Here is a 57,671-nt window from a genome sequence, read left to right as displayed (position 1 = left end):
CCAAAAGTTTCTCAATTTTCTGTCTTACATATGTTTGATCACCATGGATAGATTCACGTAATTGAGTTTCAACGTGAAGCTTTTCCTGTGCTGACCATAGTGGTGCCATACTTTTCACTGGTGCGCGAAGTTTTTCGCGATTGCCGCGAATCATTTTTAAGAATTTTTGCTTCTCTGTTGTCGCGAGAAAATCTGCATGTGACTGAGTATCCGCTACGATAACGTTGGCACAAATCATCACATAGGGTTGAGCTAAATGCTCGGATGGGACAAACTCATCTCGATAAAAGTTTAGAGCACGAGACATTGCATCTGGAGCAAAGTGTGCAGCAAATGCGAAAGGTAAGCCTCTCTTAGCTGCTAAACGTGCGCTGTATGTACTCGACCCCAGAAGCCAAATCGGCAGAGATGTGTTGTTACCTGATAAGCCGCGACTGGTTGATTTCGAGATACGGGACCAAGAAAGAAATTAAGTTCCTCCAACAGCTCTTCAAAGTCAGGATCCATATGCTCTGGTTCCCGCCTTAATGCATGCATTGTTTGGTAGTCGGTGCCTGGTGCGCGTCCTAATCCGAGGTCAATACGACCAGGGTATAATGCCTCTAACGTTCCGAATTGCTCTGCAATAACTAGTGGTGCATGGTTAGGTAACATGATTCCACCTGATCCTAAACGGATCGAGTTCGTGTGCGCTCCAATATGACTGAGTAATACACTGGTGCGGCACTGGCGATGTCGGGCATGTTATGGTGTTCAGCCATCCAAAACCGATGATAGCCCCAGGACTCGATTGATTGAGCTAATTCAACGGAGCGTTCGAACGTTTCGGTGAAGTTTGTTCCGTCGGACACGGGTGCCAAATCCAGAACAGATAAACGAGGAAAAGACATAGGATAGTTATAGCCTGTTAATGAATCTTAACTATCATATGGTGGTGAAAGTTGACGTTTAAAAGGGGGAGGATTAACCATTCACAATGGATTATTTTTCTTCAATGCCTGGAGAGCGTTTAGCTTACGAGTTTAGCTTTTGCTATGTGATAAAAGCGGCTTTATTACTGTAAGTGGCCACAGTGGTCGATGTCGTTGAATATTCGCATGTAGAACGTTTCCACAGCTACTTTAGATTAAAACATAGGCCTCTTTAACAGCGAACTGCTGTTGTCGACAATAGTGAACGAGCTAGCTTTAGAACGTTTTGACTGATACATAGACTTGTCTGCCGCTGTTAATAATTCATGTACATTCGACCCATGCTCAGGATAGAGTGCAATACCAATGCTAGCTCCGACGCATAACTCTTTACCTTTAAAATGAATTACTTTTTCTATTTCTTGGATATAGCGTAGTGCACATGCAGACAGAGACGTACCTGTTGTGTGTGAACGATGAATAATAATAAATTCATCTCCACCAAAGCGGCCTACCATGTCTGATTCGTCGATAATACTTGATAATCTACTAGCTACAGATTTTAACACTGCATCACCTGCCTCATGGCCATGGCTATCGTTAATATCCTTAAATAAATTTAAATCTATAAAAAACAAACTAAAACTATTCTCACTGCCTCTGAAATTACGCGTAAGCTGGATCAAATGTTTTTCTATTGCTCGACGATTGTAGATATTAGTTAAGGAGTCGTGCTCAGACAAAAATACCAAACTTTCTTTTTGACGATTTAGAACTGAAGTTTGATTCTCTACTTCTTCTTTAAGTTTTGATTTTGATATTGTTGTGTGGTTTAACAATGCCGCCATTTTATTGAAGTAACAAGACAGATTTTCAAATTCCGTGAATTGATTTTCTGAAGGGATTTTATAGTCAAAATTTGACCTGCTTAATTGTTTTATTCCATTTATAAACCTTTGAAAGCTTCTCTTGAACTTTATTTTTATATAAAAGCATAATAGCATAACAACCAGAGAGATAAAAATAATACCTGCTTGAGTGTAATAATTTAAATTTTGTAGTTTTGTAGACTTATTATTAAGTATTTTTTTATAAATATATATTATTTCATTATTCATATCCTGGGATACAATGTTTATTCTGGATTGTATGACAGGATTTGATTTATTATAATTTACGACTGAATCATAATGGCGATCTTTGTCTAGTAAATGATTATTTTCGTATTGAACTAAAAAATACAGTTCGAGATTCATTTTTTTTAGGTCTTTAGTAAGGTATAAAATATCTTCATTTTGAGATAATAATTCGTTTAATTTGTTATGAGAAATCATGAATTGTGTGAAATTGTTTTTTCCCCTATTTTGAGTGTAAGCCCAAAGATAACTACTTAATGACTCTAATGATATTTGTATGTCCATTATTTGGTTTAATTGTTTCTTGGCTTTATAATCTTCTATTTTTATGAAGCTTATGTATACTATAACGCTGATACATAGTATTACGCTTAGACTGAATAGTGATGCTAAATAGTGGTTTAACGAACGATGCATTTTAATCTAGACCATCAAAATATGAATTGATATAGTTTTCTTTAAATATTTTTCTGTAATTTGGAATCTGTCCTTCTACATAGTTTTGTTTTAATGCCCAATTAGCTTCTGATTGTAATGTAAATAATAAAGAATTCGTTAAATTTAATCGAAAGTTATAATCATCCCAACTCCAAGATATTTCTTCAACTGTTGTGTTAAGTTTTTGTGATAGTATTTTCATTGTTAAATGAGGGTTTTTATCCATCCAGTTAATTGAGTGATGAAGTGACTTTATTATTTTCATTACTTCTTTATCTGATTTTTCAATGTGTATTTCTTTTGATACAAGCAAAAAGTAAAGTTTATACACGCCAATAATTCCTATGTTCTTTACTTCTTCATTTATTCTATTCTTGGCCATAAATCCGTATGGCTCCCAAGTAGATATTGCATCGACGTTTCCTTGTATTAAATGATTTATAATAACCTGCGTTGTTGATGATATTTTTTCTACTTTTTCTAAATCAATGTCATTTACCTGTAGCAACAAGTCTAAGTAATACTCGCTAGCGCTCTTTTTTATTACACCAACCTTTTTTCCTGGTAATTTATCTATACTTTCTATACCAGACCGCTTTTTAGTTAGCAGCTTAATATCATTCGTAGAAGATGCAAAAGAAGTGATTAATGCTAAATCTTTGTATTCAAAGCTTTTAAACATCAGTACGCTTTCAGAAAAAGTGGCGTAATTAACATGGTTTTCTAGAAGTAGGTTTGAACATTCGACCCCTCCAAAGCACATGATAAGTTCGACGTTTAAATCGTTTTCTTCAAACGCACCTATGTGCTCTGCAATGATAAAAGGGGCTGACAGAGGCGTCTTAGATATACCGATTGTTGTAGGTTTGTGGATAGCATTTGATACTGTTGTCAACTTTAAATAAGTAACTACTAATACAGAAAGAGCTAATATTTTGATAGCTGTAGAAATCTGTTTTGTATCCATCAAAAACAACTCCCTTCATAATAGTAGTAATTAATCTATCAGTTAAATGAGTGTAGTTGCTTATTGGGTTGATGCTAGGAGAGGAGGGGATTTATTTGTATCGTGCCAAATTTATGAGTACCTAGGGGTAATTTCGGTAACTGGCTTAGATATAAAGAATTTATCTTTAGTTAGTTCAAGTTGTAGCAAATGACTGATTTCATAACATGATGATTTATGGAGAGATATCAACTTTTTAAGTTGAAAAATTGTACTCCATTTTTGCCATTTTTCTTTATCTCATACATTGCGTGATCGGCTTTTTGATACACTTCATTAAACGGTTGCTTTCCTTTGTTAAAGAGACAAACACCGATACTCATTCCTATCGTTACTTTATGTAAGTCTTGATTTATCGCTGGAATGATTGAATCTAAGAGTTGATTGCAAAGTTGGGATATTTCCTCTCGACTTGAATGCCAGTTTAAGATAACAAATTCATCGCCTCCTATGCGTCCAACTTGAGACTTGCTTGACGCAAGCTCTGTTAAGCTATTGGCGATATTGATGAGGAGGGTGTCGCCAGTATGATGGCCTAGCTGGTCGTTAACTGCTTTAAAATTATCTATATCAACAAACACTAAAGCAGACTGCTGAGACGGTTCGGTTTGAGGTTGATGATTAAAGTTTTCCTCAATTGCTTTTCTATTTAACAATCCAGTCAATGGATCACTCGAAGCCAACTTGGCCAGTTGCTGCTCATAACGCTTTTCTTTTGTAATATCGATATGAGTACCCATCATCCGTAGTGGTTCGCCATCAGAACCATACTCGACGATGCGCCCTCGATCGTAGACCCAGCTATCACTGCCGTCTTTATGAATCATGCGATGCACTACCTCATAAAGGTCGGTCTTGCCTGCTAGGTGATCTTCAAATGCACCCACCGCAAGATCGTAATCTTCAGGGTGGAGATTGTTTTTCCACGTTTCAACCGTCGCGGTTAACTCATGGGGCTGATAACCTAGCATTTTGCCCCACTGAATATTGAATATCGTCAAAGTACCTGAAGGAATATGCTGCTCCCACAAACACAGTCCATTACTGTCGAGTGCAGCATTCAACTTTTCTTGTAGTCGCGCATTCTTCCGCTTCAGCTCTTCATTTTCTTTTTCTAAGCAGGCAATTCGAGTTAGATATTCTTCCATTTTGCGCATAATTTACGTCGTTTTCGGAGCGACAATATACGAAAAATACTTTGCAATTTCTATGATTGAGCTTGGAGATATAAGTATTGAATATGCGGTAAATAATAAAGAATCGGTGATGTTACTTAAGAGCTGCAAAGTAAATGCTTGGAAAACAAAGAAGGAAATAGGGGGTAAGCGAGGGGCTCTCCTGGTGCAAAGTCTTAAATGGAGGCCTTTGCACCGGGACTACTGAGGGTTAGCGGTTTAGTGCACCACAACGCTCAGGCTGGTAGGTGATATCGACAATTTCAATTGTCTTCACTTGATTATTTGGCATTGGCCATTCAAGTTTTTGACCAACAGACAAACCGATCAGTGCGCTGCCTACGGGCGCAAAAATAGAGATATCATCACTGCTTTTCAGTTCAGAAGGGTAAACCAGTGTCTTTGTCATGGTTCTATCTTCACCTGAAAATTTAAACTCTACAGTCGAGTTCATCGTGACCACGTTATCTGGCATTTGTTCTGGCTCAAGAACTGTTGCTCGGTCGAGCTCTGCTTCTAATTCCACAAGCTCCGCTGCGATGTTTGGCATTTTATCCAACAAGGCTGTGATTCGGTTCATATCTAAGCTTGAGATGTAGATAGAATTGTTTTCTGACATTTTATGACTCCCAAATAAAAGGCCGCCTCACAAAAATGGGACGGCACTCTATATGTCAATTACGGTATCAATCATATGGACGCTATTCCATATGAACTAAACCTGATTTTAGTCTTTATAGTGCGACTTAGCTAGTAAAAAATTTTTGTTGTGAAGCTTGATTTTTCTAAATCTTTCAATCACTTCAGATATTGTTCTCTGATCACCTTGAAACGGTGAAGTCAAGTGAGTGCGTCGTTTAGAAGCAAAACAGGATTTATCGTAGGTGTGCTCGGTTTCGATGGTCAGCCTAACTTCATAAAAGCAAAACGGTATAGTCCGTTGCTAGCATGGCTTCGGTTATCTCAGTTTGTTAAAACTACCAATATCCGTTAATAAATTACTTTTTATTTCGCAATAGTCAGATAAATACGTTCATCTACCCCTTTAGGGTAGTTTGAAATTGTAATTGATTTACATCATGTATTAATTTTCTTTCACAATTAACAATGAGCTCAGTGATAAGAACCTAACCCTTAGGAATTATAATGAGCAAGTTGAAGCTAGTAGTCATCGGTAACGGTATGGTAGGGCACCGTTATATTGAAGACTTAGTCGAGAAAGCTGATATGTCTAATATAGACATTACGGTTTTCTGTGAAGAACCTCGTGTCGCATACGACCGTGTGCACCTTTCCTCTTACTTTTCTCACCATACTGCAGATGAACTTTCTTTAGTAAAAGAAGGCTTCTACGAGAAACACGGTATTAACATGCTGATCGGCGAACGCGCGATTAACATCAACCGTGAAAACCGCATTGTTTACTCAAGCACTGGTCGCGAAGTTCAATACGACAAGCTGATTCTTGCTACTGGCTCATTCCCATTTGTTCCACCTATCAAAGGTCACGAAAGCAAAGACTGTTTTGTTTACCGTACTATCGAAGATCTTAAAGCGATCGAAGCGTGTGCGAAGAAGAGCAAATCAGGCGTTGTTGTCGGTGGTGGTCTGCTAGGTCTTGAAGCAGCAGGCGCATTGAAAGCACTGGGTGTAGAAACGCATGTTGTTGAGTTCGCACCGAAGCTAATGGCTGAGCAACTTGACCTTGCTGGTGGTAACCAACTTCGACAAAAGATCGAGCGTATGGGCGTGAACGTTCACACTAGCAAAAACACGCTTGAGATTGCGCCAGAAGGCACAAACGCACGTAACGTTATGCGTTTTGCTGACGGCTCAGAGCTAGAAACAGACTTCATCGTATTCTCTGCAGGTATTCGTCCACAAGACAAACTAGCACGCCAAATGGAGCTAGAAGTGGCACCTCGTGGCGGTGTTGCTATCAACGACCATTGTCAGACTTCTGATGAGAACATCTACGCGATTGGTGAGTGTGCGTCTTGGAACGAAATGTTCTACGGCCTTGTTGCTCCTGGCTACAAGATGGCGACAGTTGCTGTTGATCACCTACTAGGTAACACAGAAAGCAAATTCGAAGGCGCTGACATGTCTGCGAAGCTGAAACTTCTTGGCGTGAAAGTAGGCTCTATCGGTGACGCGAACGGTCGTACTGAAGGCTGTAAGAGTTACGTTTACCAAAACGAAGAGCAAGAAGTTTACAAACGTCTTATCGTTTCTGAAGACAACAAGAAACTGCTTGGCGCAGTTATGGTTGGTGACACCTCTGACTACGGCGATCTGCTTCAACTTATGTTGAACGAAATCGACCTACCAGAACACCCAGATGCGTTGATCCTTCCTGCACACGCAGGTGCTGAGAAACCAGCACTAGGTGCAGATGCTCTACCAGAAAGCGCAGTGATCTGTTCATGTTTCGACGTGACAAAAGGCAAGATCGCACAAGCGGTTGCTGATGGTCACCACACATTGGGTGACATCAAAGCTGTGACTGGCGCAGGTACAGGCTGTGGTGGTTGTATTCCTCTAGTGACGTCTGTTCTAAATGCTGAGCTTGCTAAATCTGGTATCGAAGTGAAGAACGACGTGTGTGAGCACTTTGCATACTCACGCCAAGAGTTGTTCCACCTAATCCGCATTGAAGAGATCAAAACGTTTGATGAGCTTCTAGAGAAATACGGCAAAGGTTACGGCTGTGAAGTTTGTAAACCACTGGCTGGTTCTATCTTGGCTTCTTGCTGGGGTGAGCACATTCTTAAGCCACAACTGGTTAAGCTGCACGACACGAACGATAACTTCCTAGGTAACATCCAAAAAGACGGTACTTACTCTGTTATCCCACGTATGGCGGGTGGTGAAGTAACACCTCAAGCATTGGGTGCGCTAGCGAACGTTGCTGCAGAATACAACCTATACACCAAAGTAACCGGTGCTCAACGTATTGGTCTGTTCGGTGCTCAAAAAGACGATCTTCCAGAGATCTGGCGCAAGCTTATCGATGCTGGCTTCGAAACAGGTCAAGCGTACGCAAAAGCACTTCGTATGGCGAAGACCTGTGTTGGCTCAACGTGGTGTCGTTACGGTGTTCAAGATTCTGTTGGTCTAGGTTCTTACATCGAGAACCGTTACAAAGGCATTCGTACACCTCATAAGATGAAGTTCGGTGTTTCTGGCTGTACTCGTGAATGTGCGGAAGCACAAGGTAAAGACCTTGGCATCATCGCGACTGACGCAGGTTGGAACATGTACGTATGCGGTAACGGCGGTATGAAACCTCGTCACGCAGACCTACTAGCAAGCGATCTAGATAAAGAAACGCTAATCAAGTACATCGACCGCTTCATGATGTTCTACATCCGTACTGCTGCGCCACTACAACGCACATCAGTTTGGATGGAAAACATGGAAGGTGGCGTTGACTACCTACGCGAAGTGATTGTTAACGACAAGCTTGGCATCAACGCTCAACTAGAAGCAGACGTAGCGAAGCTTGTAGACGAGTACGAGTGTGAGTGGACTGCGACCATCAACGACGAATCACAACTGACTCGTTTCGCGCACTTCATCAACTCTGACAAGCGCGATGACAACGTTGTATTTGTACAAGAGCGTGAGCAGCACCGCCCAGCAACCTTCACGGAAAAACACCCTGAAGCAAAAGGCGACATCCTACACGTAGCGATCACTGAAGCATAAGGGAAGGTTGATTATGTCATTTGAAAAGATTTGCCAAATCAGCGACATCGTACCGGGCACGGGTGTTTGTGCACTGGTTGATGGTCAACAAGTTGCGGTATTCCGCCCAACACAAGCAGAAGAAGTGCTGGCGATCAGCAACACAGACCCGTTCTTCCAATCAAACGTGCTTTCTCGCGGTTTGATCTGTGAGCACCAAGGCGAGCTTTGGGTGGCTAGCCCACTTAAGAAGCAACGCTTTAACCTGACAACAGGTGCGTGCATGGAAGACGAGCGTTTTAGCGTGAAAGCGTACAAAACCCGCGTAACCAACGGCGAAGTAGAAATCTCTGCGTAAGCTTGGTTTTCATTCCCTCCTCTTAGGGGGAGGGAATGAACTGAAACCTAGATTCAATAGACAAAGGCTTTCCAAGCATCATCTCAGGGGAACAGGGAAGCGAGGTGTTGTAGACAGCGTTCAGGTGTCAACGGGAAGCCTTTCTCTATTCAATCTTTAACTTTTTAACTTTCAATTTTGGATAAGGACACATTCATGTCTACTGATTTTAAGCCTGCAGAATTCGTGCAAACCATGATCAATGTTGGTGAAGCGAAAACCAATACAAGCACGCGAGATCTTCTGCTTCGCGGTACGATGGCTGGCGTTATTCTTTCGCTTGCGGTGGTGGTTGCTATTACCGCGATTGTACAAACGGGTATCGGCCTTGTAGGAGCACTTGTTTTCCCCGTTGGTTTCGTAATTCTAAGTGTGATGGGGTATGACCTAGTAACCGGTGTTTTTGGTCTAGCGCCTCTGGCTAAGTTTGCTAACCGTCCGGGCATCACTTGGGGTCGTATCTTCCGTTGTTGGGGGCTTGTAGGCTTGGGTAACCTTATTGGTTCTCTGATCGTTGCTTACCTAGTGGCTATCTCTCTAACAGGTAACTTCTCTCTAGAACTGAATGCAGTAGCGAAGAAATTTGTCGTTGTTTCTACCGCGCGTAGCCTTGGTTTTGAAAACATGGGTATGGACGGATGGATCACGTGTTTCGTACGCGGCATCTTCTGTAACCTAATGGTGTGTCTAGGCGTTATCGGCAACATGACAGCACGTTCAGTATCTGGTCGCGTAGCAATGATGTGGTTCCCAATCTTCATCTTCTTCGCTCTAGTATTCGAGCACACAGTAGTAAACATGTTCCTATTCCCACTAGGTATGATTCTAGGTGCGGATTTTGGTATCGCGACTTGGTTGAACTTCAACCTTATCCCAACCATCCTAGGTAACATTGTTGGTGGTCTAGTAATGACTTGTATTCCACTGTACCTAACTCACGCTAAAACTGCGCCTTCTATCAATGCTGAAGAAGAAGTAAAAGCGCAACCTGCAATGGCTAAATAACCATTAACGGGTAATTCGCTTAATATGGTCCCGCTTCTGGATGGGCGGGACTATTCTCTAACTAGATTTCAATTTTTAACTTTCACTTTCGCGACATATTTTATTGATTTAGCTATAAAAAGTAATAACTCCTTAGAGTGGTTTTAGCCCTAAGTGCATAACGCGAGTGTTACTCTTTATATCTAAATTTTTCGATAGGCGTTGATATGACTACTGCTCACTCATCTTTAAACAGCGGCTTTATTTCTCTTGTTGGTGCAGGTCCAGGTGATCCTGATTTGCTCACAGTAAAAGGCTTAAAAGCCATTCAAGCGGCTGAAGTTGTTGTATACGACCGTTTGGTGTCGAAAGACATTCTAGAATTGGCTCATGCATCAGCAGAGATGATCTACGTAGGTAAAAAATTAGACTTTCACTGTGTGCCTCAAGATCAAATCAACCAAATCTTGGTGCAGAAAGCACAAGAAGGTAAGCGTGTTGTGCGTCTGAAGGGCGGTGACTCATTTATCTTTGGCCGTGGCGGTGAAGAGTTAGAAGAACTAGCGGAATTTGGTATCAAATACGAAGTGGTTCCGGGTATCACAGCAGCAGCGGGTGCAACGGCTTATGCTGGTATTCCATTAACACACCGCGACCATGCGCAAAGCGTTCAATTCATCACTGGTCACGTACAAAAAGATGGTCGTGAGATTGAGTGGCATTCACTGGCGCAATCCAACAACACGCTTGTGTTCTACATGGGTTTGAAGCAAAGCGGCCACATTATGGATAAGCTGATCACTCACGGCTTAGATCCTGAGATGTCATGCGCCATTATTGAAAACGGTACGCGCCCGGAGCAGCGCGTGTTCCAAGGAAAGTTGAACGAGTTATCGAGCATGGCAGAGCAAGCTGTGAGCCCAGCATTGATTGTGGTTGGTAGCGTTACTCAGCTGCACAACAAATTGGATTGGTTCGCAAAGTAATACTGCCCAGAAGTGACTATATTTTACAGGGGCTTTGTTGCCTCTGCATTTCTTGCTTACGCATAGGCATTTGATCAATGAGGTTGTTGATAAACGGCCAGTCTGTTTCTGCGCCCCAACGGTGCTTTTCTAGACCATCTTTACCAAGCAAAATAGCAGTATGAGAACCTTTTTCGACCGCATAAAGACGAGCTAGCATTTTTAGGTCGAACTCTTCTTTAAGCCAAGCAGGAAAAGTATAACCTTGTTCTGTAATGACCAGTGTGACGACATCTCTGTCTTCCAACTCACACTCATTCATAAGTGTTTCTAGCAAGAATTGTTTGACGTATTCATCATTTTCCGGCGCAAAGTAGAGCACACTTCTATGTGGCCAGTATTTGGAGTGCGCTGGATAACCAAATGCTGTCGATGACAAGATACAAGAAAGCAGTATCACTAGTAACTTTCCGCCCATGACAGTTCCCCTAGAAACCCAAATAACTTTTTATACGTTAAGTTTAGTGGAATTGGCTCATTGTGCTTTTTCCAAAACTGGCATAGGGTAGGCAGCAAATAAATTGAGCGTAGAAATAGATGAGTTCGGAAAGCAAACAAAAAATCGCCATTTTGGTTGATGTACAGAATGTGTATTACACCTGTCGCGAAGCGTATCGAAGCAATTTTGATTACAACCAGTTTTGGTATGTCGCCACACAAGGGAAAGAGGTGGTAAGTGCTCGTGCTTATGCCATCGCGAGTAACGATCCAAAACAACGTCAGTTTCATCACATTTTACGCGGTGTTGGATTTGAGGTGATGCTTAAACCCTACATCCAGCGTCGTGATGGCAGCTCGAAAGGCGATTGGGATGTGGGTATTACTCTCGATGCAATTGAAATTGCTCCCGAAGTTGAGGAAGTGATTCTAGTTTCGGGAGATGGAGACTTTAGTCTGCTAGTAGAGAGAATTCAGCAGCGCTTCAATAAAACGGTGACCGTTTATGGTGTACCTAAACTTACATCTCAAACTCTGATTGATTGTGCCGACAATTTTGTCGCGATTGATGACGATTTCTTGCTGTAGTGAATAGTGCAATAAAGAAAGGCGAGTCACTCAGGCTGTACGAAACGTACAATGACTCGCCTCTAATTTATCCTTGATTTGGCTAGTTACGAAGGAATGATCATTTGCCCTAGCAAGTAACCCAAGCAACACGCACCAATCACGCCGATTAAGCCCACAGACATGAATGAGTGGTTGAAGTACCACTTACCAATCTTAGTTGTGCCCGAGGTATCGAAGTTCACAGTCGCGATATCTGAAGGGTAGTTGGGAATAAAGAAGTAGCCATATACCGCTGGCATCAAGCCGATAAGCAGCGCAGGTTCCAAACCTAAGCCGAGACCAACAGGTAGCATCATGCGAGCCGTTGCAGCTTGAGAGTTCACCACAACCGACACAATGAATAACGCAAGCGCGAATGTCCAAGGGTAGTTGGTTACCATCTCTACGATGCCGGATTTAAATTGAGGCATAGCGTACTGGAAGTAGGTATCTGACATCCATGCAATACCGAAGATAGCAATCGCCGCCACCATACCAGATTTAAATACCACCCCATTTGGTACGTCACGCGGGTCAGTTTTGGTCGCAAGCAAAATGATACCGCCGAAGCAGAGCATCATCATTTGAATCACAACCGCCATGCTGATTGGCTTCGAGCCATCTACGATGGTACGAATGTCTGGCCACATCGCGATAACGACGATAACCAAGATCGATGCAATGAACAGCAATACAGAGTTACGAGCACTTGTTGGTAGTACTTCATCAAGAGACGTTGCAGTTGTGTTGAGGATTTTTTCTCTCCACACAGGATCTTTCAAACGCTCTTGGTATTCTTCATCGTCGTCTAGCTCTTTACCACGCTTTAGGCTGTAAAGTGACATCAACAACGTACCGAATAGCGTTGCAGGTACAGTAACGAGCAGAATTGAGAGCAGAGTGATCTCGTGTTGAATGTCGGAGAGTTGCGCCAAGTAGTAAACCACTGCTGCTGAAATTGGCGAGGCTGTGATTGCGATTTGAGAGGCGACAGAAGCGGCAGCCATAGGACGCTCAGGACGAATGCCGTTTTTAAGCGCAACGTCGCCAATGATTGGCATGATAGAGTAAACCGCGTGACCAGTACCAAGTAGGAAGGTCATAAAGTAAGTCACGAACGGAGCAATAAGGGTGACGCGTTTTGGGTTCTTACGAAGCACACGCTCGGCAACTTGCAGCATGTATTTCAAACCGCCAGCGGCTTCAAGAATGGAAGCACATGTTACCACCGCTAAAATGATCAACATAACGGTGACAGGAGGAGAGGTTGGCGGCATCTTAAAGATGAATACTTCAATCACCAAGCCAATTCCGGATACGACCCCAAGGCCGATACCACCATAACGTGAGCCGATATACAGCATCACGAGCAAAAATAGAAACTCAAGATACAACATGTGGATTTCCTTATTCAAAACAGAGGGCTACATAGCCAAATTACCTCTTTGTATTGTCTCGATATTCAGAAAGAAAATACTTCATGTTGTTCACAATCCGCTGGATAAGAAACAGCAATATTCAATTATTGGCAATAACTCACGCTACACAGGGAAACTGTTAACACAGTTTTATCAGGGTGTTTTTATGCTGTGTATTTTTGCGATCATGTGAGCGTTAAATGCGAAGAGGTTTAAGAGTTTGTTGCTATTCATCGCATACGTAACCAGACCTTACAGCTTCACAGAACTCGGAAATACAGTCATAACTAACCCTAAGAGTGCTTCTTTGTTATGAAAACGCAAAGGATAATAGTTTGCATTGCGATTGGTGCTTGGGTATAAAGGTGTCAGAATGACTACACCAACAATAAGCCATCATGTCTGAGCAATTTTTCCCGCAACTGTTTCAAACTTCGAGTGAGATTACACCTTACCTACACGGTGATATCGGCGAGATAGGGCAAGAAGCTATCCATATCGAGAATGATATCAACCCGATCATCCAAGGCCTTTATCAGCAAATCTCGGAGGCTCATCCGGAAGCGGGAAAAGCATATTGGTTGACAAGAACGTGGGATTTACTTTGTTGGCAGCCAGTTTATGTCGCATTCATCTCTATTTACGGTTACCACACGTTGCCAAACATTCGCGAGATAGCGCAGCACCTCAAACCTTGTTTTGTTTCTGGGTACCGATTCGCCGACGAAGCGCATATACATGGCGAGCCAGAAGCGTTGATAAAAGAGGCGGGGCGTCAAATCCGAGAACTGTTCGACTTCTATCAACAAGAGATGAGTCAATGGACACGCATTCGTCCTGGCTTCACCCATCAATTGATGTCGGACGGAATCATGGCTTGTTTAATTCGTCTCCAACAGCGCTTTCCGCAAATGACTAACTCGACACTTCAGGAGCATGCGATCTTGTGGCTAAGCGCAATGGGTTTGGATGTTGATAATAGCCGCTCACTTCATGAGACGGAATCTGATCAGCCGCTAAAGTTAGTAAGAAAAAGTTGTTGTTTAGTCTATAAGTGTGAAGGCAGAAAGCTTTGTGCAGATTGTCCTCGTTTAGAGGAAAATCGACAGCTTATGAGCAAGAAGGTCCTTAATTAACATTTATTTAACTTGTGTAACAGTGCTCGATTTGAGAGTGAGAATAAGTATCATTGCATGCTCTTGTTGACAACAAAAAGATAAATACAATGATGAAAAGGACGTTTTCTTTCAATCTCATCGTACTTGCGATGAGCAGTGGATACGCAGTTAGCTCAATAGCAGCAGAAAATCTTCAACAAACATCGACTCCGAGCGATGAGCAATTGGTTGTTGTAGGCAGTGTGCTGCCGAAATCGATCTCCGATATTCCAGGAACGGTTTGGTTTGTTGGCCAAGAAGAGATTGCTCAGCAATATCGTGCGGGCAAGACACTGGGTGATATTCTTTCTGCAACCATCCCTTCTTTAGACGTCGGCACCGGTGGTCGAACTAACTATGGTCAGAACCTTCGCGGTAGAGCAATGTTGGTAATGATTGATGGTGTCTCGTTACAGTCTTCTCGCCCGATTAGTCGTCAGTTAGACGCAATAGACCCATTCAACATCGAGCGAATTGAAGTACTATCTGGTGCAACCTCCATTTATGGGGCAGGCGCTACTGGTGGTGTTATTAACATTATCACCAAGAAAGCGTACTCGGATGACTTGTCGTTTGAATCCTACGTGAGTGGCACTACAGGTTTTAATAGCAGCGATGACTTTGATTACAAACTCGCTCAGTCTATCTCGGGTGGTAATGAACGAATTGCCGCTAGAGGTTCGGTTGTGTACACCGAGACACAAGGTGCATTTGACGCAAATGGCGACATTGTCACCCCAGACATTTCACAGGGCTCTTTGCAGTATAATTCAACGCTCGATGTTATGGGATCGACCGAGATTCAAATCTCCGATGCCAGCAAGTTAAACCTTGTCGCACAATACTATGACAGCCAGCAAGATTCGCCATACGGTTTGTACATTGTTAACAATAAATTTGTTGATGTACGAGAGGGGTTCGATTCCGACCGTGAACATGGTACAGAGCGAGTTCTCTTAAGTGCGAACTACGCTCACGACAGCGTATTCGGTCATCAACTGATAGCCGAGTTATCTTACCGTAGTGAAGACCAAACCTTTACTCCTTATTACCAAAGTGCCTCTCAACAAAAAACAGAAGTTTTTGCTGGGCGCTTAGCGTTAGCTAAAAGCTGGGAGTCATTCAAACTTGTTTATGGTGTCGATGCGTACTTAGACCGTTTTGAAAGTAACCAGGCTCTGTTCGATCCAACCATTGCGAACAGCTCTGGGAACTTAATTAATCGAACCTATGCCGAAGTGGGGCGTTACCCAGATGTTGATGTGGCGTCTTACGCAATGTTTGTCCAAGGGGATTACCAAATCAATCAAGATTGGTCAGTACAAGCAGGCTACCGCTACCAATACATGGACAATAAGATTGATGATTTTGTTGCCTATAGTATACAAAAGAAGATCGCATCGGGTAATGGTGTATCAGCGGATGCGGTACCAGGTGGCAGCACTGACTACTCTGTGAGCTTATTTAATTTGGGCACTATTTATCAGCTTAACGATGAATCTCAGCTTTGGGCGAACTTCTCTCAAGGTTTCGAACTCGCTGATCCTGCAAAGTACTACGGCCAAGGTAGCTACGATGCCGCGGATGCAAATGGTCACTACGCGTTGAACAATAGCATTAATGTATCTGACTCAAAAATGTCGGGCATCAAAACGGACAGCTATGAAATTGGTTACCGATTAGATACGGATACTGTCGCACTGCAAGCGGCGGGTTACTACTCGGTGTCGGATAACTCAATCAAGTATGACAAGAAGACGCTCCTAATCACCAATGTTGATGACGAGCAACGTGTATACGGTGCCGAAGCAAACATTAACTACTGGGTAAACCGTGATATTTTGTTAGGTGCATCAGGTCACTATGTGGTTTCTGAGCTGAAAACCAACGGTAAGTGGGAAGATCTAAGCGCGGGTAAAGCAAGTACATCAAAAGCGAACGCGTGGGCGGCTTACTATCAGGATGGCTATTCAGTACGTTTACAAAGCCAGACGATGTTTGATTACGAAGATGACGCAAACAATAAACTAGATGGATACACTACGTTTGATCTTCTTGGTAACGTAACACTACCTATCGGGCAGTTAGGTTTTGGTATTCAAAACCTATTTGACGAAGACAACACAACCGCTTGGGGACAACGTGCGCAGATTCTTTATGCAGCACACTACGATGCTGCAGCGTACGACTACAAAGGAAGAGGTCGCACATTCACACTGAACTACAGTGTCGAATACTAAAGCTAACTATCTCCGAATATCAAAAAAGCCGCTTGAAGCGGCTTTTCTTTTAGGCTTGATCTGTCTGCGCTGTGTCTACAACGTTTTCCGTGTGTTCTGAAGCTTGGTTTTGTTCTTCAGCTTCCATTTTCGCGCGTTCAGCTTTGGAGATATAACGCGGCTTATTGCTCTTATGTAGCTTAGCGTTATGCTTCTTCTGCTTCGCTTTCAAGATCTGATTGATTTTCTTCTTGCGGTTCATGGTGGTGGTCCTTTAATTTAGCGAGGCAGGATAGTTACTTTTTTATCAAGTTACAACTAAATAAGCGCCGGTATCGGTCGCAAAATTCAAGTACGTTCCTATGTCCAATCATCTATCGCGTTTTAATGGAGCCCAAATGAAAACACTGTACACCGAACGTTTGATACTGCGTCTTGTGAGTGTAGATGATGCACCATTTATACTAGAACTTTATAACCACCCAGACTTCTACCGTTTTGTCGGAGACAAACAAATTCGTACCGAATATGAAGCGGCGCGTTACATAAAAGAAAACATGCTACGCATGCAACAAATTAAAGGCGTGAGTTTACTCGTTGTAGAGAAGAAAGAAGATGGGCAACCCATCGGGATTTGTGGGTTGGTTAAACGTGACACATTACAACACTATGATCTCGGATATGGATTTTTACCTTCCGCTTATGGCTACGGCTACGGAACGGAGTCTGCAACCGCAGTGCTGGAATACGCTAGAGAGGAAATGAAACTCGATAATTTGGTTGCCATCACCAACAATGACAATATTCGTAGTATAAGTTTGCTCAAAAAACTGGGCTTTGAGTTTGAACGAGTTGAGCAGCAATATGATAATGGCCGCACGTTAGAACTTTACACAATGATGTTGTGATTTTTGGATAGCGCATGAGCGATATTTTACTTGGCAAACTCGCCACTGAATTTAAGACAGTAAAAGCCATGGTAGAGGTTTACTGTCATGACCATCATGGAACAAAACGTGACTTATGCTCAGAATGTCGTGAGCTGCTTGAATACGCAGAAGTGCGCCTCGACCGCTGTCCTTATGGAGAGAATAAACCGACGTGTAATAAATGTCCGATTCACTGCTACAAACCAGAGCCGAAAGAACAAATGCGTTTGGTCATGCGTTACTCTGGCCCCAGAATGTTACTGAAACATCCCATCTTGGCGGTTCGTCATTTGCTTCATGAAAAGCGAATGGTACCGGAAAAGCCTGCAGCGAACGCGTCAAACCGTCACAAGCGTTTATCTAAACAAAAATGCGAAGAATAAAAAAACGAGGGCGACATGCCCTCGTTTTCGTTGAGTAGAAGCGGCGTGGTTAGAGGCCAGCGGCCATACGCTGCTTGGTTTTGCTCGCAGCAAGTAGCATGTATACGCCAGTCGCAACCAAAGCGGCAAACAAGTAGCCTAGCAAGCCGTGTTCTTGGCCCATGAATTTATCAGCGACAACAGGACCAGCAACAGAGCCGATGCTGTAGCTAAACAGCATGACTTGTGTCGCAGAGACAATAAAGCGTTCATCAAGTCCTTCGCAACCTAAGTTGATTGCAATCGGGTACAAGGCAAAAGTAGCTGCACCTAAAAAGAATAATGCAGCAGCCAATACCACGGCTGACGAGGAAATAAAGGTCATACCGATCGAAAAAATACCCAAAATACAGAAAAACGCCATTAGCACTGTGCGGCTCATATATTTGTTTAACGCAGTCACCATTGGTTGAACTAGCATGCCACCTAGAATCACTAGCGCCATCAATGTACCAATGTCTTGATGGCTAATTTTACGGTTAGTTAACTCAACTGGCATTAATCCGTAGATCGCGCCTAAGGTCAAACCTGAAACAACACAACCAATAATTGCTGCATGGTTTAGTTTGGCAATTTGCTTAAATGATAAAGCGGTTGATTCATGGCTGTTTGGCTGCTCACACTCAATGAACATTAGCACCAGCATCGCCATTAGGATCAACGTCGTGATCGCAATAAACGGAACGCCGCCACTTACGCCAAGCACGCCAATACCAAACTGGCCTAATGCTGAACCACCATAAAGCGATAGCATGTACAAGCTCAAACGTTTCGCACGCGATGCTTCGTCTCCAGACATTAGCCAAGACTCAACAATGACAAAAACACCAGCAACCGCGATACCCGCAATAAAGCGAGCGGCAAGCCACATCAATCCGTTAGCAAACACGGGTAGTGTGACGATAGTTAGCGAAAATACGGCCAAGCAACCAATAAACGCGTTACGGTGACCAACTTGACGTACGATACGTTCAATAAAAATAGCACCGGTTAATAAGCCGCCATAAAACACACTCGCCAACCAACTCGCGTAATCTGCTGAGATGTTGTATTCACCGAGCATGAGAGGGATCAAGCTCATTAAATAGCCCGAAGCCACCGCATAAAGAGACAGTGCGACGACTGGAACTGTAACTCGTGGTGATGCTGCAGGAACGACTGTGTTTTCCACTGTTTTGCGCCTATAAGTTAAATGAAATCTAAGGGTTATTCGGCGCGAATATGAGGCTAATAGTTAGGCAAGTAAAATGATAAATTTAAGTCGTTTCGATAAATAATATTTGTTAACTAGATAGGTTGATAAGTTGCATAAAAACGCCAACCTACAAACAAGGTTGGCGTGGAAGATTATTTAGTAAGTGCTTGATTTAACCATTGATCGAATTGAGTTTTAGGTAACGCACCATTGATCATATCAACGCGTTGACCATTCTTGAAAACCATAATGGTAGGAATACTGCGAATACCAAATTGCGTCGCAAGTTGTTGTTGAGCTTCGGTATCAATCTTAACAAAACGAGCCGTTCCGGCTTGCTCATGAGCAACATCAGAGAAAACAGGAGCAAAACCAACGCACGGGTTGCACCATGGGGCCCAAAAATCTACTACAACAGGCATATCACTTTGTAATAGAGCAGAAAAGTTATCTTGTGTACCTTCGATAGGCGAGCCGTCTAAAAGTGCACTTTTACATTTACCGCAAGTTGCAGATTCGGCAACGCGCTCATTAGGGACACGATTTAGACCGCCGCACGAAGGGCAGCGAGTTTTAAACGATGACATGACTTCTTCCTTTATTACGTATTGATGAAAACATGACTTACCAGTCAGCCTCATTATTTGTATACTTATTTTTTAACCTGCCGAAATAACGCAGCGCAGGTTTGTATTTGAGCCTAAGGTTCTAAGAAATTTTATTAAAATACAACAATAAATAGGTCTGCGATGACAAATTACTACGCTGAAATTACAGGTTGGGGGAAATGTGTTCCGCCAGCCGTGCTCTCTAACGATGATCTTAGCACTTTCCTCGATACTTCCGATGAGTGGATTCGTACCCGCACTGGTATCGAAAACCGCCGTATTAGTCATGTAAACACGTCAGACATGGCGACCGTTGCTGCTAAACATGCATTAGCTCGAGCAGGCGTCGATGCAACAGACGTGGATTTAATCATTGTGGCGACTTGTTCACCAGATTCATTGATTCCAAATATCGCGTCTAAGGTACAGCAGAACCTAGGTATTCGTGCAGCCGCTGCCTTTGACTTAAATGCCGCATGTACGGGATTTGTCTATGGCCTAGAAACGGGCACACGTTTGATTCAATCAGGTAACTATCGTAACGCGATCATTATTGGTGCGGAAAGATTGTCATTCTACATCGATTGGGCAATGCGAGATACCGCTGTTCTATTTGGTGATGGTGCGGGCGCCGTTGTGTTATCAAGAACGGAAAAAGAAACGGGTTTACTACAGTCTCAAATCGGTTGTGACGCAAAAGGCCGCGATATTCTGTCCGTACCAAAGTTTGGTACTTGTATGGATCGCTTTGCGGAAGACAACGGTTACTGGGATTTCAACTTTGTAGGACAAGAAATTTTCAAACGTGCGGTAAAAGGTATGGGGCTAGCTGCGAAAACCGTACTGAAAGCATCACAGTTAACGACGGAACAAATCGATGTTGTGATTCCGCATCAAGCGAATATTCGTATTATTCAAACCTTGTGCGACCTGTCTGGAATTCCACACGACAAAGCGTTTGTTAACATTCAAAACTATGGCAATACTTCAGCTGCGACGGTGCCAATTGCATTGTGTGAAGCGGTAGAGCAAGGTCGAGTTAACCCAGGTGATAACATGCTTCTTGCTGCGTTTGGTGCAGGTTTGACATGGGGTGCGGCAGTATTGAAATGGGGTGACCGCGTAACGCCAATTGGTGAAAGTGATGCGGTTCTGCCTGAATGTGAGCAATCCGCGCTAGAATTACTTGAGCGTGCCATTAAGCTGTGTAACGAACGCCGTCGCGACGAGGTGTAACGGACACTTTGCAAACATAAGATGAGTAAGGGAGCGCGAGGCTCCCTTATTTGATGATGTGTTCTACAGCTACCTGTAAAATATCTTACGACATAAAACCCAGGTTTGAATGGGTAAAATTACGGATGTTCGGGAACACGTATTCCAGTGCAGCGTTATCACTCACGCCCATCCACTGTGCTAGTGTTGAACCAACTTGATCAGCGGCAATTTTGGGTATGAGTCGGCCTTGAGAGTAATCATCGTTTCCGCCCAGTATTAGTTCCGGCCATGTACCGATAGGTCGTTTCCCATTTACCGCGCCTCCAATTAATAGTTGATGGCCACCCCAGCCATGATCGGTACCATTTCCGTTGCTCATCATCCGTCGACCGAAGTCAGACATAGTGAAAGAGGTGACTTGCTTGTTTAGCCCTAACCGTTCGACCGCACGATACATTGCTAAAAGGTTTGTCGCGAGATCCTCAAGTAACACTGGATGACGTGCCAATTGCGAATCGTGCAGGTCATACCCAGAGTGTTTAACGAAAAAGACTTGTCGTTGCTGCTTCAGGACATCTTGGCTTGCTATCAATTTGTACACGGTTTGCATCTGCTTGCCGAGCGTCGATGACGTAAACAGCGGCGCGTCATCAATATGATTGAGTTGCTCGCTCAGTACACTGCTCATTACCATCGACTCATCAACCATCAAATTAAAATGACCATTAAATGGATTGTCAGTTTGATGAGAGAGAAGGCGATCATAGATACCTTTGTATAAAGGGTTATCAATCGCGGTAAGCTGAACTGCGCGATCTTTTTTCAGGACGGTTTGGCGGTGTTCCATTGCCCGTAACCAAAGCGAGTTGCCATGCACACTGTATAGCGGTGTTATTTCTGATTCAGAGTTTAATACATCCAACATTCTGCCAGCCCAACCAAGATTTTTAGACTCGCTCATTCCACCAAGTAACCAAGCGTCTGTTTGAGAATTATGAGAAAACAGTTGCTCGGGAAGTGATGCTTCACCTTGCTCAATAGCTTGTTTGGTGACGGGATGGTTGAGAATGCCACTATTGAGCACGATGCTGGCATCGCCTTGTTCGAAAACGGAAGTTAACGCATTTAACTTTGGGTGTAAGCCGAGCTTCACTGGGTGATTTGAGCTATCGACAGCACTCAAATTGATAGGGAGTATGTCTTCTTTGGCGACAGAGAGTGGCCCTCTGACTTTGGAATATTGATGATAATGCGCCTCCGATAATGGCAGTATGGTGTTGAATGCATCGTTTCCGCCTGCTAAATACACACATATTAATGCTCGAAAGTCATTGGATGGCGCTGCGAGAGAGTAACCTGGCAGACTAAGAGAGGCTAATGCGCCCATCGATAGCGTGCTTTGTATAAAATGTCGTCGTGAAATATCCATAATTCACTCCTAATCCTGAATATAGAATTCGTCGCCAGAAATGGCGGTAAATATCACTAGAGCGAGTTTTGTTGTTGGCACATAATCCCCACGATAATCATTCAGGGCGGTGAGCATGAGCTCTTTCAATTCAGCAGAAGCCGTTCCAGCAAAGAAACGCTCGTTAACCAATTCGACTAAGGCATGGTGATCGTCCAGAAGAAGATAAAACTCGTTAAGATCGAAGTGGTAGGAATCACCACCTCCTCTACGAGTGCTGGTTAACATATAGTTGACCAAATCGGTATAAACAGACCAATTGAGAAGTTCATACTCTGGAGAGTTAATACCAGACTCCGTAAACTCGTTAGACGGCTGATAGTCTGGAGAGTAAAAATTAAACACGGAAGGAGAACGAAGCGGCCCTTGATTAGCGATGTTCATCATCGTTGTTGCGTCTTCGTAACGTGATCCTTTAATTGTAAAACCTGATGCTCGATGAAAATTAGTCAGGACCAGTATCGGTTCTTTCACTTTTATAGGCGGGGTATCCGTCATCCCTAATGCTTCAGGGTCGAGCAATATGGCTCGAACAACGGCGGTTAGATCGCCTTTTTCTCCTTCCCCATTGTTGTTAAATATCGTAGCAACACGCGCGACGTACTCTGGGCTTGGATTTGAACTGACCAAACGTTGGATAAGTAACTTTGAAACAAATGGAGCAACATTTGGGTGAGACATCAACATATCAATCACTTTTGAAAGCTCTTCTTGTGCGGTTAGACCCGATGGGATCACGTTCCCTAGAAATCGCTTCTCGCCGGTGTCGTGTCTTTGATTGATAACTCGCATCGGTTTCACGAATGCGATGTCGGAATTTTTCCATCCAGTTAATGCTCGCGCGAGCTCTTGAATATCAGTTTGATTGTACGTGGGGATAGGTTTGCCTGTTGCGTGGTTTAGCTTTTTACTGCCATCTAAATTGAGTTCATACAAACCGATAGTGAATAACTGCATTAACTCTCGAGCAAAGTTCTCATCGGGAAGCGTTCCTGTCGCACTATTTTCTTTTGCACTACCGAGCATAGACAAATAGCTCCCCATGACTGGATGGATGGAAACGTCATACAACAGGTCTCGGTAGTTGCCAAACGCATGCTCAACCAACAGATCGTAGTAATTGACTAACCCTGTAGGTTTGCTGGAAAGAACGCCGCCATAACGAGAAACGACTACGATCTGACTCAGTGCATAAGCCGTTCGCTGCCTAAGCTGATCTTCAGCAGTAACAACAATTTGATACCAAGCATTTTCGCGGTTTGACTGTAGGCCTTTAGAAAAAGGCGTTTGATAAAGTGGTTGATGGTAGGTTGCTGGCAGGTTGATTTGTTTCTGTATCCAATCCTCTAACCCGTTTTCCCTAACCTCATTAATTAACGCAGGAGTTGGTCCAAAAGAGGTTTGATAGAGAAAACGCGCAACGGTTTGATCGGATGGGGATTGCTGTATTTGTGCTGATACATTAGACACATGGCTCAGCAATAAGATAGCCAATCCTAGTACCCAAGCAGAGATTTTATTTAGCTTCTGACGTCTCATAGTTAACTCGCTTACCCGAAGTAACGATTTAAGTCCATTTAACGGGAGTTATTAAGCTCTTTTGAGCTGTTTAGTAAATTTATGAAAATCAAGCAGCTGCATAGGCGAGTATAGTAGCAATAAGTGGTGAACAAAAAACTCAAACGATGAATTTGGTACTATAGTGCTAGAATTTTTTGATGCTATTTTTTCTAAGATACTGATATTAAATATGGCCAATGAAGAGTAACAAGCAGAGGTATCGCAATGGATATAGAAGGGGGACAGCTAAAGTACTGTTAACAAGAGATTGGTATGTTTGTTAAGGCTTAAGTTAGTTTCAAGAAATTATTGAGCCAATAAATAAAGTCCATTGGTTTGCACAAGAGAAAACCACACGGATGTTCTCTTGTACAAAGCAACAAAGGTTATTTTCGGGCAAGCTTATGGTGAGCACGAGAAAAGTGATCGGCACAAAATGCGCCCACAATCGAGAGTTCGCCAGCCAGACAAAGCGAAGCTGCGACTTCGGCTAACGCTTTCGCATTGCCGTTGCCGTGCAAACCCAAAATATCCAAACATGCTTTTTGCGTTGGAAGGCCAGTACCACCGCCAACTGTTCCCACCATGATGTTTGGCAAGGTCACGCACGCGTACAAGTTGCCTTGAGCGTCCACATCCATACGAGTGATTCCAATGGCAGACTCTGCAACGCAAGCGGCATCTTGACCACAAGCAATGTAAAGCGCGGCAAGGGCATTTGCGTAATGCGCGTTGACGCCAATTGTCCCGCTGAGTAAACCACCCACCGTAGTCATTTTGCCAAATTGAACCATAGACTCCGGCGTCGTATGCAGATATTTTTCCACCAACTCAGCAGGAATGGTCACTTCGGCGGATACTTTCTTACCGCGTACCGAGCGCAGTGTGTGTGCGTTTGGTTTTTTGTCGCCTGATAAGTTGCCATCCAAGAATGCTTGAGTTGGTTTGATTGGGCTGGTCGCCAAAATATGATGGAACACTTCGTTTGTTGCGATGGTCACCATGTTTTGTCCGGAAGCGTCACCAGTCACGTATTCAAAGACCAAATAAACATGGTTTCCTTCGATATTTACATTGATGTCTTTGAGTTTGCCATGTGAGGTGGTGGATTCCGCAATTTGACGAAATACGTCAAACTGGGTCACAACCCAACTGACGAACTGGCCGGCGTCAGCAAGGTGATTAAAGGCGAATACTGGTGTTCGGCTCACCCCTTCACTTAGTAACAATGCGCTCGCGCCACCAGCGGCGGTAATAAGATTTGCGCCACGGTTGTAGGAAGCGACTAACGCGGCTTCTGTCGTTGCGAGCGGAACCAAAAAGTCATCGTTCGCATACAAGCCGTTGACGCGCAAAGGGCCTGCAATGCCGACCGGCACATTAACAGTACCAATGAAGTGCTCGATGTTGTTGGAGTAAGCGTCGCAATGTGACTGCGTGAAAGGATCAAGAAGATGATCTTTATTGGTCACGTGTTCCAATACTTGCCAACGGCGCGCCAAATGCTTATCCGACAGGCCAGGGCTTAAGCAGAGACGTTTCTCTGGCTTGTGAAACTTCGGTTCTAATGCCGATTGAATCTTACTGCTGGTTTCGATATCGCAAAGGGCGGAGCTTTGAACAGGGTTATCTTGGTTTAACTTCGGCATACAAACGTTAACTGAAAAATCGAACCAGAGATTGTAGTGATTGAGGCTTTGATTACAACGTTGATTATACGTTTTGCAACAAATACCACTATGCAAGCGCCTTTATTATCCAAGTGATTTGATATTGGAGCGACGAATTTACCGGACATAAATGGGTTTTGACAATGAATGTTGCAGTAAATGGCAGATCCGGGAGGTTATGGCTTTTAGAGAAACTGGCCTGTAGGTGTTTGGATTCGGCAAGGTGTAAGCACGAGCGCCTTAAAAGCGGAATGGTTCAATCTATAAAAGGAATAAATTGTCTAACCCAGTCCCTTGGGTCAGACGTTAGTTTGAATCGGTTGTTCAAAAACTAGTTGAAGGCGCGAGCCACACGTCCCGCACTTTGAATACGGTAATGGCCAACGTAAGCAGGAACAAATACAGATTGTCCTTTCGCGGCGGTTAACGTCTCACCGTTATCACTGATGAGTGTCAGGTCGGCATCAATCGCCATCAAAATCTCTGCGCTATTGGCATCAACCACTTCATTGTTCGGTTGGTTAAGAATGCTGAAACTAAAGTCTGCCACTGGGACCGGATAAAGGCTTTGGCAACCATTGGCATTGGGTTTAAGAACAAGGCTGTTAAACGGCTTAGGCACAAAATCTGTGCATTTAACCAGTTCTTCAACATCCATATGTTTCGGAGTGAGTCCTGCACGCAAAACATTATCTGAGTTCGCCATGATCTCTAATCCCGTTCCTTTAATGTAAGCGTGTGGCGTTCTTGCGCTCAGGAACATCGCTTCGCCAGGTTGCAGCGTGATGACATTCAACAGCAATGGTGCAAACAAGCCGACGTCGCCGGGGTATTGAGTGGATAGATCCAAGATGAGTTGGAAAACGTCGCTGTCAGTGCCTTGCTCCGATTGACGTGAAGCGTGGGCAAGAAGCTGTTTCAGTGCACGCTCTTTTGTTTTTCCTTCCATGGTCAGAATGTGCACAAAGAAATCGCGTAAACCTTGTGAGTTGATTTCGCGTTTGAATGCATCTAGCGGTGTGCGTAGCTCATCGATATCGCAAAGGCCAAATGCCTCAATAATCTCGGCATACGAGCGAAAACCGTTCATGGCTTGGTAACTTGTCAGCGCGTACACCAACTCAGGTTTATGGTTTGGATCCTTGTAGTTACGATGGCTCGCGTTTAGTGGGATCCCGGCACTTTGTTCTTTTTCGAAGCCTATTTCGGCATCTTGCTTGCTTGGGTGCACTTGAATCGACAGTGCGTGTTCGGCCGCTAAGATTTTAAACAGAAAGGGCAGGTCGCCAAATTTTGCTGCGGTTTCTGCTGATAAATAAGCGGGTTGGTTTTGTTTGATCAGTTCAGACAAAGGCAGCGTGTTTTGCTCAACCTGAACTTCAGAGCAGCCGTTTGGGTGAGTACCCATCCATACTTCTGCTTGAGGCTCATTCGTTTCGTTAGAAAAGCCAAACAAATCGTGAATAGAAGAGGTGCTTCCCCAAGCGTAGTTTTGGATTTTGTTGTTCATTTGAAAGAAGCTATGCGATGAAATAGTGTTCAAATTCATGAATTTTTCCCATAGTTAACCCTCCGAACTGAATCGGAAGAAAAATTGAGCAGAGATACGTTAAATAAGGAGGGCGAGCGCGGTTAGGTCACTCGCCAATTTGCCCGAAGGGCGATAAGTCGATTTACAACCGAGGCTTTGGTTCGAGTGGTTTTCGTGATGGTTGCGCTTGCAAAAATGGCAGCAACAAAAGGCCAATGACGGCTGCACAAACTGAAATGGTGATGAAGAAACCCGTCCAATGATATTCTTCAAGAATTAACGCCAGTGGATAACCAGACAATGCTGCGCCCATGTAGGCGAACAAGCCCACGAATCCTGTTGCCGCGCCGGCAGAATCTTTGTGAGAGCACTCCGCCGCCGCCATACCGATCAGCATTTGTGGTCCAAAGACAAAGAAGCCGATGGAGAACAATCCCGCGGCTTGGAATGCAAAGTTGGTCAGAGGCATTAGCCAAAGCGCAGAGACAGATAAGAAAATCCCAATCGCGAACAGCAAGTTCATTGGCCCACGGTTACCGCCAAAGAGTTTGTCTGAGCCCCAACCCGCAACCAATGACCCAACAAAACCGCCGATTTCAAACATCGACAGAGCAGCGTTGGCATTAATCAGGCTATAGTGATGCTGCTCGGTCAAGTACAGGTTTCCCCAGTCATTGATTGCGGTTCGGACGATGTAAACCAACACATAACTGAACGCGAGCAGCCAGATGTATTTGTTGTTAAATACGTACGATTTCAGAATTTCGCGGTAGGTGAGGCCACGTCCGTAATTTTCTTGCGCAAGTTCTAGTGCGTCGTTGCGCCATTGGCCGACACTTGGTAAACCCATTGTTGTGGGTTTGTCGCGCAATCGCCAACAAACGAATAGACCGAGTAATACCCCGATGATGCCGGGTAGAATAAAACCTTCACGCCAGCTGTAGTGCAACGTTAAATAGCCCACCAAAATAGGGATCAGCGCGCCACCAACGTTGTGTGCGGTGTTCCAAATGGCCCATAAGAAGCCACGCTCGGAGCGTGAATACCAAGTGGTTAACAGCTTCGAGCATGAAGGCCAGCCCCAGCCTTGGAACCACGCGTTTAAGATCCACAGAGTAATGAAAGCCGCGAGTGAGCTAGAAAAGCCGAACGCGATGTTGACCAGACCTGTCGCAATCAATCCTAATCCCATGAAATAACGAGGATTAGAGCGATCCGAAATCGTGCCAGAAATAAACTTCGAGCAGCCGTAGGTGATGTAGAAAAGCGTACCGATAAGACCCAAATCGCCTTTATCTAAGCCAAGATCGGTAATCATCGCTGGTGCGGCGTAGTTAAAGGTCTTACGGGTAAAGTAGAAACCTGCGTAGCCGATGTACATCCCCAACATAATGTGCAAACGCCAATGGCGGTAACGCTGGTCGATTTGCTCGTTGCTTAGACTCGGTTGAGTAAATTTAGGTGAACGTAAAAATCCAAACATCTTGAGTTACACCTTAGGTAAAGTAATGCTGATTTGTGTGCCGATCACTTGATCGCTGGTGGAGTAGATAACCATTTTTCCACCTAACGCGTGCACACGCTCTTGCATGCCGCGAACGCCCATGCCTTTCATGCTGTCCTGAACTTTGAAACCGACACCATCATCGTGAATCATCAATGACACCGCCGTTTCTCCAATTGTCAGTTCAATATTGATCAACTGCGCTTCTGCGTACTTGGCAGCGTTATTTAATGACTCTTGGCATAAACGGAATAGGGTTACTTTGAGTGTGTCACTCAGGCTTGTGTAATCGCCTTGCCAGTTCAGTTGAACAGTCGTTCCGTGATTGGCGAATTCCATTTCTCGCGTCAGTTGCTCGACGGATTCTTTCAAGTCCAAATCATCCAGCATTTTGGGTCTTAGCTTGCTTAACAGTCGCTTAGTAGTGTCGTACACGTTGAGGGAAAGCCCTTCAATCATGTCGGCGCAACCAACGCGTGTTTCTGCGTTATTTACCCGCTTAATGATGTTGGCTTGTGTGCGGATTGCCGTGATGTTCTGGCCGATTTCGTCATGTAGCTCGCGCGCAATATCGCGTCTTACCGATTCTTCCGCTTTGATAAGCTGGCGAGACAAATTCTGATTGCGTGCAAGTTCGCCGCGCAGTTTGTGATTGAGGTCTTTTTGTTTCTGAACCCCTAAGCCGAGCATAATGCCGGTGATGGTTTGCGCCGAGAGAGATAATAACAAATCGGTGATTTCTAGATTTGATACGCCGCTGCGAGCCGCAATCAGCGCTATGCTGTTGAGCATGGTGGCGAGCAGAGCACCTTGCCAGCCGTAACGCAGAGCAAGCACGATGATTGGAATCGCCATACAAAATGGCGCAAATCGTTTTAGCTCTTCAGGCAAGCTGGTTTGCACCAAAATACTGCCGATCAAAAGCAGCGCATAAAGCACGATATGACGTACCTGAAATACAACGGCATTACTAAGTAGGAGAGAGCTAAGCGGAGACCAACGACTTTGGAACAAATAGCTCCACAACAGGTAGCACATAGGCACCACGAGCAAGCCTCCAGAAATGCTAGCCAGCCATACCATGTAAACAGAAGGCACGTGAAATCCGACCGCCATTACGTTGATGAAGGCGGTAATGATGATCACAATGCCCATGACGGCTAAGTGGCGGTTTTGGTCACCGTAGTAGTATTTTTTCGCAATCAGTGTGACCGGGATACTGGCAATGCTCGCAATCAGCACGGTAAGCCACTGCGGTTGACCCAGTAAGATCGCAAGTGCGATGGAAAGTCCCCACTCCGAAAGGTAAATCGTCGGCCAATAAGCGGTGCGAGTGTGAAGGGCGACACCTAATCGTAAAGCGAAAGGAAACAATAAGATCGCCAGCTCGGGATCATTGACAAAGTAATAGGCAATCACCCATAAGCAGAACCAGGCGCAAGCCATAACAAAAAGTCCGCAAATGGTGGTAACAGCATAAGCTCGCATTAAAAGGACTCTTGAGAAAATAGTTTGGCGAGCTCAACGTTGTTTTTCACGCCGAGTTTGTCGATGGCATTCGCACGATGAACATGCACAGTCTTGTGGCTCAAGCCAAGCTCTGCCGCGACAGACTTTACATCCAACCCAGTGGCAAGTAGCTGACATACCTCGTTTTCACGTTTTGTCAGTTGGCATAGAGAGGTGGTGTTGTCGCTAGGCGTTGCAAGTTTAAGTGCAATATCTGATGTGAGGTAACAGCCACCAGAAGCACTGGTTCTCACGGCTTGAATAAGTTCGTCTGGGCTACAGCGTTTACTAAGATAGCCTTTTGCTCCTAGCTTTAGTGATTTTTCCACCATCGCAGGGGAGTCATGCACGCTAAGCATCACGCAGGCAATGCCAGTTGGTATTTCGCTAAGAAAGTTTAAGCCGCTTTCATCTGGCATGGAAATATCTAGGATGACGACGTGTGGGTGTACTGCAGGCAAGCCTGTGCGTGCTTCTGCGGCAGAGCCGAACTCACCAACAACGGTAATATCACTTTCTAAATTTAATAATTGTGCGAAACCCGAACGCACGATGACGTGATCATCAACTAGAGCAACATGAATCATTATTACAACCAAATAGAGCAGACGACTAACAACAATAAGCTCCAACAGGAGCCAATAGAAAAATCTTTAATGATACTGAATTGAACCATGCTTTTTAATGATCTTGCGCGCTTTACCGAAGTAAAGCGCGCAGAGAAGTTAGGCTTGGTCTTGTGCAAGTTGAAGTTTCTTCGCGTGTCGAATCTTCTTCTCTTCCGCAATAGCGACGAAAGCAAGCAAAACAATACAAATCATGGCGGAGGTATCTAGGGCTGCGAAGGTACCTTTCCAACCTGTTAAGCCGAAGATAGGTGTACCGTCTGCAATCATACCCAAGCCTAGTTTTGCAAAGCTATCGCCGATTAGGTAAGCGAATGTACCTTTTACGCCGTCAGCCACACTGATTGCCTTTTTAGGGACAAAACCAACCGCGGCAACACCGATAAGAAGTTGCGGACCAAACACCAAGAAGCCCAATACAAATAGAGAGGCTAAGTACATGAACTCGTTAGTGGCGTGTTGGTAGAACTCAAGCGATACGATGATCAAACCAAGAGACACACAAGCAACCAATGCGCGGCGACCGTTTGCTAGGTCAGATAAGTAACCCCACATCAAAGTACCCACAAGCGCACCGACTTCGAACAGAGTAAAGCCAGAGATTGCCGTTTCTTTTGACAGACCAAGCTCTTGGTACGCGTATACCGTTGACCATTGGTCGATACCAATACGCACGATGTAAAGGAAGATGTTGGCAAAGCAAAGTAGCCAGATAACTTTGTTTTTAAGAACGTATTCAACAAAGATTTCTTTTTTGGTCATCTGGTTTTCTTCAGCGGCGGTGTCTTCTTCACTCACTGCTTCATCGAAAAGTTCTTCTACTTTACCTAGACCGTAAGCTTCTGGAGAGTCGCTACCAAAGCGCATACCGATAAAACCAACGATGATCGCGATGATAGAAGGGAACACGAACATGCCGATTACGTGTCCGTCGAATAGGTAGTTGGCACCGAAAAGAGCAACACCCGCTGCGCCCGCACCACCAACGTTGTGTGACATGTTCCACAAGCCTAGGTAAGAGCCGCGTTTGTTACGAGGTGTCCATTTTGTAATGGTTGAGTAACTAGAAGGGCCACCAGTACTTTGTAAGAAACCACTCAGAGCGTAGAAAGCCACCATCAAGAACAGGCTTGCACTACCGCCGCCCATGCTGAAGCTGAAACCAAGCATTGCAAGACCAGAAAGGATCAGCATAAAAGGGAGGAATTGCTTGGTGTTCTTACCGTCAGCGTAGTAAGACACAACGGTTTTACCGATGCCGTATGTGATGGAGAAGCCAAGGCCAATAAGACCTAGGTCTGTCATGCTCAAACCGTAAGTTGAGATCATGTCGTTTTGCGCGACATTGAAGTTCTTACGAATCAAGTACATGGTTAGGTAGCCGATAAATACGACCAAGTAAGATTGGATGAACGGTTTAAACCACATCTTTCTTCTAACTTCGACAGGAAGATCGAGGGTCGGCTTCCGCACCTGTTCGAGGAATTTTAACATGATGAACTCTCTTGTAATTGTTTTAGAAACACAACGGCGGCCGTTATGCGCTCTTGTTACCTTTGACTGAGCGGAATTCTAGAGAGTGGTTTTGTAAGGCACATGAGATGGTTGCCTAGATCGGCTAGGAAAAATTCCTAGAAATGCCTAGGAAGGCGGAAAAGCGTGAAAAGAGTCACACAAAATCCTTACTAATTTATGGGTTTTTGACAGGGTTCTTATCGGGTTGGAAAGCGTTCAAATGCAAGCAGGTTAATATACGCAAGCTTAGTGCTGACAAGGGGTGAGCACGTTTGGTTGGAGAGAATAGTGTCTTGTCGCTAAGTATCAATTGGGAACGAGAAGCAAACAACAGAGACCCAGAGGTCTCCGTTAGAAATATTAGGAATTCGATTAGGTTGACGTGTTAAGGCGCGGGGCTGTATAGACGCGGCGAGCCGTGTTTTGGCAAGTGAATTAGGTTCAAATGGTTTCTTCTTGCCCATTCGACAGTTAACGCTGTAGGCGCAGATAAGCAAACCAGAGTGGGGATACGCGCGCGAACGGCTTTGTGGATCAACTCCAAGCTGCAACGGCTTGTCATGATTGCGAAGCCACTTTTAGGTTCGATGTGATTGTTGGCCAATGCGCCAATCAACTTATCTAGCGCGTTGTGACGGCCGATGTCCTCTCGGCACAACTTGATGTTGCCTTGTAAATCTGAAAATAAAGCGGCGTGTAGCGCGCCAGATTCACGTGCGGCTTCTTGATGCAGTGCGACTTTGTCTCGCAGCCCTTCGAATACATCGGAGCGCGGAGGAAGAGACGGTGTTAGCGGTGCCAAATCAGGCAAAGCTTGTTCCAGAGCCTCTACACCACAAATGCCGCATCCGGTTGTGCCGGCAAGATTTCGGCGCTGTGTTTTTAACGCCCAGAAAGCGCGGTTGCTGATTTCCACTTCCGCATAGTGAGATTCGTGATCGCCACCAATTTCAATGTCTTTAATCTCTTTGAAATCGTGGACGATGCCTGTGCTTAGGCTAAATCCTTTCACGAAGTCTTCCAGATGGCCTGGCGTCACCATCATGACCGCTTGGCTAATGCCGTTATAGCTGATAGCTAAGGCGGATTCACTCGCCAGCGACATTTGTTGCACTGGGCGGCCATCAATCAATTCTCGGTAATTGAACGCACTTGGTTGAGGTGGTGCTTGATTGAAATCGGACAGTTCAAAATAAGATTGAGTAGTACATCTCATGAAATCACCTCATAAGCCGTTATGTATGCCAAAAATTGACGTGTGGATTCTTGTTATCGATTGAATATGGTTTTTGCTTCTGCGAAGCACTGATCGGTTAGCGCGGAGAAGGGTTCTTGTTTTCGCTTTAACAAACCTAGCGGGGCGTGAACGGCGGCTTCTTCGATAGGGATAATGCGAAGCGTATCGTTCAACTCTTCCAATCCACAATTCAGCGGCATAATTGCGCAACAAAGGCCACTGGCTACTGCTTGGATCAAGTGAAAGGTGGAGTTACTTTCAATGACGGTTTGCGGAACCAGCCCTTTACTCACAAAGCTAAGATCAATGGAGTGGCGATAGTGCATGCCCTTCGAAAGCAGCCCTAGCGGAATGTTATTGAGTGACTCCCACAACACTTCAGATTCGGCAAAATCAAAATGACGCTCATCGAATAAAACGCCAAGTTTGGTTGAATCTAGTTCGATAACATCGAAGTAAGCGGTGTTGACTTGATCGACATAACACATCCCCAAATCAAGTTGATTGCGATTGAGTTGGTCTATGATCTGTTCGGTCGTCATGGAGAGTATTTGAAAGCGTAACTCAGGGAACTGTTGAGCTAATGGTTTGAGCAATTGCATAGGGTTTTGGCTGGCGAGTGGCACCATTCCAAGCCGAAGAGAGCCTACCAACTGACCACGGCAGTTGGCGGCTTCGGCTTGCAATCCATCATGAGCTGCTAAGACGGTTTTTGCCCAAGCTAAAATGCGTTCTCCGGCTTCAGTAAATCCTTCAAATCTTTGACTTCTTTGGATTAATTCGAGATCGAGCTCTTCCTCTAAGCTTCGGATTCTCATGGACAAAGTAGGCTGCGTAATGTGGCACAATGCGGCGGCTTGACCAAAGTGTTTGGTCTGTTCAAGTGCGATGAGATATTTAAGTTGTTTGATATCCATAATGGCTTGTTAACCTTGCGTTGTGAGTCACATGTACGGGGGAACTCCCTAAAAAGGGCACAGCACTACCGTACTTTTTAAGCGCTGGAGCGTTTTAACTGGGGAATGAAAAACCAAAACCAAGTCAAGAATAAAACCACACTCAAAATTGATCTGAATCAAGGCTATTCCTGATATTAATTAGGGTCAAATTTAAAGTATCTATAGTGTGATAGATATTATCTATTATCAAGAGTACCGATTTTATTGAGCTCGTCAAGCGAACTAGGTGGAATCGGATGGGAAAACGATTAACCTCATAAATTGTATTGATTAAAAATGTTATGACCGTCAGTGGACAGTGGAAAAATTCGTCATAGATTTTGTTTATCACTCGGTCAGGATTATCAATTGGACGCATATTGAATAACGACTTAATCTTTGATTTAGATCAAGACGCAACAATGCGAATTGAATCTACCAGTCTTAGAAACAGTAGGCGGGTATCCGATATCAAGAATCTAGATAAGTAAACGCTCGGACAAGCGAGAGCATGTTGAGTGGTTACTTATTTGGATTAAAAAATACATGGATTAGAAACTAAGCCCTTCAATACTTCCGCATTATCTCAATAAATAACGCGCTTGTTTTCACGGGCACCCTGCTTGCTGGTATATCTGCGAGGAGTAAAGTCGTGAGCCAAAAAGAACAAATAAAAGCATACAAAGGTCCAGCTGGTGGTTGGGGTGCACTGAAAGCCGTAACCAGAAGTTGGTGGGGCAGTGAAAATGCAGTTAAAAACATTCGCACTATGCTCAAAACCAACCAAAATGGCGGTTTCGATTGTCCGGGATGTGCATGGGGTGAGTCGCCAGATAGTGGTAAAGTCAATTTCTGTGAGAATGGCGCGAAAGCGGTAAACTGGGAGGCGACCAATCGTCTGGTTGACCCTGAGTTTTTTGCCAATCACAGCGTTTCATCTCTCTCAACGCAAACCGATTACTGGTTGGAATACCAAGGCCGTATCACGCACCCAATGCGATACGATGCTGAATCCGATCACTATGTTCCAGTCTCTTGGGATGAGGCTTTTGCACTTGTCGCGAAACATCTCAATCAATTGGATTCACCACACCAAGCTGAGTTTTATACCTCTGGTCGTGCAAGCAACGAAGCGGCGTTTTTGTATCAGCTATTTGTGCGCGCATTCGGTACCAATAACTTTCCAGATTGTTCCAACATGTGTCACGAAGCCAGTGCAATAGGGATGAAAGACACCATTGGCGTTGGTAAAGGCACAGTGATCTTTGATGATTTTGAAGAAGCTGATGCGATTTTCGTGATTGGTCAAAACCCGGGCACGAACCACCCACGAATGCTTGAACCTCTGCGCGAAGCGGTAAAACGTGGTGCACAGGTTATCTGTCTAAACCCGCTCAAAGAGCGCGGATTAGAGCGTTTCCAAAACCCACAAATGCCGATTGAGATGTTGAGTAACGGCTCAGAGCCTACAAACACGGCGTACCTGCGTCCTGCTTTGGGCGGAGACATGGCAGTATTTCGTGGCATCGCGAAATTCTTGTTGCAATGGGAACGCGAGGCATTGCAAATCGGTGGCAAAGCGGTATTTGATCGTGAATTCATCAAGCAACACACAACAGGTATTGATAAGTATTTGGCTGAAGTGGACGCAACCTCTTGGGAACACATCGCGGAACAATCGGGTCTTGATTTAAGTGAAATCGAGATGGTGGCGAGCATGTATCGACGTGCAGAACGTGTGATCATGTGTTGGGCGATGGGGTTGACTCAGCATCGTCACTCTGTGCCAACCATTAAAGAAGTCGCAAACGTGCAAATGTTACGAGGTAACGTTGGTAAGCCGGGCGCGGGTCTTTCACCTGTGCGAGGTCACAGTAACGTTCAGGGCGACCGTACGATGGGCATTGATGAAAAACCTTCAGATCTGTTGTTGGATCGCATTGAAAGTCGATTTAACTTTGACGTCCCGCGTGGTGAAGGCCACAACACTGTGCAAGCCATTAAAGCGATGGAAGAAGGGCAAGCGAAAGTATTTATCGGTTTGGGCGGTAACTTTGCACAAGCAACGCCAGACACAGAACGTACGCACAACGCGATGCGAAACTGTAATTTAACCGTACACATTTCGACGAAGTTAAATCGTTCTCACCTTGTCACAGGTAAAGATGCGCTTATTCTTCCATGCTTAGGCCGTACCGAGATTGATCAGCAAGCGACTGGCCCACAAGGCGTGACGGTTGAAGATACCTTCAGCATGGTACATATTTCATTTGGTCAGCTAAAACCGCGTTCGGAGCATTTGCGTTCAGAACCAGCGATTATTGCCGGTATTGCCAATGCTACACTCGGGGCAAAACCAATTGATTGGTTGTGGGTGATTGAAGATTACGACCGTATTCGCGATTTGATTGCCGACACGATTCCGGGCTTTACCGACTTTAACCATAAGCTTAAACACCCGGGTGGATTCCACTTGGTAAACCCAGCTGCTGAGCGTCGATGGAATACACCAAGCGGCAAAGCACAGTTCAGCTCTAGCGAGTTGCCGAAGCAGTTGATCAGCGAAGCGATACTCGAAAAAGGCCAAAAGCCAGATTTGATCTTGCAAACCATGCGCTCACACGACCAATACAATACGACACTTTACGGCTTGAATGACCGTTATCGTGGAGTATTTGGTATGCGCGAAGTGCTGTTTATCAATGAAGCGGATATTCGTAAACTCGGTTTTGAACCAGGCGACAAAGTGGACATGGTGTCATTATGGGAAGATGGCGTTGAGCGCCGTGTGAGCGGATTTACGCTTGTTGCCTATGATGTACCAGCAGGCCAGGCGGCGGCTTACTATCCAGAAACAAACCCATTGGTTCCTTTAGATAGTTATGGGGATAGAACATTTACGCCAACCTCCAAGTTTATTGCGATAAAATTGGAAAAATCGACATCCGATAAGATCGCTTTGGTGGAAGCGGAATAGTGACCAAACCGGCACAACGACATTTCCGATAAGCAAACGGCTGATATTAATTATCAGCCGTTTTTAATTGCGCTCAGTCTGCATTTAGTGCACATAGCTTGTGTATAATGTTAATGACATTATGCTGCTCGATAATAGACAGATAAGGCCGATTTGAATCTAATTTCAAGTAGTAAAACTAATAAGAAGATGCTTATGACCTTGAAAAATATAATTAAATTAACAATCAGTCACTTAGTGGCAGTTTCTATTGGCATTGCGATAGGTATCTATACTTTACCGATCCTTATTGCACCACCTGCGCCGACCGATGAACAAGTTGCTAAGAGCAAGCAAGGTGCAGAATACAGCGCAGTGTTTAAGAGGGAACTCAAAGGTAGCGACGCTTTTCATTGGGGAGAGGGAGAAATTCATTTGAGTTCTGAAGTCATTACGTTGGTAGGAAAACTCGCTCCCGGACCAGACTATAAACTCTATCTATCTCCTAAGTTTGTCGAAACGGAACAAGAGTTTAATGACCTTAAATCTGAGATGAGCTTAATTGGTGATGTCAAAACGTTCGATAACTTCGTTGTTGAGGTTCCTCAAAGCACTTCAATTTCTGAATACAATACGGTTGTTGTATGGTGCGAGACATTCGGTGAGTTCATTACTTCGGCAAAGTATCAATAAACCTTAGCAGTAGAGTAAAAGGCTTTTCTTTTCACTTTACGCTAGGATGTTGTTTCGCATCATTAGAAGGCAAAGACTCTTAAACATTCTAAATTTAAGAGTCTTTGTTTAGAGTTATTGACAGAACCATTCGACTTGTAAGTCGTTTGCACCTTTCAGGCTACGTTCTGGAAAAACAAGATTTCGAACTATTTAGAGTTATTCTCTGTTTGGGTTGTTTCGTTCGATGACGCTAATCGCAATGGCTAAAAATAGAATATCTTTTACTAAAAAGAAGTTTGTCACCAAAACCCCATCAGACACTTTCCATGTATTCGGTGTCGTAATTAGAAAGCTGAGTGTCGCAAGAAAAATAATTGCGGCGGCTATGCCAGAAAAATAAGCGACTCGTGTGTTTTTAAGGCCAACGATTAATCCAATAGCGACAATGATTTCTGTTGCGCCAATGATGTTTGATACGGTTTGAACTGACATCACATCATACAACCAACTCATCAGAAAATGATTTTCAACGAGCGGTTGTATAAGCTTGGCCTCTGTAGGTGTGAATTTATAAATACCAATCCATATTAGAACTAAAGAAACGCCGAAAACTCCGATAAGATATCCAATTGAGTCACATTGATGATGGCTTTTTACGTTTTGCATAATTAACTACATTCTCCTGTTTGTTAGCGCTTCCAACAAGACCTATAAGGTTGGTAGAAAATTTCATAGGTTTTTTCGCTCAAACAGATATTAAAAATCACGTGATACAGAATTACGTGTTTGATAGAACTTAAGGATATTTCGTGGAAGTTAAAATTTTTCAGGTTGACTCGTTTACATCAGAGGTTTTCAAAGGTAATCCCGCGGGTGTTTGTATCACAGAGTCAAGCCTTGATGAGGAAACGATGTTGGCCATCGCGGCCGAGATGTCGTTATCTGAAACGGCATTTCTGTCACTCAGTACAATGCAACTTCGTTGGTTTACACCGAGGACGGAAGTTGCTTTGTGTGGACACGGCACACTTGCAACGGCGCACGTTCTGAAAGAGCAGGGGTTATATAATACTGGAGATACGATTGAGTTCGTTACGCTATCCGGGGTTTTAACTGCACAACTCGATCATGAAGAAATTCATTTGGTGTTTCCTGCTCCAACTTTAGATATGAGAGCTAGTATTAACAAAGACTTACTTCATGGCTTGGGGCTAGATGCCGCCAATGTAGCCGCCTACGGTCAGTTTGATAATAAGCAGTTGATCGTCATTAATAATGAATTTGTGCTTGAACAGCTCGACCCTGATTTTGGTGCGCTGCTTAAACAAAAAGGCCGTGGCGTCGTCATCACTGCTCAATCAAGCACTGACGCCGATTTTGTCTCTCGATACTTCGCGCCTTGGGTAGGTGTTAATGAGGACCCAGTTACAGGCTCTGCACATTGCGCTTTATGTGTTTACTGGGCTAAAGAGCTCAACAAAAAGCAACTGAAAGGCTTCCAAGCCTCCAAGAGAAGTGGGGTCGTCCATACAGAGTTGTTAAGCACTGAGCACGTTAAGCTTTCTGGAAATGCAGTAACGATATTGCGAGGATATATGAGAATCGCGTAGCGGTCCTTGTGGGAATGATTTTATTTTCGTGTTACCCAATGCTCAATAGTGAAGACGCTTGAATGCTGCTTATTTAAGTGGCTGATTTTTTTTGTAAAAACACCCCTGGCACGGTGGTGTATAACGATTGGAGAGTTATATGAAAACTATCGGTCTTCTAGGTGGTATGAGCTGGGAGTCGACGCTTAGTTATTACAAATTGATCAACGAAGGAGTCAAAGAGGCGTTAGGCGGCCTAAATTCCGCAAAAATTTGTATGTATAGCGTGAATTTTTCGGAGATAGAGAAACTTCAACATCAAGGTAAATGGGAAGAAACGGCAAGCATTCTATCTGATGCTGCATCTTCAATAGAAAAAGGGGGCGCTGACTTCATTCTTATTTGTACTAACACAATGCACAAAGTTGCGCCTCAAATTGAAGCCAGTATTAATATCCCCATACTACATATCGCAGACGCGACTGCTGAGTTACTTCGTGAGAAAGGGGTTCAAAAGGTCGGATTCCTTGGTACTCAATTCACAATGGAGCAAGACTTTTATAAAGGAAGGCTTTCCGACCGTTATGGGCTTGATGTCATAATTCCCGATCAAGACGACCGCTCTAAAGTACATAACATTATTTATAAAGAGTTATGCCAAGGTGAAATCAAAGAGGAGTCAAGGACGATATACTTGCAAATTATTGAAAAACTAAAAGAGCAGGGAGCTGAAGCTGTGATTCTCGGGTGTACTGAAATTGCCTTACTTGTAAACCAAAGTCACACCGATGTTACACTACTCGATACCACTTCTATCCATGCTCAAGCAGCAGTCCGTTTGGCAATTGAAGGTGAATGATCTACGCTTTCTTTCCTGCAAAAAAAGAGAAAACCAAGCACGTGGTTTTCTCTTTTTATTATCAAGTTATAAGCGAGCAAATTTGAGAGTTCTGTATCCACCAATCAAGTTGCGGGCTTTGTAACCATTGTTGACCAGCTGACGGTATGCTACGTTACCACGTAACCCAACTTGACAGTAAATCACGATCTCTTTGTCTTTAGGAAGTTCGTGCATGCGACGACGTAGTTGATCGACAGGAATATTAATTGCACCTTCAAGATAACCAACGGACTCCAATTCACCAGGATTACGAACATCAAGTAACAGTTGGTCTTCTGTCAGTGAATCCATTTCATCATAATGAATCGCAATCGCGTCACCTTTGATGATGTTATTTGCCACAAACGCCGCTTGGTTAATTACATCTTTAGCAGAGCCATAAGGTGGCGCGTAAGTTAGCTCGAGGTGTTGCAGTTGCTCTACCGTCATACCAGCACGCTGAGCAACTGCCATTACGTCGATACGTTTATCAACACCGTCTTTACCTACTGCTTGCGCACCTAATATTTTACCTGTTACTGGGTCAAACAGCATTTTGAATGACACGGTTTCTGCACCTGGGTAGTAACTCGCGTGACTTGCTGTATGCACATACACTTTTTCATAAGCGATGTTTTCACGTTTCAGCTGTTTCTCGTTTTTACCAGTAGAAGCGACGGCTAAATCAAAAATCTTACAGATCGCCGTGCCTTGCGTACCTTGGTAAGTTTCTTGGCGGCCAAGCATGTTGTCTGCTGCCATTCGGCCTTGACGGTTTGCCGGGCCCGCAAGTGGCACTAGAGTTTGCTCGCCAGTCACAAAGTCTTTCTCTTCTACCGCGTCGCCGACAGCGTAGATCGAAGGATCGCTGGTTTGCATGTATTCATTGATATAAATACCACCAAGAGCGCCGATTTCTAAGCCAGCTTCTTTTGCTAATTTGGTCTCGGGGCGAACACCAATTGCCATAATCAGAATATCGGTGGTGAGTCTTTCACCATTGTTTAGTGTTAATTCCAATTCACCTTCTAGATGTTGGTGTTTTTCGCTCTCACCAGAGTCGAAACTTGCCACGTGCTCGTTAGGTACGAATTTCACCGACTCAAGTGCGACGCCAAGTTTAAGGTCGATGCCTTTCTCACGAATTTCAGCATGTGCGAAGCCAGCCATTTCACGGTCAACGGGCGTCATCACTTGATCCGCCATTTCAACTAATGTGGTTTTTATGCCTAGCTGGTGGAAGGCTTCCATCATTTCCAAACCGATAAAACCACCACCAACGACCGTAGCGTGTTCAACTTTGTTGGTTTCGATCGTTTTAATGATGCGATCCATATCTGGAATATTGCGCAGCGAGTGCGTTAACGGGTTATCAATACCCGGAATAGGCGGCACAACTGGACCTGCGCCAGGGCTGAGTAGAAGAAAGTCGTAGCTCTCTTGGTATTCAGAGCCATCAAGCAAATTGTTAACCGTAACCGTTTTGTCTTGACGGTTAATAGAAACCACTTCGTTCATCACACGGACATCAACATTGAAACGCGCTAAAAAGCTCTCAGGCGTTTGAAGAAGCAGTTTGCTGCGCTCTTGGATATCGCCACCAATGTGATAGGGTAAGCCACAGTTTGCAAATGACACAAATGGACCGCGTTCAAACATAATGATTTCTGCGTCTTCACTAAGACGACGAGCGCGAGCTGCTGCAGATGCACCTCCAGCAACCCCACCAATAATCACGATTTTGCTCATGGATTTCTCCTGCTGAATGATCGAAAACGCCTACACCTTACTTAAATAAATTAGCTAAGTCTAATGTTATTTAATCTACATTAGCATTGACTTAATAATATTAATTAGTAATATCTAATGAAATGTAATGTAGTAATGAAGAGGCATAAGAATGGGCGACAGTATGCTACAAAGTGCGACCGAAGCGAGTGAGCTGCTTAAAATTATGGCTCATCCAGAGCGCCTAATCGTGATGTGTAAGCTGATTGAAGGCGAGAAAGGGGTTGGTGAACTGTTTGAAGGTTCATCATTAAGCCAATCTGCTTTTTCACAACATCTCACCGTATTGAGAAAGCACGACATTATTAAAGCTAGAAAAGTTTCTCAGCAGGTATTTTATTCAATTTCTGATGAAAGAGTTGGTCCGTTGGTTGAGGCCTTTAAGCAAGTTTTCTGTAAGTAATTAGTTTGGCGGTTGCTATGTTTGAAGTTCCTTGGATGTCGCTGTTGGGCGGCATAATAGTTGGCGTATCAGCGATAACACTGATGCTATTTACTGGCAAGACTGCTGGGATCAGTGGGATCTTAAACGGTGCCGTTGAGAGCGCAGACCGCGTTTGGCGAATTGTTTTTTTAATTGCGATGGTATTAGGTGGCTTGTTTGCTGTTTATGTTCTTGGCGGGCATGTACCAGATCAGTACAGCGGTTCTCTTATTTTAGTTATCGTTGCTGGCTTGTTAGTCGGTGTTGGTACGCGTATCGGCAATGGTTGTACTAGTGGCCATGGCATTTGTGGAATAGGGCGTTTCTCAATCCGTTCTGTGGTCGCGACGTGTACTTTTATGGCCACAGCCATGTTAACCGTCTTGCTAGTATCGTGAGGAATAGTGTCGTTATGAAAACTCACGTAATGAAAAGTATTAAGCAAATGTCCGTTGTTGCATTTTCTGGTGTGCTCTTTGGTATTGGTATGGTGGTCTCTGGTATGGCAGATCCGGCAAAAGTGATCGGCTTTCTTGATATTACCGGTTCATGGGACCCAAGCTTAGCCTTCGTTATGGGCGGAGCACTTGTTGTGTTCGTTCCTGCTTATCTTTTATTAATAAAGCCAAGAAGCGAATCTGTGTTTGGTGATGAGGTTGTCTGTCCGACTTCTAAAACGATAGACAAAAAGTTAGTCGGTGGTGCAGCACTGTTTGGTATTGGTTGGGGCTTACTGGGTGTGTGTCCTGGTCCTGCGGTTGCCAGCCTTTTTACTGGCAACACACAAGTTCTGCTCTTTATAGCGGCAATGTTGGTTGGGTCATTCACCGCTAAAAGAGTGGTTCGTCAATAAAGAAAGTACTTCAACGTTAAAAAGAGTACTTAAACGCTAAAAAGTGAGTGTCGTAGAAACCGGGCAATGGTCACTCAGTTTATAATCGAGTACATCTTGTGTTTTGAAAACGGTTTGAACACCAGACGACGCCTTTAAATCACCACTCGCAATGATGTGGTCTATCACCGAGCGGAATTGGTGGGTTTTATTCGGATTACGATTAGAGCGCACTTTACATTCCGCTTTAGTGTCTTTAGTCACTAGCTTTGCACTAGTATTGTCCGATATCACGTCCCACAACCAATCTCCTTGATAACCCAAGTTGTGGTTAAAGTCGCCAAGCACGACATAATGTTGTTTGTTGTCCTCGCGCGCCTTTATCCACTTAGCTAGTGCCTGTCCTTGTTGTTTCACTATCTTACAATCGCGGTTATTACGATACGCGCCACTGCAACCCGCTTTCAGATGTACAGAGAGTAGGTGAGTCTCGTTTTCTTGGTTTGGATTTAAAACAAGGTAGCTCGCGAAGCGAAGCTTGCTGTTGCCTCGTGTGATAGAGAAGTCTGGCTTGTCTAATACGCTTACGCCATTGCGCACGGCAAAGCCTGTGTATTGGTTGGTGTCGTTAAACTGAAGGTGTCGGTTGGAGGCGTTTGAACGATCGGAAAGATAAATAGTGAAGTCATTGCCAACGGCTTTTTGGATGGCAGCAGCACTTTCGACTTCTTGAAAAGCAAAAATGTCGGCTTGTGTTTTATCCACATAGTGGGTCAGCTTTTCAAAATCTTGTGGTGTTCTCGACACTTTTCCACCATCTATAGATAACCATTCTATGTTCCAACTGGTTAGATTGATGGAGTTTTGAGCAAATGAAAGAGAACTAAAAAGTAATATTAACGTAACAAAAAGTGATCGCATTTTGGCCTGTTGCACTCCTATCTTTTAGCGTATTCCTTTCCATCCTTTATCCTACAAGACCTCCAAAAATAGCAAGTAGATTTAGTACCAATTTTGCAATTTTCATGGTTTTCTTCGCAACTGAGATCAACGCCAATAAGATCGATTTCTTCTTGTTCGCTAGCCAATCTTTATTGATCAAAATCAATGTTTTCGAGTGGTGCTTCTCGTTAAATACGCCACAATATATTGTGTTGCCAGAATAAAAAATAACCCCATATAGTGTGTTTGTGGATAACTCTGTGAGTATGCTCGGGTAAGGAGAACAAAGTGAAACCAATCGTAATCAAACGCGACGGATCAAGAGCTCCGTTCAACAGGGATCGTATCCAAGCAGCAGTTGAAGCAGCAGCGGAAAACAAAGATAAAGATGTCGCTATTTATGCTCTTAATGTGGCTCTTGCTGTCGAGTTACAGTTAAGAGAACACGATGAAGTTCACATCCATGAGATTCAAGACTTAGTCGAAAATGAACTCATGCAAGGTCCTTACAAAGCCCTAGCGCGTTCTTACATTGAATATCGCCACGATCGCGACATCGCTCGTGAGAAGCAAAGTGCACTAACTCGCGAAATCGAAGGTTTGATTGAAGAAAGTAATCTGGATCTAATCAACGAGAACGCGAACAAAGACGGCAAAGTAATTCCGACTCAACGTGACTTGTTGGCTGGTATCGTAGCGAAACACTACGCGAAGACGCACATTCTTCCTCGCGATGTGGTTCAAGCGCACGAAGTGGGTGACATTCACTACCACGATTTAGACTACGCACCGTTCTTCCCAATGTTTAACTGTATGCTTATCGATCTTAAAGGCATGCTGACGCATGGTTTTAAAATGGGTAACGCTGAGATTGATACGCCAAAATCAATTTCGACTGCAACAGCGGTAACAGCACAAATCATTGCTCAAGTCGCGAGCCACATTTACGGCGGTACAACCATCAACCGTATTGATGAGGTTCTAGAACCGTACGTAATCACAAGCTACGAGAAACACCTAGAGATTGCAAAAGAGTGGAACATTGCTGAGCCAGAAGAGTTCGCAAAAGCGCGCACTGAGAAAGAGTGTTACGACGCATTTCAATCTCTAGAATACGAAGTAAACACGCTGCATACAGCGAACGGTCAAACCCCATTCGTTACGTTCGGTTTTGGTCTTGGTACAAGCTGGGCATCCCGCCTGATCCAGAAATCGATTCTGAAGAATCGTATTGCAGGTCTAGGCAAGAACCGTAAAACAGCGGTATTCCCTAAACTTGTATTCGGCATCAAAGATGGTTTGAACCACAAATCAGAAGATCCAAACTACGACATCAAGCAACTTGCGCTTGAGTGTGCGTCTAAGCGTATGTACCCAGACATTCTTAACTACGACAAAGTAGTGGAAGTAACCGGTTCATTCAAAACGCCAATGGGTTGCCGTAGCTTCCTTGGTACTTACGAAGAAAACGGTGAGCTGATTCACGAAGGTCGTAACAACCTTGGCGTCGTGAGCTTGAACCTTCCTCGTATCGCTATCCGTGCAAACGGAAGCGAAGAGAAATTCTACGAGCTTCTAAATGACCGCCTACGTCTTGCTCGTAAAGCACTAGAGACACGTATCTCTCGCCTTGAAAACGTGAAAGCACGTGTGGCCCCAATCCTATACATGGAAGGCGCATGTGGTGTTCGCTTGAAAGCAGACGACTCAATCGCAGATATATTCAAAAACGGTCGTGCGTCTATTTCTCTTGGTTACATCGGTGTACACGAGACAATTAACGCGCTATTCGGTACAGAAGCGCACGTTTATGATGACGCTGTTTTGCGTGAAAAAGCGGTCGCGATCATCAAGCATCTAAAAGATGCTGTGAATCAATGGGCTGACGAAACAGGTTATGGCTTCAGCTTATATGCAACGCCAAGTGAAAACCTATGTAGCCGTTTCTGCCGCATCGATGCGAAAGAGTTCGGCGTAATTGAAGGCGTAACAGACAAAGGTTACTACACCAACAGCTTCCACCTAGATGTTGAGAAGAAGGTGAACCCATACGACAAGATCGACTTTGAGATGCCTTACCCAGAAATCTCAAGCGGCGGCTTTATCTGTTACGGCGAGTTCCCGAACATGCAACGTAACGTTGAAGCACTAGAAAACGTATGGGACTACAGTTACACCCGAGTGCCTTACTACGGAACTAACACGCCAATTGATGAGTGTTACGAGTGTGGTTACAACGGTGAGTTTGACTGTACAAGTAAAGGCTTCACTTGCCCAAGCTGTGGCAACCATGATTCAACCAAAGTGTCAGTGACACGTCGTGTTTGTGGCTACCTAGGCAGCCCAGATGCACGCCCGTTTAACTTCGGTAAGCAAGAAGAAGTGAAGCGTCGAGTTAAGCACCTGTAAGGTTTACTTAAGCTCAAACCCAATAATGAAAATCAACTTTAAACAGGTTGATTTTCTCTTTCTCGATAACACAGAGACGCATTATGAATTACCACCAATACTATCCAATTGACGTTGTTAACGGACCGGGTACACGCTGCACGCTGTTTGTGTCGGGTTGTGTGCATCAGTGCCGTGGCTGTTATAACCAGTCGACGCAACGTTTGGATTCTGGTGTACTTTTCACGCAAGAAGCGGAAGACAAAATCCTCGCTGACTTAAACGACACGCGTATCAAACGCCGTGGCTTGTCGTTGTCGGGTGGAGATCCGCTTCACCCTGCTAATGTGCCTCATATTTTGAAGATAGTGAAAAGGGTGAGAGAGGAGTGCCCAGGTAAAGACATTTGGGTTTGGACTGGCTACACGCTGACGGAACTGAATGACGCGCAAAGGGAAGTGGTGCAATACATCGATGTTTTGATTGATGGTAAGTTTGAACAAGACAAGAAAGACCTCAATCTCGAATGGCGTGGCAGTTCAAACCAAATCATTCATCGCTTTACGGACATCTAATCAAGCATTCTCCGCACATAAAAAGGGCTCACGCGTGCATAACGGGTGAGCCCTTTTGGTGTGAGTTCGTTAATGTCTTTTTGGTTACGCTGTCACCGATTGGTCATCTTCAACCATATTATTTATCCAACGTTTAGATTGAATACGGTAAGTCGTCAGTACGCCTTTCACTAACTCTTCCGCGAGCAGAGACATCAAGACAAAATGCAAAGGCAGCCCTAACACCATGCCTGTGTAATAAGTAAGGGGGACACCAATAGCCCACTGACCGAACGTGTCGATGAAAATGCTATAGCGAATATCAGCGCCACTCTTTAGTACGCCGCCACTCCCAACCATGTTAAACACCCTCAAAATCATACCTAGCGCCATGACTAAACATACGTTAAGTGCCATGTCTGCATCGGTTAACGGGCTCAGTACCAATAGGTGATGAATCATGGGCGAGCTCAACCACACTAGGAAAAACAGCAAGGTGGCTAAGATTGCGCTGGTTAACACATACCACCACGCCGTTTTCTCGACTCGGTCATAATGTTTTGCACCAATATCATTCCCAAGAAGAACGGATGCAGCGACCGCAAATCCCATAAAGGTTGAAATCAGTACCCCTTCAATCGGTGATAAGAATGAGATGATCGCCAGTTCTGAAACGCCCAATTGACCATAGATGATGCTGTAAACGATCAATCCACCAGTCCAAAGCGCATCGTGGACCAACATGGGTAAAGAAACCTTAAAGTACTTTTTTCGATACTGTTTTAAGCGGCCTTGTACCCAATCGAACTTAGTCGGAATTAGGTAAGCATATCGTTTGTAGAAAAAATAAATCAAGACGGCGGTTTGGAAAAATCGAGAAACAAAACTACCTACGGCTGCACCAAATACGCCCCATTGAGGGAAACCAAATAAACCAAAAATCAAAACATAATTAAGCGCGACGTTAACGACAATGGCGGAGATACTAACGTTGGTTGCCAGTTTGGTTTGGCCCACGGAGCGCAATACCGCTTCAATCGGTACTACTATCGCCGTAGCAATGAGGCTAAAGCCCGTAACCACAAGATAATCACGTGCATAAGTGACGTATTCAGGATCGTCTGACATAAAAGAGACGATCTCTTCATCAAAAATCGCATAAAGAACGATAAACGGCAGCGTCACCAAAATGGAAATAAACCAAGATTGCGCCAACGTTCTGCGAATTCCGGCTAGGTTTCCTGAGCCGTAGTATTGAGAAGCAAGTACGGTAACTGCACCGCACAGGCCAAAGACAACCGCTAGGTTGAAGAAAAAGATACGATTTCCAACTCCAACTGCTGCCGTTGCAGATTCTCCGAGTAGGCTTACCATGAAAATATCCACGACGCCGAGCAAAGCAAAAAGCATGGACTGAAGTGAAACAGGTAGGCCAATCGTAATCAGCTTTTGCCAAAATGCTTTATCGATGTATTCGCGTGTTAAGAGCATCGCATTTCTCCTTAAAGATTAATGCGAGTAGTTTATCCTCATGATTTGGCGGTGTATTTTTCAAAGGAATCCAAAACCTTTGTAAAACTCTCTACTAACGCACATGTGAGCCAATAAATCATGGAAGATAAACAAGAACGCTACGCGATTTCAGAAAAAACTTATCAAGAGTTTATTGATCACAGTCGAGTATTAGCACTTGAGGAGAGAGGCATTGTGCAGTGCGGCATTGCCACTTGTCGTGACTTCTTCTCTGTTTATCGTAAAAACCAAAAGAAACACATGCTGCTCTATACGGTGCGTGGTAAAGGGTGGCTAGAGAGTGGGACTTATCGATACGATTTGGAACCGGGCTCGTTGATTACAGTACCCGCAGGTGTTGAAAACGGTTTTGGTATAGAAGAAGAACCTTGGCAGATCGCGTGGCTTTTTCTTGCTCCTGATAGAGAGTGGCCGATATTAGAATGCGATGTTCGCTACCAGCTTTCATCTACACCTGAAGTGATGTATGCATGTATCCAAACGTTACTACGCAGCATTAACCTTCCAATCGATTATGGTGGTGCGGTAGGTGAGCATAGTGTGGCTCAGTTAGAGCTGATGTTAAACATGCCGCCCTCAGAGTCGATATCACGCAGCCAATTGAGGCTTCGGCGTGTATTTGACCTTGTCCAACGTCAGCTCCATAAGGATTGGAGCGTTGAGCAGGTGGCGGCTCTATATCCATGTTCGGAGCCTCATTTGCATCGACTGACTCAAAAGCAGTTTGGTCGAAGCCCAATGGCACATTTAACGCGTATGCGCATGGAATATGCTGCTAGGTTACTTCGTTCAACAGAATGGCCAATTCAGCATATTGGAGAAATAGTCGGATATCCGACCAGCGCTAACTTTAGTACACGTTTTAAAGCGTGGTCGACCATGACACCAAGAGAGTTTAGAAAAAACGGTAGAGTGGATTGGTACAACGAGGAGTGAATCGTTCTTTTTCTGAACGATAGAGCGCACAAAACTCACCGCAATCCAGAATTTTGTTCTCTAATTGATGAAATAAGTGAAAAATCATTTCGTCATTTTTTGCGATGGTGTTAACGTGAGGTTCGGTACTTGAATTTCAAAGGGTTATGACTTTCATGTTTTCTAATCTCCCAACTCCCGTATTAGATCCTATTTTATCTCTATCCGTTGCATACCGTAACGATGAACGTCCAAACAAGGTTGACCTTGGCATTGGCGTATACAAAAACAGCGCAGGCGAAACGCCGATTATGAAAGCCATTCAAATGGCGCAGGATGTCGTTGTTGAAACTCAAAAAACCAAGTCTTATGTTGGTCTTGCAGGTTGCGAAGAATTTAATAAAAGCATGATCGATTTGCTACTGACGGGAACGTCTGCAATGGATCGTGTTGCAGCTATTCAAACGCCAGGTGCAAGTGGTGCGCTGCGTATGCTCGGTGATCTAATGAAGATCGTACAGCCAGATACGACGGTTTGGATTTCCAACCCAAGCTACGTAAACCACAAGCCAGTGATGGAAGCAGCAGGCCTTAAAGTTAAGTTCTACCACTATTTCTCTTCGGAAACGAAACAAGTAGACACCGAAAAAATGATGGATGATCTTGCGAAAGCTGGGCCTTCAGATGTGGTACTTCTTCATGGTTGTTGCCACAACCCAACTGGTGCGGATATTGACTTCTCTGCTTGGCAAGCCATTACAGAATTGTCGCAGAAGAACGGTTTCATCCCATTTGTGGACATTGCTTACCAAGGCTTCGGTGATGGCCTAGAAGAAGACGCAAAAGGCCTTCGTTTTATGGCAGATAACGTTGAAGAGATGTTGATTACTACTTCATGTTCGAAGAACTTTGGTCTGTACCGTGAACGAACTGGTGCAGCGATTGTGGTTGGTAAGAACATGCATGATGTAACCAATGCAAAAGGTAAACTCCTCACTCTAGCTCGCTCGACTTACACGATGCCACCCGACCATGGTGCAGCTTTAGTTAAGACCATTCTGCAAGATGACAATCTCACTTCCGTTTGGAAGCAAGAATTGAGTGAAATGCAACATCGTTTGGTTAGCCTTCGTCAAAGTTTGTGTAACGAGTTGAGAAACAACCATAATACAGATCAATTTGATTTCATTGAGGGTCACAAAGGCATGTTTACTGTGCTAGGCTTTAGTGGAAACCAAATGGCGCAACTGCGTGAAGATTATGGCATTTATGGTGTTGGCGATGGTCGAATTAACATTGCCGGACTTACCGAAACTCATATTCCATACGTAGCGGACGCAATTAAGAAAGTATCTCAAGCTTAATTGGAGTGTGGATGAAAAACTGGAAACTGATTCTGCCGCTTATGATGAGCGGCAGTTTAATTGCTTGTACGTCAACTCAAACGACGCAGGAACCTGTTGAGCCAGAGTCGCCAAAGGTCGAAGAGCCCGTTAAAGTCGAGCCAGAAGTGAAACCTGATGTAGATCCAAAGCCAGAGGTGGAGCCCAAACCAGAAGCGAAACCTGAGAAAAAGCCGGAACCAAAGCCTAAGAAGCCAGTCAAGGTCACAAAAACACCCGATGGCATGTTAATTCTTGGTTCTGAAGAATGGGTTTATGTTCCTGAAATTGACCAGACTTTCAAGGCTAGAGTCGATACAGGGGCGACAACATCATCAATTAGTGCGACTGACATTGTTCCGTTTGAGCGTGATGGTAAAGACTGGGTTAAATTTAAGATAGATTTAGGTGACAAAGACACCAAAGAATTTAAAGTACCCGTTGAGCGCTGGGCTAAAGTTAAGCAGTCTTCGTCAGAAGAGGTGGATAAACGAGCGGTGGTAAAAGCCTACATTACCGTTGGGGAGCACAAAGAAAAGACAGAGTTTACGTTAGCCGATCGCGGACATATGACGTTTCCAATTTTGCTTGGTCGAAGCTTTTTTAGAGATATCGCCGTTGTAGATGTATCGAAAAAATATGTGCAAGATAAACCTAAAAAAAACGCTAAAAACTGATGTATTACAGCTAGTTTCTGCTACAAGCTAATAATTCGTGATTAACAAAAAATGGCCTCCAAAATTGGAGGCCATTTTTATTGAATCATATGCTTGCTTGTGATGCCCTGGTAGTCATAGTCATAGTCATAGTCATAGTCATGTCCACTAAAATGCAAAACGAGCAGACATTACAATTTGCTGGCCATAGACACCATTATTTTTGAAATCTGCACCAAGTGATAGTTGCTGAGTTGAGTGGAATCGTGCGCCCAGATTGTAAATGGTGTTCGAATCGTCATTATCTATGATTTGGCCGATACGGCCATGTAGCTCAACATTTTGCATAAACCAAATACGAGTGCCAATATTCACTTCCGTGCGCCACTCGTCGCCGACTTTATCACTGCCGTTCTCTTTAATGTTGTGTACCAACATTTGGCCATAAATATCTGCAAATTGGCCTGCTGGCCCATTAAAGCCTATACCACCAGCAATGTCCCAGTCTCCGCTGAATTCACTGTCTGCGCGAGCAATGAAATGGGTATTCTCTGTAAAGTAGGTATTGAACTCTCCACCAAATGTACCAGGGCTAGTGCCCATGCGAAATTCCATCGTGTTGTAGTTGAAATTATTTGCATGTGCGGAAAGTGGCAAAATAGCACACAAACCAAAGGCTGCAACCTTTAGAGCTTTACCTAGCATGGTGTCTCCGGGCAAGATGATTAAAATGAACAAAAAAATGGTCTGCAAAAAGCAGACCAAGATTGATAAAGCTATCATTTTAAGTGCTTGCCGTCACTATTTAGCTGTAATCGTCACTACATCATGTTGATATGCACAGCAATCGGGGTTTGTTTTACATGACCACGAGTTGTTCGACTTCAATCTCTGGTTTGTTCCCGCCTTCAAATTCGCCAAACAGACGGACTTTAGTCGTGTGATCAATCGGAGTATTTAGCTGAATATCGTCATCGAGTTCGACCATCACTTCACCGGAACCATCGCTAAAGACAAACTTATCCGAGCGAACTTGACGCAATAAGTTACCTTCAACGACCACATCTTTTTCAGTAAACATATTGGAGTCGTTTAGCAAGGCATCCAATTTTTCCACAGTGACAGGACCGTTAAACTGGAAGTTTGATTGGTTTTGAGCGTTATCTTTCGCGAACGCGATAGAAGGAGCAATAGCTAAGGCGGCGATTGTTGCGATAATTGTATTCTTTTTCATGTTACATCCTCATCGGTTTGTTTTGATGGGGTCATTAAAACAGGGCTTGTTTGAACCAATGATGATTTCAACATTCATATTCTATTCATTTGCTTGAGTAAGTGGGGACGATGACGTTATGATTGTTCATCTTCCTCTATTCCTTACGAATGTTCATGAAATCAGCGATCCCATCTTTAATGGTTCAAGGCACCACTTCGGATGCCGGAAAAAGTGTCCTTGTGGCAGGTTTATGCCGTGTATTAGCAAGAAAAGGGATAAATGTTGCCCCATTTAAGCCACAAAACATGGCACTAAATAGTGCGGTAACCAAAGATGGCGGTGAAATAGGTCGAGCACAGGCCGTACAGGCACAGGCGTGTAATATTGAGCCAACCGTACATATGAATCCGGTTTTGATTAAACCTAACAGTGATACAGGTGCTCAGATCATTTTGCAGGGTAAGGCGATTTCCAATATGGATGCGGCTGGCTTTCATGATTACAAGAAAGTGGCGATGGACACGGTGTTAGATTCCTTCTCTCGTCTGACTCAAGAATTTGATTCGATCATTATCGAGGGCGCGGGGAGTCCTGCTGAAATCAATTTACGAGAAGGCGATATTGCAAACATGGGTTTTGCTGAGGCCGCTGATGTACCAGTGATCATTGTTGCTGATATTGATCGTGGTGGAGTGTTTGCACATTTGTACGGAACACTTGCGTTACTTTCTGAATCTGAACAAGCGCGAGTAAAAGGATTTGTTATCAACCGTTTTCGAGGTGATATTCGTTTATTGCAATCGGGCCTCGATTGGCTAGAAGAAAAAACAGGTAAACCTGTACTTGGTGTACTTCCTTTTCTCCATGGTTTGAATTTAGAAGCAGAAGACGCGATCACTGCACAGCAGGAGTTGCACTCTGAGGTAAAACTGAATGTTGTTGTGCCTGTTTTAACCCGGATTAGTAATCATACTGATTTTGATGTGCTGCGATTGAATCCAGACATCAATCTACGTTATGTAGGTAAAGGCGAAAAAATAGATAAAGCCGACCTGGTTATTTTGCCTGGGACCAAATCGGTCAGAGACGATCTGGATTATCTAAGAAGCCAGGGGTGGGATAAAGATATCTTGCGTCATATTCGTCTTGGTGGAAAAGTGATTGGTATCTGTGGCGGCTACCAGATGCTTGGAAACTTGATTGATGATCCAAACGGCGTCGAAGGCCAACCAGGTCAAAGCGAAGGACTTGGCTTGCTTGATATCACTACGACGCTAACTAACAGCAAACAGCTTACAAACACAAAAGCACAGCTTTCTCTTAACGGCAAAACAGCCAATGTAAAGGGTTATGAAATCCACGTAGGGCGAAGTGAAGTACGGGGCCTGCAACCTCTTACATTCAGTTCCGGTGAAGCGGAGGGGGCGATCAGCGAGTGTGGCCAAATCATGGGAACCTACCTTCACGGGTTCTTTGACGAGGCAGCTGTCTTAAGCCTGGTATCAGAATGGGTAAACGGCACCCAAATCAAACAACAAGACTTTGAAGAGTTAAAGGAGCAAGGCATTAATCGCATCGCAGATGCGATAGAACAACATGTGCGCCTTGATTTTTTGTTTAAATAGCCCATTAACTGATTGAACTTTATATTTAAATAACCTGTTCTTTCGCTTGCCTTGTATTGGAGTATCTCTATGAAAGCATGGAAACAGTATGCTTGCCTTACGGTAGTATTAAGCATTTCATTTTCAGCAAACGCATCAACGAACCTAAAAGTGTATGCAGCCTCTTCTATGACGAATGCGATTAACGAGATCGCGCAAAACTTTGAAGAAAAGTATGACGTTTCTATCACTCCCGTTTATGGTGGTTCTTCTGCTATCGCTCGACAAATTATCAATGGCGCACCAGCGGATGTATTCATTTCTGCGAACACGAAATGGATGGATTATTTGGTCGATAAAAATGTCATTTATCGTGACAATGTCACAAATCTAGTGCGCAATAGCTTAGTCTTGATTGCTCCTCAGTCTTCAGAATTAACCTCATTTAACTTTTCTGATGCAAAGGCATGGGAGAAGGCATTGCATGGAAATCGTCTTGCTTTAGGCAATCCGACGTCAGTACCTGCTGGTATGTACGCGAAAGAGTCATTGACTACACTGGGTGTATGGAAAGCGGTTCAAACTCACGTCGCACCAGCAAAGAATGTGCGCTTAGCTTTGGCGTTGGTTGAACGTGGAGAAGCGCCTTTAGGTGTGGTCTACAAAACCGATGCTCAGTTAACTGATAAAGTCAAAATTGTCGGCGAATTTGCGAGTGATACGCATGCGGCTATTGTTTACCCGGCAGCAATTGTGAATGATTCTACTGAGTCGGAGCAGTTCTTCCAGTACCTAAAATCGGACGAAGCCGCACGCGTTTTTGCTCAATATGGCTTTCAGCAATAAACCGGCCTTCAATTATAGGAACGAAGCGTGACAGAACTGGAATACCAAGCCTTAATGTTAAGCCTCAAAGTAGGCGCGTACGCAGTACTTTGGCTGATTCCTCTCGGCGTTTTTCTTGCTTGGCTACTTTCTCGAAAAACGTTCTTTGGTAAATCGATTCTCGATAGCTTAATTCATTTACCACTGGTATTGCCGCCAGTGGTAATCGGCTATTTATTGTTGATTTCTTTAGGACGACAAGGGTTCCTTGGAAAGTGGCTCTATGAAAACTTAGGGGTAGTATTTAGCTTTAATTGGAAAGGGGCAGTAGTCGCTTGTATTGTCGTGGCTTTGCCTTTGATGGTTCGTTCAGTACGCTTAAGCTTAGATAGCGTCGACCCTAAATTGGAGCACGCAGCCTCTACGTTAGGCGCTTCTCCTTTAAAAGTGTTTCTCACCGTCACGTTACCACTGACCGTTCCCGGAATTATTACGGGAACGATGCTGTCATTTGCTCGTAGTCTTGGCGAATTCGGGGCGACGATCAGTTTCGTCTCTAACATTCCGGGTGAGACCCAAACGATTCCGCTGGCAATGTACAACTTTATTGAAACGCCAGGTGCAGAAATGCAGGCGGCTCGTCTGTGTATCATTTCTATCGCGTTAGCCTTGTCTACATTAATGATCTCTGAATGGCTAAATCGTAAAGCGGCAAGCAGATTGGGTGCGAAGCAATGACGATTAAAGTCCAATTTAAACAAATGCTTGGTGAGACTGACTTCGACATCAAACTCAAGTTACCCTGTAACGGAATTAGTGCCTTGTTTGGACGATCTGGTGCAGGTAAAACGACGTTGATTAACATCATCAGCGGATTGGTCACTCCAAGGCAAGGGTATGTTGCGGTTGGTGAGCATGTTTTGTTTGACAGTGAACAGGGAATTAACCTACCAACGCACAAGCGTGGTATTGGTTATGTGTTTCAGGATTCACGTTTGTTTCCTCACTATTCGGTTCAAGGCAATTTGTTATATGGCGTTAAAGAAAAAGATGACGAGTATTTTGATGCAGTCACCGAACTCTTGTCTATCAAACCGTTACTAAAGCGCTTTCCGGTATCACTTTCTGGTGGTGAAAAGCAACGTGTTGCGATTGCGCGCGCATTGCTATCTAAACCCAATTTGCTTTTGATGGATGAGCCACTTGCCTCACTCGATATGCCAAGAAAGCGTGAGGTAATGCCTTTTCTTGAGGAGTTGTCTGAGAAGGTAAATATCCCTATTATCTATGTCACACACAGTCTCCAGGAAATTTTAAGGCTTGCTCAGCACCTTGCAATTATTGACCAAGGTAAAATTTCGAGTTCAGGTAAGCTTGAGGAAGTGTGGGCTTCTCATGCTATGCGTCCATGGCAATCTTTCTCAGATCAAAGCAGCTTATTTGAAGGCCGGATTGCTGAACATCATGAACGTTATGCACTGACTTGTATCAGCCTTGCACCTAATGTACTCCTGTGGGTGCAAAAGATTGACGGAACACCAGACACGCCAATACGCTTGCAAGTGCGTGCCAACGACGTTTCTATCACGCTCGAGCAGCCCAAGGCGACGTCGATTCGAAATATTCTGCCTGCTATTGTCGATTCCATCGAAGTGTTTAACGCAGCCGATGACAAACAGAGTATTAATGTATCACTCAAGCTAGACGAGAAATGTTATTTGTGGGCAACGATCACACCGTGGGCCCTTGACGATCTCAACCTAAAAATTGGTAGCCGTGTTTTTGCACAAATTAAAGGTGTCAGTGTGACACAAAAAGATATGGCACTAGCGCCTCATTAACCGTTTAGACTGATTTACGCTTCATGATCAAAAAAGGCCGCAAAGTGCGGCCTTTGTTACTAGAAGAATGTCGGAATTACTTCGCGAATACTTCTTTGAATTCACGCTTAAGAAGTGGGTCACGACGTGCTTTCTTAA

At 44.2% G+C, this 57,671-nt stretch carries 55 protein-coding genes (2 of these 55 running past the window's edge); 26 read left to right on the top strand and 29 right to left on the bottom strand.

From position 1 onward, the window contains the following. The 7 genes from R7E78_RS31175 to rnk form a co-directional block, all read right to left on the bottom strand. Nucleotides 1-391, bottom strand: partial view of an LLM class flavin-dependent oxidoreductase gene (locus tag R7E78_RS31175; RefSeq protein ID WP_411913751.1) — the 5' portion only. 101 nt of this gene lie to the left of the window's left edge; only the first 391 of its 492 coding nucleotides appear in the window; it begins with the start codon at nucleotides 389-391; its stop codon lies beyond the left edge, outside the window. Next, nucleotides 361-678, bottom strand: coding sequence for an LLM class flavin-dependent oxidoreductase (locus R7E78_RS31170; protein WP_411913750.1), 318 nt, complete (start codon nucleotides 676-678; stop codon nucleotides 361-363). The genes R7E78_RS31175 and R7E78_RS31170 overlap by 31 nt, the downstream gene beginning before the upstream one ends. Then, a complete protein-coding gene (locus tag R7E78_RS31165; protein ID WP_411913749.1) occupies nucleotides 669-890 on the bottom strand; it encodes an LLM class flavin-dependent oxidoreductase in 222 nt (73 codons plus the stop codon). Before R7E78_RS31165 ends, R7E78_RS31170 begins: the two co-directional genes overlap by 10 nt. Before the next feature lie 236 nt (nucleotides 891-1,126). Further along, complete coding sequence (locus R7E78_RS05890) at nucleotides 1,127-2,332, bottom strand: GGDEF domain-containing protein (RefSeq protein ID WP_230850617.1); 1,206 nt, start codon at nucleotides 2,330-2,332, stop codon at nucleotides 1,127-1,129. A 133-nt stretch (nucleotides 2,333-2,465) separates the two neighbouring features. Beyond that, nucleotides 2,466-3,452, bottom strand: coding sequence for an ABC transporter substrate-binding protein (locus tag R7E78_RS05885; protein WP_318057757.1), 987 nt, complete (start codon nucleotides 3,450-3,452; stop codon nucleotides 2,466-2,468). Nucleotides 3,453-3,679: 227 nt separating this feature from the next. After that, nucleotides 3,680-4,639: a GGDEF domain-containing protein gene (locus R7E78_RS05880; RefSeq protein WP_318057759.1), complete on the bottom strand. Its 960-nt coding sequence runs from the start codon at nucleotides 4,637-4,639 to the stop codon at nucleotides 3,680-3,682. A 238-nt stretch (nucleotides 4,640-4,877) separates the two neighbouring features. Continuing rightward, entirely contained in the window at nucleotides 4,878-5,285 is a 408-nt protein-coding gene (gene rnk / locus R7E78_RS05875) for a nucleoside diphosphate kinase regulator (RefSeq protein ID WP_005376048.1), read from the bottom strand. A 527-nt stretch (nucleotides 5,286-5,812) separates the two neighbouring features. On the opposite strand from rnk, the gene nirB reads away from it, so the two are divergent. From nirB to cobA, 4 genes are all read left to right on the top strand, one after another. Beyond that, on the top strand, nucleotides 5,813-8,377 hold the full coding sequence (gene nirB / locus R7E78_RS05870) for a nitrite reductase large subunit NirB (RefSeq protein ID WP_054575425.1): 2,565 nt from the start codon (nucleotides 5,813-5,815) through the stop codon (nucleotides 8,375-8,377). Between the two features lie 13 nt (nucleotides 8,378-8,390). Next, nucleotides 8,391-8,714, top strand: a complete 324-nt coding sequence (nirD, locus tag R7E78_RS05865; protein WP_005387969.1) for a nitrite reductase small subunit NirD — start codon at nucleotides 8,391-8,393, stop codon at nucleotides 8,712-8,714. A 195-nt stretch (nucleotides 8,715-8,909) separates the two neighbouring features. Continuing rightward, nucleotides 8,910-9,758: a formate/nitrite transporter family protein gene (locus R7E78_RS05860; protein WP_138940309.1), complete on the top strand. Its 849-nt coding sequence runs from the start codon at nucleotides 8,910-8,912 to the stop codon at nucleotides 9,756-9,758. Between the two features lie 206 nt (nucleotides 9,759-9,964). Beyond that, nucleotides 9,965-10,723, top strand: coding sequence for a uroporphyrinogen-III C-methyltransferase (cobA, locus tag R7E78_RS05855; protein WP_086047380.1), 759 nt, complete (start codon nucleotides 9,965-9,967; stop codon nucleotides 10,721-10,723). 16 nt (nucleotides 10,724-10,739) lie between these two features. On the opposite strand, the gene R7E78_RS05850 is transcribed toward cobA, so the two are convergent. Beyond that, the gene (locus tag R7E78_RS05850; RefSeq protein ID WP_017820187.1) at nucleotides 10,740-11,180 is read right to left on the bottom strand and encodes a DUF4174 domain-containing protein; all 441 of its coding nucleotides are present in this window, start codon (nucleotides 11,178-11,180) and stop codon (nucleotides 10,740-10,742) included. A gap of 119 nt (nucleotides 11,181-11,299) precedes the next feature. Between R7E78_RS05850 and R7E78_RS05845 the strand changes: the two genes are divergently transcribed. Next, nucleotides 11,300-11,788, top strand: a complete 489-nt coding sequence (locus R7E78_RS05845) for an NYN domain-containing protein (RefSeq protein ID WP_005387978.1) — start codon at nucleotides 11,300-11,302, stop codon at nucleotides 11,786-11,788. 86 nt (nucleotides 11,789-11,874) lie between these two features. On the opposite strand, the gene R7E78_RS05840 is transcribed toward R7E78_RS05845, so the two are convergent. Further along, nucleotides 11,875-13,206: an anaerobic C4-dicarboxylate transporter gene (locus R7E78_RS05840; protein WP_005376060.1), complete on the bottom strand. Its 1,332-nt coding sequence runs from the start codon at nucleotides 13,204-13,206 to the stop codon at nucleotides 11,875-11,877. 419 nt (nucleotides 13,207-13,625) lie between these two features. Between R7E78_RS05840 and R7E78_RS05835 the strand changes: the two genes are divergently transcribed. Beyond that, a complete protein-coding gene (locus R7E78_RS05835) occupies nucleotides 13,626-14,363 on the top strand; it encodes a siderophore ferric iron reductase (protein ID WP_213893398.1) in 738 nt (245 codons plus the stop codon). An 89-nt stretch (nucleotides 14,364-14,452) separates the two neighbouring features. After that, nucleotides 14,453-16,624, top strand: coding sequence for a TonB-dependent receptor (locus R7E78_RS05830; RefSeq protein ID WP_318057756.1), 2,172 nt, complete (start codon nucleotides 14,453-14,455; stop codon nucleotides 16,622-16,624). A 49-nt stretch (nucleotides 16,625-16,673) separates the two neighbouring features. On the opposite strand, the gene R7E78_RS05825 is transcribed toward R7E78_RS05830, so the two are convergent. Next, a complete protein-coding gene (locus R7E78_RS05825) occupies nucleotides 16,674-16,865 on the bottom strand; it encodes a DUF2986 domain-containing protein (protein WP_005376066.1) in 192 nt (63 codons plus the stop codon). 136 nt (nucleotides 16,866-17,001) lie between these two features. On the opposite strand from R7E78_RS05825, the gene R7E78_RS05820 reads away from it, so the two are divergent. Continuing rightward, complete coding sequence (locus R7E78_RS05820) at nucleotides 17,002-17,511, top strand: GNAT family N-acetyltransferase (RefSeq protein ID WP_005387984.1); 510 nt, start codon at nucleotides 17,002-17,004, stop codon at nucleotides 17,509-17,511. Nucleotides 17,512-17,525: 14 nt separating this feature from the next. Then, complete coding sequence (locus R7E78_RS05815) at nucleotides 17,526-17,915, top strand: nitrous oxide-stimulated promoter family protein (protein WP_005387988.1); 390 nt, start codon at nucleotides 17,526-17,528, stop codon at nucleotides 17,913-17,915. Nucleotides 17,916-17,964: 49 nt separating this feature from the next. Here R7E78_RS05815 and R7E78_RS05810 read toward each other — a convergent pair whose 3' ends face one another. Next, nucleotides 17,965-19,125: an MFS transporter gene (locus R7E78_RS05810; RefSeq protein ID WP_033907039.1), complete on the bottom strand. Its 1,161-nt coding sequence runs from the start codon at nucleotides 19,123-19,125 to the stop codon at nucleotides 17,965-17,967. A 176-nt stretch (nucleotides 19,126-19,301) separates the two neighbouring features. After that, nucleotides 19,302-19,736, bottom strand: coding sequence for a thioredoxin TrxC (gene trxC / locus R7E78_RS05805; RefSeq protein WP_005387991.1), 435 nt, complete (start codon nucleotides 19,734-19,736; stop codon nucleotides 19,302-19,304). Nucleotides 19,737-19,898: 162 nt separating this feature from the next. Here trxC and R7E78_RS05800 point away from each other — a divergent pair, with 162 nt between their 5' ends. After that, a complete protein-coding gene (locus R7E78_RS05800) occupies nucleotides 19,899-20,993 on the top strand; it encodes a ketoacyl-ACP synthase III (RefSeq protein WP_005387993.1) in 1,095 nt (364 codons plus the stop codon). An 85-nt stretch (nucleotides 20,994-21,078) separates the two neighbouring features. Here the strand turns inward: R7E78_RS05800 and R7E78_RS05795 are convergent, their stop codons facing one another. From R7E78_RS05795 to R7E78_RS05750, 10 genes are all read right to left on the bottom strand, one after another. Further along, the gene (locus R7E78_RS05795; protein WP_238844381.1) at nucleotides 21,079-22,404 is read right to left on the bottom strand and encodes a DUF1501 domain-containing protein; all 1,326 of its coding nucleotides are present in this window, start codon (nucleotides 22,402-22,404) and stop codon (nucleotides 21,079-21,081) included. Nucleotides 22,405-22,413: 9 nt separating this feature from the next. Next, nucleotides 22,414-23,982: a DUF1800 domain-containing protein gene (locus tag R7E78_RS05790; protein ID WP_318057755.1), complete on the bottom strand. Its 1,569-nt coding sequence runs from the start codon at nucleotides 23,980-23,982 to the stop codon at nucleotides 22,414-22,416. 407 nt (nucleotides 23,983-24,389) lie between these two features. Then, nucleotides 24,390-25,652, bottom strand: a complete 1,263-nt coding sequence (locus R7E78_RS05785) for a hydroxymethylglutaryl-CoA reductase (protein WP_318057754.1) — start codon at nucleotides 25,650-25,652, stop codon at nucleotides 24,390-24,392. Nucleotides 25,653-26,004: 352 nt separating this feature from the next. Continuing rightward, nucleotides 26,005-27,222: a mannose-6-phosphate isomerase, class I gene (gene manA, locus R7E78_RS05780; protein WP_318057753.1), complete on the bottom strand. Its 1,218-nt coding sequence runs from the start codon at nucleotides 27,220-27,222 to the stop codon at nucleotides 26,005-26,007. A gap of 124 nt (nucleotides 27,223-27,346) precedes the next feature. Next, nucleotides 27,347-28,687, bottom strand: coding sequence for an MFS transporter (locus R7E78_RS05775; RefSeq protein WP_005480243.1), 1,341 nt, complete (start codon nucleotides 28,685-28,687; stop codon nucleotides 27,347-27,349). Between the two features lie 6 nt (nucleotides 28,688-28,693). Further along, nucleotides 28,694-30,196, bottom strand: coding sequence for a signal transduction histidine-protein kinase/phosphatase UhpB (uhpB, locus tag R7E78_RS05770; protein WP_213914844.1), 1,503 nt, complete (start codon nucleotides 30,194-30,196; stop codon nucleotides 28,694-28,696). Further along, complete coding sequence (uhpA, locus tag R7E78_RS05765) at nucleotides 30,196-30,804, bottom strand: transcriptional regulator UhpA (RefSeq protein ID WP_205461019.1); 609 nt, start codon at nucleotides 30,802-30,804, stop codon at nucleotides 30,196-30,198. The genes uhpB and uhpA overlap by 1 nt, the downstream gene beginning before the upstream one ends. A gap of 138 nt (nucleotides 30,805-30,942) precedes the next feature. Further along, nucleotides 30,943-32,337 carry a hexose-6-phosphate:phosphate antiporter gene (gene uhpT / locus R7E78_RS05760; RefSeq protein ID WP_318057752.1) on the bottom strand — a complete coding sequence of 465 codons (1,395 nt, stop codon included), beginning with the start codon at nucleotides 32,335-32,337 and terminating at the stop codon, nucleotides 30,943-30,945. A 406-nt stretch (nucleotides 32,338-32,743) separates the two neighbouring features. Further along, nucleotides 32,744-33,574, bottom strand: coding sequence for a formate dehydrogenase accessory sulfurtransferase FdhD (gene fdhD, locus R7E78_RS05755; RefSeq protein WP_318057751.1), 831 nt, complete (start codon nucleotides 33,572-33,574; stop codon nucleotides 32,744-32,746). A 53-nt stretch (nucleotides 33,575-33,627) separates the two neighbouring features. Beyond that, nucleotides 33,628-34,512, bottom strand: a complete 885-nt coding sequence (locus tag R7E78_RS05750; protein WP_318057750.1) for a LysR family transcriptional regulator — start codon at nucleotides 34,510-34,512, stop codon at nucleotides 33,628-33,630. A gap of 673 nt (nucleotides 34,513-35,185) precedes the next feature. On the opposite strand from R7E78_RS05750, the gene R7E78_RS05745 reads away from it, so the two are divergent. Together R7E78_RS05745 and R7E78_RS05740 are read left to right on the top strand one after the other, a co-directional pair. Then, nucleotides 35,186-37,510: an FdhF/YdeP family oxidoreductase gene (locus R7E78_RS05745; RefSeq protein ID WP_318057749.1), complete on the top strand. Its 2,325-nt coding sequence runs from the start codon at nucleotides 35,186-35,188 to the stop codon at nucleotides 37,508-37,510. Nucleotides 37,511-37,705: 195 nt separating this feature from the next. Next, nucleotides 37,706-38,182, top strand: coding sequence for a DM13 domain-containing protein (locus R7E78_RS05740; protein WP_005376099.1), 477 nt, complete (start codon nucleotides 37,706-37,708; stop codon nucleotides 38,180-38,182). 198 nt (nucleotides 38,183-38,380) lie between these two features. On the opposite strand, the gene R7E78_RS05735 is transcribed toward R7E78_RS05740, so the two are convergent. Beyond that, a complete protein-coding gene (locus tag R7E78_RS05735; RefSeq protein ID WP_318057748.1) occupies nucleotides 38,381-38,830 on the bottom strand; it encodes a YkgB family protein in 450 nt (149 codons plus the stop codon). A gap of 143 nt (nucleotides 38,831-38,973) precedes the next feature. Between R7E78_RS05735 and R7E78_RS05730 the strand changes: the two genes are divergently transcribed. Both R7E78_RS05730 and R7E78_RS05725 read left to right on the top strand, forming a co-directional pair. Beyond that, nucleotides 38,974-39,774, top strand: coding sequence for a PhzF family phenazine biosynthesis protein (locus R7E78_RS05730; protein ID WP_054575971.1), 801 nt, complete (start codon nucleotides 38,974-38,976; stop codon nucleotides 39,772-39,774). A 139-nt stretch (nucleotides 39,775-39,913) separates the two neighbouring features. Beyond that, nucleotides 39,914-40,612, top strand: coding sequence for an aspartate/glutamate racemase family protein (locus R7E78_RS05725; RefSeq protein WP_318057747.1), 699 nt, complete (start codon nucleotides 39,914-39,916; stop codon nucleotides 40,610-40,612). A gap of 66 nt (nucleotides 40,613-40,678) precedes the next feature. Here R7E78_RS05725 and R7E78_RS05720 read toward each other — a convergent pair whose 3' ends face one another. Beyond that, on the bottom strand, nucleotides 40,679-42,382 hold the full coding sequence (locus R7E78_RS05720; RefSeq protein WP_053303645.1) for an FAD-dependent oxidoreductase: 1,704 nt from the start codon (nucleotides 42,380-42,382) through the stop codon (nucleotides 40,679-40,681). A gap of 151 nt (nucleotides 42,383-42,533) precedes the next feature. Here R7E78_RS05720 and R7E78_RS05715 point away from each other — a divergent pair, with 151 nt between their 5' ends. Genes R7E78_RS05715 through R7E78_RS05705 form a run of 3 tightly spaced genes read left to right on the top strand, consistent with a single transcriptional unit; the run spans nucleotide 42,534 to nucleotide 43,698 of the window. Further along, entirely contained in the window at nucleotides 42,534-42,824 is a 291-nt protein-coding gene (locus tag R7E78_RS05715) for an ArsR/SmtB family transcription factor (protein ID WP_005376206.1), read from the top strand. Between the two features lie 5 nt (nucleotides 42,825-42,829). Next, entirely contained in the window at nucleotides 42,830-43,243 is a 414-nt protein-coding gene (locus tag R7E78_RS05710; RefSeq protein ID WP_372036149.1) for a YeeE/YedE family protein, read from the top strand. A 14-nt stretch (nucleotides 43,244-43,257) separates the two neighbouring features. Continuing rightward, the gene (locus R7E78_RS05705) at nucleotides 43,258-43,698 is read left to right on the top strand and encodes a YeeE/YedE family protein (protein WP_017820171.1); all 441 of its coding nucleotides are present in this window, start codon (nucleotides 43,258-43,260) and stop codon (nucleotides 43,696-43,698) included. A 36-nt stretch (nucleotides 43,699-43,734) separates the two neighbouring features. Here R7E78_RS05705 and R7E78_RS05700 read toward each other — a convergent pair whose 3' ends face one another. After that, nucleotides 43,735-44,598, bottom strand: a complete 864-nt coding sequence (locus R7E78_RS05700) for an endonuclease/exonuclease/phosphatase family protein (protein WP_025767757.1) — start codon at nucleotides 44,596-44,598, stop codon at nucleotides 43,735-43,737. A gap of 309 nt (nucleotides 44,599-44,907) precedes the next feature. Between R7E78_RS05700 and nrdD the strand changes: the two genes are divergently transcribed. Together nrdD and nrdG are read left to right on the top strand one after the other, a co-directional pair. Continuing rightward, nucleotides 44,908-47,028 carry an anaerobic ribonucleoside-triphosphate reductase gene (gene nrdD / locus R7E78_RS05695; RefSeq protein ID WP_005388026.1) on the top strand — a complete coding sequence of 707 codons (2,121 nt, stop codon included), beginning with the start codon at nucleotides 44,908-44,910 and terminating at the stop codon, nucleotides 47,026-47,028. An 83-nt stretch (nucleotides 47,029-47,111) separates the two neighbouring features. Continuing rightward, a complete protein-coding gene (gene nrdG, locus R7E78_RS05690; RefSeq protein WP_318057746.1) occupies nucleotides 47,112-47,582 on the top strand; it encodes an anaerobic ribonucleoside-triphosphate reductase-activating protein in 471 nt (156 codons plus the stop codon). Nucleotides 47,583-47,666: 84 nt separating this feature from the next. On the opposite strand, the gene R7E78_RS05685 is transcribed toward nrdG, so the two are convergent. Then, a complete protein-coding gene (locus R7E78_RS05685; protein WP_318057745.1) occupies nucleotides 47,667-49,052 on the bottom strand; it encodes an MATE family efflux transporter in 1,386 nt (461 codons plus the stop codon). Between the two features lie 120 nt (nucleotides 49,053-49,172). On the opposite strand from R7E78_RS05685, the gene R7E78_RS05680 reads away from it, so the two are divergent. The 3 genes from R7E78_RS05680 (at nucleotide 49,173) to R7E78_RS05670 (ending at nucleotide 52,068) form a co-directional block, all read left to right on the top strand. Then, on the top strand, nucleotides 49,173-50,030 hold the full coding sequence (locus tag R7E78_RS05680; RefSeq protein WP_025767758.1) for an AraC family transcriptional regulator: 858 nt from the start codon (nucleotides 49,173-49,175) through the stop codon (nucleotides 50,028-50,030). 155 nt (nucleotides 50,031-50,185) lie between these two features. After that, nucleotides 50,186-51,373 (top strand): aromatic amino acid transaminase, encoded by a 1,188-nt coding sequence (locus tag R7E78_RS05675; protein ID WP_033907052.1) that lies wholly within the window; start codon nucleotides 50,186-50,188, stop codon nucleotides 51,371-51,373. 11 nt (nucleotides 51,374-51,384) lie between these two features. Continuing rightward, on the top strand, nucleotides 51,385-52,068 hold the full coding sequence (locus R7E78_RS05670; protein ID WP_033907053.1) for an ATP-dependent zinc protease: 684 nt from the start codon (nucleotides 51,385-51,387) through the stop codon (nucleotides 52,066-52,068). A 147-nt stretch (nucleotides 52,069-52,215) separates the two neighbouring features. On the opposite strand, the gene R7E78_RS05665 is transcribed toward R7E78_RS05670, so the two are convergent. Both R7E78_RS05665 and R7E78_RS05660 read right to left on the bottom strand, forming a co-directional pair. After that, complete coding sequence (locus R7E78_RS05665; RefSeq protein ID WP_017634623.1) at nucleotides 52,216-52,752, bottom strand: hypothetical protein; 537 nt, start codon at nucleotides 52,750-52,752, stop codon at nucleotides 52,216-52,218. Between the two features lie 154 nt (nucleotides 52,753-52,906). Then, nucleotides 52,907-53,281, bottom strand: coding sequence for a YgiW/YdeI family stress tolerance OB fold protein (locus tag R7E78_RS05660; protein WP_033907054.1), 375 nt, complete (start codon nucleotides 53,279-53,281; stop codon nucleotides 52,907-52,909). 155 nt (nucleotides 53,282-53,436) lie between these two features. On the opposite strand from R7E78_RS05660, the gene R7E78_RS05655 reads away from it, so the two are divergent. The 4 genes from R7E78_RS05655 (at nucleotide 53,437) to modC (ending at nucleotide 57,533) form a co-directional block, all read left to right on the top strand. Continuing rightward, nucleotides 53,437-54,888, top strand: coding sequence for a cobyric acid synthase (locus R7E78_RS05655; RefSeq protein WP_033907055.1), 1,452 nt, complete (start codon nucleotides 53,437-53,439; stop codon nucleotides 54,886-54,888). A gap of 69 nt (nucleotides 54,889-54,957) precedes the next feature. Then, entirely contained in the window at nucleotides 54,958-55,713 is a 756-nt protein-coding gene (gene modA, locus R7E78_RS05650; protein WP_033907056.1) for a molybdate ABC transporter substrate-binding protein, read from the top strand. Nucleotides 55,714-55,740: 27 nt separating this feature from the next. After that, entirely contained in the window at nucleotides 55,741-56,430 is a 690-nt protein-coding gene (gene modB, locus R7E78_RS05645; protein ID WP_104976084.1) for a molybdate ABC transporter permease subunit, read from the top strand. Beyond that, nucleotides 56,427-57,533, top strand: a complete 1,107-nt coding sequence (gene modC, locus R7E78_RS05640; RefSeq protein ID WP_225455641.1) for a molybdenum ABC transporter ATP-binding protein ModC — start codon at nucleotides 56,427-56,429, stop codon at nucleotides 57,531-57,533. The genes modB and modC overlap by 4 nt, the downstream gene beginning before the upstream one ends. Before the next feature lie 76 nt (nucleotides 57,534-57,609). Here the strand turns inward: modC and R7E78_RS05635 are convergent, their stop codons facing one another. After that, a protein-coding gene (locus R7E78_RS05635; protein WP_005376232.1) for a DUF3069 domain-containing protein crosses the window boundary here: on the bottom strand, nucleotides 57,610-57,671 show its 3' end. It continues 376 nt past the right edge of the window; the window shows 62 of its 438 coding nt (coding positions 377-438); its start codon lies off the right edge, out of view — the gene reads right to left on this strand; it ends in the stop codon at nucleotides 57,610-57,612.

Source organism: Vibrio sp. YT-19(2023) (assembly GCF_033337395.1).
Note: the sequence above shows the minus strand (reverse complement) of the source record. Positions and strands in the feature narration are given on the sequence as shown.

Excerpts from the sequence above, each read along its gene's own strand:
- R7E78_RS05775 (WP_005480243.1), bottom strand. The coding sequence starts at position 28,687 with ATGTTTGGATTTTTACGTTCACCTAAATTTACTCAACCGAGTCTAAGC.
- uhpB (WP_213914844.1), bottom strand. The coding sequence starts at position 30,196 with ATGCGAGCTTATGCTGTTACCACCATTTGCGGACTTTTTGTTATGGCT.
- trxC (WP_005387991.1), bottom strand. The coding sequence starts at position 19,736 with ATGTCATCGTTTAAAACTCGCTGCCCTTCGTGCGGCGGTCTAAATCGT.
- R7E78_RS05830 (WP_318057756.1), top strand. The coding sequence starts at position 14,453 with ATGATGAAAAGGACGTTTTCTTTCAATCTCATCGTACTTGCGATGAGC.
- R7E78_RS05885 (WP_318057757.1), bottom strand. The coding sequence starts at position 3,452 with ATGGATACAAAACAGATTTCTACAGCTATCAAAATATTAGCTCTTTCT.
- R7E78_RS05725 (WP_318057747.1), top strand. The coding sequence starts at position 39,914 with ATGAAAACTATCGGTCTTCTAGGTGGTATGAGCTGGGAGTCGACGCTT.
- R7E78_RS05665 (WP_017634623.1), bottom strand. The coding sequence starts at position 52,752 with ATGCTAGGTAAAGCTCTAAAGGTTGCAGCCTTTGGTTTGTGTGCTATT.
- R7E78_RS05735 (WP_318057748.1), bottom strand. The coding sequence starts at position 38,830 with ATGCAAAACGTAAAAAGCCATCATCAATGTGACTCAATTGGATATCTT.
- R7E78_RS05685 (WP_318057745.1), bottom strand. The coding sequence starts at position 49,052 with ATGCTCTTAACACGCGAATACATCGATAAAGCATTTTGGCAAAAGCTG.
- modA (WP_033907056.1), top strand. The coding sequence starts at position 54,958 with ATGAAAGCATGGAAACAGTATGCTTGCCTTACGGTAGTATTAAGCATT.
- R7E78_RS05675 (WP_033907052.1), top strand. The coding sequence starts at position 50,186 with ATGTTTTCTAATCTCCCAACTCCCGTATTAGATCCTATTTTATCTCTA.
- R7E78_RS05660 (WP_033907054.1), bottom strand. The coding sequence starts at position 53,281 with ATGAAAAAGAATACAATTATCGCAACAATCGCCGCCTTAGCTATTGCT.
- manA (WP_318057753.1), bottom strand. The coding sequence starts at position 27,222 with ATGAATTTGAACACTATTTCATCGCATAGCTTCTTTCAAATGAACAAC.
- cobA (WP_086047380.1), top strand. The coding sequence starts at position 9,965 with ATGACTACTGCTCACTCATCTTTAAACAGCGGCTTTATTTCTCTTGTT.
- R7E78_RS05720 (WP_053303645.1), bottom strand. The coding sequence starts at position 42,382 with ATGAGCAAAATCGTGATTATTGGTGGGGTTGCTGGAGGTGCATCTGCA.
- modC (WP_225455641.1), top strand. The coding sequence starts at position 56,427 with ATGACGATTAAAGTCCAATTTAAACAAATGCTTGGTGAGACTGACTTC.
- R7E78_RS05740 (WP_005376099.1), top strand. The coding sequence starts at position 37,706 with ATGACCTTGAAAAATATAATTAAATTAACAATCAGTCACTTAGTGGCA.
- R7E78_RS05785 (WP_318057754.1), bottom strand. The coding sequence starts at position 25,652 with ATGCCGAAGTTAAACCAAGATAACCCTGTTCAAAGCTCCGCCCTTTGC.
- R7E78_RS05670 (WP_033907053.1), top strand. The coding sequence starts at position 51,385 with ATGAAAAACTGGAAACTGATTCTGCCGCTTATGATGAGCGGCAGTTTA.
- nirD (WP_005387969.1), top strand. The coding sequence starts at position 8,391 with ATGTCATTTGAAAAGATTTGCCAAATCAGCGACATCGTACCGGGCACG.
- R7E78_RS05750 (WP_318057750.1), bottom strand. The coding sequence starts at position 34,512 with ATGGATATCAAACAACTTAAATATCTCATCGCACTTGAACAGACCAAA.
- R7E78_RS05815 (WP_005387988.1), top strand. The coding sequence starts at position 17,526 with ATGAGCGATATTTTACTTGGCAAACTCGCCACTGAATTTAAGACAGTA.
- nrdG (WP_318057746.1), top strand. The coding sequence starts at position 47,112 with ATGAATTACCACCAATACTATCCAATTGACGTTGTTAACGGACCGGGT.
- uhpA (WP_205461019.1), bottom strand. The coding sequence starts at position 30,804 with ATGATTCATGTTGCTCTAGTTGATGATCACGTCATCGTGCGTTCGGGT.
- R7E78_RS05820 (WP_005387984.1), top strand. The coding sequence starts at position 17,002 with ATGAAAACACTGTACACCGAACGTTTGATACTGCGTCTTGTGAGTGTA.
- R7E78_RS05705 (WP_017820171.1), top strand. The coding sequence starts at position 43,258 with ATGAAAACTCACGTAATGAAAAGTATTAAGCAAATGTCCGTTGTTGCA.
- R7E78_RS05840 (WP_005376060.1), bottom strand. The coding sequence starts at position 13,206 with ATGTTGTATCTTGAGTTTCTATTTTTGCTCGTGATGCTGTATATCGGC.
- fdhD (WP_318057751.1), bottom strand. The coding sequence starts at position 33,574 with ATGAGATGTACTACTCAATCTTATTTTGAACTGTCCGATTTCAATCAA.
- R7E78_RS05700 (WP_025767757.1), bottom strand. The coding sequence starts at position 44,598 with ATGCGATCACTTTTTGTTACGTTAATATTACTTTTTAGTTCTCTTTCA.
- R7E78_RS05825 (WP_005376066.1), bottom strand. The coding sequence starts at position 16,865 with ATGAACCGCAAGAAGAAAATCAATCAGATCTTGAAAGCGAAGCAGAAG.
- R7E78_RS05890 (WP_230850617.1), bottom strand. The coding sequence starts at position 2,332 with ATGGACATACAAATATCATTAGAGTCATTAAGTAGTTATCTTTGGGCT.
- R7E78_RS05655 (WP_033907055.1), top strand. The coding sequence starts at position 53,437 with ATGAAATCAGCGATCCCATCTTTAATGGTTCAAGGCACCACTTCGGAT.
- R7E78_RS05845 (WP_005387978.1), top strand. The coding sequence starts at position 11,300 with ATGAGTTCGGAAAGCAAACAAAAAATCGCCATTTTGGTTGATGTACAG.
- R7E78_RS05795 (WP_238844381.1), bottom strand. The coding sequence starts at position 22,404 with ATGGATATTTCACGACGACATTTTATACAAAGCACGCTATCGATGGGC.
- R7E78_RS05850 (WP_017820187.1), bottom strand. The coding sequence starts at position 11,180 with ATGGGCGGAAAGTTACTAGTGATACTGCTTTCTTGTATCTTGTCATCG.
- uhpT (WP_318057752.1), bottom strand. The coding sequence starts at position 32,337 with ATGTTAAAATTCCTCGAACAGGTGCGGAAGCCGACCCTCGATCTTCCT.
- R7E78_RS05880 (WP_318057759.1), bottom strand. The coding sequence starts at position 4,639 with ATGGAAGAATATCTAACTCGAATTGCCTGCTTAGAAAAAGAAAATGAA.
- nirB (WP_054575425.1), top strand. The coding sequence starts at position 5,813 with ATGAGCAAGTTGAAGCTAGTAGTCATCGGTAACGGTATGGTAGGGCAC.
- rnk (WP_005376048.1), bottom strand. The coding sequence starts at position 5,285 with ATGTCAGAAAACAATTCTATCTACATCTCAAGCTTAGATATGAACCGA.
- R7E78_RS05835 (WP_213893398.1), top strand. The coding sequence starts at position 13,626 with ATGTCTGAGCAATTTTTCCCGCAACTGTTTCAAACTTCGAGTGAGATT.
- R7E78_RS05790 (WP_318057755.1), bottom strand. The coding sequence starts at position 23,982 with ATGAGACGTCAGAAGCTAAATAAAATCTCTGCTTGGGTACTAGGATTG.
- R7E78_RS05715 (WP_005376206.1), top strand. The coding sequence starts at position 42,534 with ATGGGCGACAGTATGCTACAAAGTGCGACCGAAGCGAGTGAGCTGCTT.
- R7E78_RS31165 (WP_411913749.1), bottom strand. The coding sequence starts at position 890 with ATGTCTTTTCCTCGTTTATCTGTTCTGGATTTGGCACCCGTGTCCGAC.
- R7E78_RS05860 (WP_138940309.1), top strand. The coding sequence starts at position 8,910 with ATGTCTACTGATTTTAAGCCTGCAGAATTCGTGCAAACCATGATCAAT.
- R7E78_RS05800 (WP_005387993.1), top strand. The coding sequence starts at position 19,899 with ATGACAAATTACTACGCTGAAATTACAGGTTGGGGGAAATGTGTTCCG.
- R7E78_RS05680 (WP_025767758.1), top strand. The coding sequence starts at position 49,173 with ATGGAAGATAAACAAGAACGCTACGCGATTTCAGAAAAAACTTATCAA.